A 43,978-nucleotide genomic window follows, 5' to 3' on the forward strand; every position below is an offset into this window, starting at 1 on the left:
GTACTAACCGGGATGTTCATTTCTACTGCAATCTCAGGCAAGCTTTTCACCTGTTCCTGCATATACTTCACTGCATTCTCTTTAAACTCTTGGTTGTACCTTTGTCGTTGTTCCTTCATTCCCGGACACCTCTTCTTGTTGGTTATTTTTATTATCCGAGGCTCCTTTCGAGATGTCCACTTTTAATTCTAGACCCAGATACAACGCTATGGGTCGCCGAACTGAACGCGCTCTGCGATTCATGCTAAGCCTGGAGCAGTAATGTATTTGAAACGGTATTCTGCCTAAAAAGGGGTGAATGCCGTTTTTAGTTGTGATATATTAGGTATTAGTTAATATATTAAGGTGATGGCTAATTATCGGAGGCGATATTATATGCTGGAGTGGATGTTGAGGAAAGTGATGGCGGAACAAGGAATATGGTCGGGCGTGGCACTCGCGAGACTACTGCAAAAGAAGGCGGGCTATCGGCTGTCCGCACCGTCGATCAGCGCCTTGCTGACGAGTCAGCCCAAGCAGATGAAGGCCGATACACTAGATGCCCTATGCACGGCGCTGAATTGCTCGCCGAACGATCTGTGGGTCTACACGCCGCCCAAACGGGCGAAGGGGGCTTAAGGCGATGGGGATAAAAACTATATTGCCGTTCGGCGATCCCATTCTGCGTAAGACGGCCAAGTCGGTTGAAGCGATAACGCCGAAGATTCTGAAGCTGCTTGATGATATGGCGGATACCCTGTATGCGGCCGAAGGGCGAGCTGGTCTGGCCGCACCTCAGGTGGGGATTCTTCGCAGGGTCATCGTGATGGATTGCGGAGACGGTCTGATCGAGCTCATCAATCCAGAGATTGTTCAGGTAGGCGGGGAGCAAATAGGGCTGGAAGCGTGTTTATCATATCCAGGATATACGGGTGAAGTGTCGCGGTACAACTACGTGAAGGTGAGAACGATGAATCGGCAAGGTGCCACAGTCGAATTAGAGGGGGAAGGCTTCCTCGCCCGCTGCATGCAGCATGAGATCGATCATCTGAATGGGGTGTTGTTCATCGATCATGTACGTGGCCAGTGGCTGTATGAAGAGCATACGAACCGACGAATCAGTGTGCTGGATGTAGTCAAGTTGAGTAACTCGGGGAATTGAAAGAGTGCGAACCGCGTGCGAATTGCCCAGTAAGGCTGAGACCGAGGCTGTCGATTCATTGTGAACACAGGAGTGGAAAGTGAAAAAGAGGACCCCGGCGAGTTTTGGCTTGAACCTCCATACCACGAAATCCCTTATACTATCCAAGGAGGTTCAAACAAGATGTTTGAGCTCACGGGGTCCCCGCAAAGTACTCGGCGTTATCTCCAGAGCTAGTCTTCACTTTGTGGGGTAAAGATTAGGGGGCCTTTTTCACTTGGAACGGCCGTTTTTGCTTCAATCAGTAATGAATCAACAGCCTCAAAACCGACCTTACTGCCACCCACCGCTCGACCCACGCAGACTATAACACCGTTACCACGTTCAATCCCCAGCCAAACATTACCTCATCACTGATGATTTCGGCACGAATCGAATTCAATCCTTTTTTCCAACGAACGGGTAAGCTGGCGAAGTTCGCACGGATCCGTCCATCGCTGGAGGGAGGGTCCCATTTCCAAACCCCCTTGTAAACTTCTATTTCATTCACCCGTAAACAGACCCGATCGCTAAAGCCGAAAGACAGCAGGGACTCGATTTCCTCATCCACTACAAATTCTGTCTTGGCTTGGACACAAAGCCCGCGTCCAGAAGGGAAGAGACGATTCAAATTGAGCGTACCATTCTCTTCAACTTGGACGTTGATCCAATCCTGTTCGTCCTGCGGTTGTTCGCTCTCAAGATAAGGTTGTGAAACCGTCCAATTCGTAATGGATGTAACGTCGTCCTTCAAATTGCTAACAATTACAGATTCGTCAGCATCCATCTCAATCGGAGGGATTTCTACCAGTTGCAAATTTCGAATATAGCTCGGAAGATAACCCCATACTCCAATACGACCGGACTGATAGCCATGCTGTAGGCTGGTTATGACGAGCTGAGGAGAAGCTGAATCTCCCACGAAGATGGACACTTGGTTGGGATGAACGTCCAAGGCAAGTCTTGTCCATTCGCCTGCTGGAAAGGGTGCTTCAGCCTGAAAGCGGGGACCATGATAGATTTGCCATGTGCTGGAGCCATTCATGATCGGGTCATATTGGATGTCGCCTGGGGAATCAGCACTTGCCGGAGAGATGTAGACCAATTCATAATTTTGCGCATCACGGGCTCCGAAGGCAAGGCCAACAAATCCGTAAGGCCCCGGACAAGCGATTTCCGCCTGAATCCGATAACTTGGCAAGTCTACGATTTCATGCAACAATACAGGARCCGCGAGCTCATTTTGATCAAAAAACAACGCATCCTTGTCTTTCCAAACACCTGCAACTGCACCCGACCTACCTAGATCGAAAGCGCTTAATTGTTCCGCTACATTCCACGTGGACGATTTCATGAACAAACACCTCTCACAGAAGATTTGACAACGATTACGGAATCCTAATGGCTTGACATCATTTGCATATACAAATAAACTATATACAAATAGATAATATACAAATTAAAATAAATGTACAATACTTTTTTTCAAGGGACGGGACTATGAGTAAACTTCGGCAAGGCGGGTTTATGATTTCGAAAATTCATCAATTGTCAGGCCGTATTTTCGCGAAAATGCTCAAAGACCATAACATTACTGAAATTAATCCTGCTCAAGGAAGAATATTATTCGTGTTATGGCAGAAGGACAATATCTCGATCCAGGAGCTTGCTAAACGGACATCGCTTGGTAATTCAACGCTTACCCGGATGTTAGATAACCTTGAGCAATCCCATCACCTGACCCGCGTGTACCCGAGTGACGATCGTCGCAAAGTGCTTATTCAGCTTATGGAGGAGAACAAGAAGATGAAGGCCGCGTACGAGCAAGTGTCGATGAATATGAATGCGGTCTATTACAATGGTTTTGAGGATCGTGAAATTGATGAGTTCGAAACTTATCTGAACCGAATCTTCGGTAATCTAGTGAAACACGACGAAGGAAATGACGAATAGTACCCAACACCGAACTGCAGGGGGATGGATTATCATGAGTCAGGAAAGTGTGATCCAGCGAGGGATTGAAGCTGCTAACAATTTAGTTATGCACGAGATAGTTCCCATTAGCAGGGAAGAGGCGGTGCAGAAGTCATTAGCATTGATCGAGCGTTGCGAAATTGCTATGGTGGGGTCACACGGCAATGACGGGTATCCGAATATTAAAGCCATGTTTAAGTATGACACGCAGGGGCTCAAGACGGCCATCTTCAGCACCAACACATCCTCTAGAAGAGTGGCGCAATTTAAAGCAAATGCCAAAGCCTGTATTTATTATTACGACCCTGATCTCTTTATGGGGGTTAATCTTGTGGGTGAAATGGAAATCGTAGAAGATTTGGCAGTGAAGGAACACCTGTGGCGAGATGGTTGGGAAGCTTATTATCCTCTTGGTGTGATGGATCCGGAATATTGCTTGCTAAGATTCACGGCCAAGTCGGGGAACTACTATCACGGGTTACAAAACATCAGTTTTGAGATTTAGTGGGTGTTCTCAGCCTGAATTTCGGTATAGAATGAGTTTTATATCCAAAAGTTACCGGCATTCAGGAAGGAATTTATGAAACCAACCATCTCGAACAAATCACTTCAACCCGCTCAGAGCATTCAGAGTATAGCGCTTATCACAGCGATATGTTTGTTGGCGGATTCTATGCTATACGTAGTGCTGCCATTGTATTGGAAGGAAGCAGGGTTATCGTCCTTATACGAAGTAGGGATATTGTTATCGGTGAACCGCTTTATTAGGCTGCCGCTGAACCCGATCGTTTCCTGGGGGTACAAGAAGCTGCCGATAACGACAGGTATGATTATCGCGATCCTGTTGACCGGTGTCGTCACCTTCATGTATTCGCAGGCACAAGGCTTCTGGTTCTGGTTCGCTCTGCGGTGTGTGTGGGGGCTCGTCTGGACTTTCCTGCGGCTTGGGGCTTTCTATGCCATTCTGAATCTATCCACAGAGCATAATCGCGGGTTCCTGATGGGACGGTATAACGGGCTGTCTCGACTGGGCAGCTTGTTCGGCATGCTCGCTGGCGGTGGACTCGTCTGGGTGATCGGCATGCAGGCGATCTTCCAAGTGTTCGCTGTGCTCACACTAGGAGCGCTGTTCCTGGCGTTCAAGGTGAGAGCGAGCGCCGATCTGCTGCCGCAGTCGGTACCCGCCTCGTCCGCGGCCACCCATTCGCCGAGGCAGCCACAATCAGCTGCAGTCGGATTGTTCCGCCGCTTGGCGGAAGGGCTGCTCACGAAGCCGGTGGTGCTCGCGCTACTCACCGGCTTAGTGACGGCGTACTTGTTCCAAGGCGTGTTCAGCTCGACGCTGAGCCACATCTTGGACCTACGGCTAACTGAAGCCGGCATCGGAGCCAGCTTCCTGATGAATGCTGCGATGCTCGGCGGCCTGTTCCAGGCGATACGCTGGCTCTGGGAGCCGTGGCTCGCGCCGTGGATCGGGCGGAAGTCCGACCAGCTGGGCACGCGGGTCCCGCTGCTCATCATAACCTTGTGCGTGACGGCTGGGCTCTTCGCGCTCATCCCGGTCCCGGCACCGCTCTTGCTATGGCTCGTGGTGCTGCTGCTAATTCAAGCAGCAGCGACCGTGCTCACGACGTTATGCGATACGATCGCCGCAGACGTCTCCTCTACTCGGCCGGACAAGACGATGGTCATCACCGTATACTCCATGATGATCGACCTCGGCTCTGCATTCGGTCCGATGATCGCCTACAGCTTCTCCGTTACGGCGCTGTATGTGAGCTCAGCGGTGTTGCTTGCCGCGTTGGCTAGCCTCTGGTTAGTTCACCGCGAGCGTCAGATCGTCCATTGATCGTGCACGATGCCGACCACGTACCAGTCACTGCCTGAGTGTTCGAAGATGAGCTTCAGGCCCGCCCAGTCGTGGCCTTCGAGCTTCTTATCGAATCCGCTGAAGTAGTACTCGACGATAATCGCCTTTGGGTAGGTTTCCCGTGTGTTGTTGATAGTGTTCCCTTTGCCCAACGCCTCGTTGTAGCTGAGCTTCTCCGGCTTCGCAAAATCGTGATCGTACACAAACTTGGCGTAATACTCCGCGAAAGTCAGCTGAATCGGCTCACCGGAGCCGTCGAACACACCCCATGTGCGTTTGGTAGAGTCGGTGAACGCTTTCTCCAATTGATCGGCTTTCATAACGATGTCTGTCTTCTTATTCACATTCGTGTATGGGGAGAAGCGAACCCCAAGCTCCGGGTGTACATAACCTGCGAGCTTTTTCATATCCTTGGCTTTCAGTACTTGAATGACTTCAGCAGCACGATCTGCGATCCATGTCTTGGCTTGCTCTGGCGGGACGTTCCCGTTCAGAGGGGCGGCCGGAGTGGAAGTAACAGCAGGCTTCTGTGAAGGTGCTGGGGTCGTGGGCATACTGGAGCTTGGAAGAGCTGACGGTGTGGAAGATGGTATGGTAGAGGGCGATGGGTTCACAGAATCCGAATGACGGCTGCAGCCGGTCAATGCTAACAAGAGGACGGCCAACATGCCAGGGATTAGACTTGCGAATAGTCGGTTCATCGAGGCGTTCCATCCTTCCCGTGGAATATAATTCCTGCTTTTTTGACGAGTATGGATCAGAAAAGGTTGCGGGATATATGAAGGGAGGAGTTGAGGACGATGGCGCGGACGGCGGTACGGGTGCATGCGAATTGGAGTGGATTCAAGGGTAACCGGAGCTTAGTCCAACCCGGCTATTCCCGGTCGTCGGTGTCGAACACATGGCAAACCAGACGGTTCCGGGATGGAGATCCACCCAGAGTCGCTGTGTGAGCGAGAAGCCGAGGCACTGATGTGAATGCAGACGGGTCACGGAGAATATATATGTAACTCGGCTCAATGCGTGTATAACGGAAACAACTGACCTTGGATGGCGAATGATGCATCTCCAGTTTCCTCTGACACGACAAGAACGATCGCATCGCTGACCTCAGATAAACCGACGGCAGCCCGATGACGGGTTCCACGTTTCGGTGGCAATTCGGATGTGTGGGAGAGCGGCAAAATATTTTTGGCAGAAATAATCTGATCGGTTCGAATAAGCACGGCGCCATCATGAAGCGTATTGCCCGGATAGAAAATCGATTCCAGTAGGGCGGAGTTAATCTCCGCTTTAATTGGCGTGCCGTCTTGCAGTTGCAAGTCGAGCTTATCACCTCGTTCTACTACAATCAGCGCGCCGTGGTGGCGGTCAGCCAGATTGCGAACACAGGTCGCCAAGTCGGCATATTTGCTCGTATAGGGAGAGAGATAACAGTTCAAGTAAAACGTGGCCGCTCGCGTCTGTACATCGGTGAGCATGAGGCTGATCCGCTGGAATTCACCTAGGTAGCAATGATGCTCTTGATCGAATTCATCCACGATCCGCTCCAGTTGCAGACTCACTTGCTTCAAATCCTGTTTCATAGTAATGAGCATCGGGGAAAAATCGCAATCGCCACCTAGCTTAGGCATTGGGTCAGCACCTCCGTCAATAGCATTCCCCGACATCAATCAAAATATTGAAATAAATTGTTGAATAGACAATTGACAAAAAACCGAAGTACGTATATTATAATAATATATTTCTTAATTGTAAGTAAATTATTAATAGTAAGTAAATAAACAACCTTGAGGAGGCAATTTATAATGGCAAAATCGCAATGGACAGTAGATCCAACTCACAGCAGTATTGATTTCTCAGTAAAACATATGATGATCGCAAAGGTTAAAGGGACTTTCCACACGTTCGAAGCGCAGATTGATGCAGACCCAGCCGATCTTACATCCGCTAACATCTCGATTAGTGTGGACTTGAGCAGCATCGATACGCGTAACAGTGATCGTGATGCGCATCTGCGCTCTGGTGATTTCTTCGATGCCGACACGCATCCGAAGATGACGTTCCAATCGACATCCGTCGCCAAGACTAGTGATGGGGAGTACGATGTTACAGGGGATCTTACGATTCGTGGCGTAACCCGTCCTGTGACGATAGCTGCAACGTTCGAAGGTACTGGGAAAGATCCTTGGGGCAATGTGAAGGTCGGTTATAGCGCCGTAGGCAGCATCAAACGTAGTGACTTCGGCTTGACATATAATGCTGTACTGGAAACAGGTGGCGTCATGATCAGCGACGAAATCAAGATTTCCATCGAGCTAGAAGCCATTCAACAAGCTTAATTGGGTTAACCTACGAGATAGAGGACGGCAGGAAGAGAGCAATCTCTGCTGCCGTTCTTTTCATATTCGTAAAGGGAGGGCAACATCATGATGAGTGGTCAATCAGAGGTTGCAAGACGTATCATTGTACGGACATGGGATGTAGCAGCGAGGGACGGGCAAGCGCCTCATCTTCGAGTCGGCCAAGTGCTGAAGCCTGGCCAGTGGAAACAATACGACCCGTTCCTGTTCATGGCAGAGGACTGGTTTCAACAGGGGACGTTCGACTTCCATCCGCATCGCGGCATTGAGACTGTTACGTTCATCATAGAAGGCAAGCTGAAGCATGAAGACAATTATGGGGGGTACGGAGTACTGGAACCGGGTGATGTGCAATGGATGACCGCGGGGCGCGGCATTATTCACTCGGAAGACCCGCTGCCGGGCGAGACGGTTCACAGCTTGCAGCTATGGGTTAACATCCCGCGTTCCGCCAAGATGGCGGAGCCGCGCTATCAGGATATGAAGGCAGCGAATACGCCGGTGCGTAGTGAGCCAGGAGCTACGGTCCGGGTGTTCTCAGGAGCATCCGGTGATGTGAAATCCGCCACACTGAACCATATTCCGGTCACCTATGTGGAGATCGTGATGGAAGCTGGTGCAAGCTTATCGCAAGATTTGCCAGCCGGTTACAACGGGTTTATTTATGTACTGGAAGGGAAAGGCCGATTCGGAGAGGACAGTACGTCGGGATCGGAACGTCAGGTGCTGTGGCTCGGTCCTGCGGGTGAAGACGCCGACTTGAGTGAGATTACGATTGAGGCGGATGAGCCGCTAAGAGCGCTCCTTATCGCTGGCCAGCCGATTCATGAGCCGGTTGTCGCCTATGGTCCGTTCGTGATGAACACGGACGAGGAGATCGAGCAAGCCTTCGAGGATTACCGTTCGGGCAAATTCGGCCCGATTCCGCGATAAGCCCGCCTGGCGGGGCGGGGCCCGTGGGGGCAAATAGCGCGGAAAAAGAGGCTGTCGATTCATTGAGGATTGAGGTGAAAACGGCCGTTCCAAGTGAAAAAGGACCCCTTTTGCTCAAACATCTTGTTTGAACCTCCTTGGATTGTATAAGGGATTTCGCGGAAGGGAGGTTCAAGCCAAAACTCGCCGGGGTCCTCTTTTTCACTCTCCACTCCTTTGCTCACAATGAATCGACAGCTTCAAAAACCGCGCAACAGCCCGCCCGGCGAGGCCATCGGGAGCGAATAACGCGGAAAACCGTGCTACAGTCGCCTCGGCGAGTCCATGGGTGCGAATAGCGCGGAAAACCCGCGTACAGTCCACCGGGCGAGGCCACCGGGCTCCAATAGCGCGGAAAATCCGCGCTACAGCCCACACAAACAACCTGACCGTTGTGCTACACGGTCAGGTTGTTCGTTATGCCGTACCCTCGAGCAGCCAATCGCTACTGGGCATCGCTCAGATCAAATGAATCCGCAACGTCGGAATCCATCAATGTAATCTTCGCCCCGATGGAAGCGAACGTCTCTACGACGTTCTCGTAGCCCCGTTCAATGTGCTGAAAGCCCATTACGGACGTACGCCCTTCCGCCGCAAGTCCAGCCAGGATGAGGCAGATGCCCGCCCGAACGTCCGAGGCATGTACCATAGCGCCTTTCAGCGGCAAACCGCCCTTAATGAAGGCTACACCAGAACGAACCTGAATGTCTGCTCCCATACGCTTCAGTTGGTTGACGTGATTGAACCTCTCCGGGTAAATTCGCTCACTAACGATGCTTTTACCAGGGGCCTGCGTAAGAAGGGCCGTCAACGGTTGCTGCAGATCGGTTGCGAACCCGGGATACATCGCCGTACGAACGCGGGTCGCGCGTAGAATGCCGGTCGAATGAGCCGTCATCGATTGATCACCGACTTCGATATGAAGGCCGATCTCGGTCAGCTTGGCAACACAAGAGCCCAGGTGCTCAGGGATGACGTCTTGTACGGTTACACTTCCGCCTGTCATACCAGCAGACATGAGGAACGCTCCGGCGATCAATCGGTCCGGAATGACGGTATGGGTACAGCCGCTCAATTGCTTGACGCCTTCGATCCGAATCGTATCCGTACCGGCCCCGCTAATCCTGGCACCCATCGCGTTCAAGAAGTTGGCGGTGTCCGTTACTTCAGGATCTCTTGCCGCATTTTGCAGGACCGTCGTTCCTTTCGCCCGGACTGCTGCAAGCATCGTGTTGATCGTAGCGCCCATCGTAATCATATCGAAGAATATAGTCGCCCCTCTGAGCTCGGACGCTTCTACTTCGTAATAGTCATTATGGAATGTGAGCTTGGCGCCCAATGCCTTCAAGGCTTTGAAATGCTGATCGATCGGGCGGCTCACGAAATCATCCCCGCCAGGATACCCGACCGTGACTTTGCCGAACTTCGCGAGTAGAGCGCCAATGAAATAATAGGCGGCTCGGAACAGGGATGATTTCTTCGGGTCAAAATTCGCGTGTAAAATGGCAGTTGGATCTATATGTAAAGCACCGAACACATCACGTTCGATTCGGAGTCCAATTTCTTCACCAAGCTGGCCAATGACTCTGACATCGGCAATATCGGGAATGCCGAGCAGTTGGACGGGTTCATCCGCCAAACAAGCGGCTGCGAGAAGGGCTAGAGAGCTGTTTTTGGAGCCATATATTTTGACGTTACCGTTAAGTTGTGCTGTTTGTTCTACTTGAAGCCATTTCATCTATGTACCCTCCGCGAAGTTCTTCTTCTTAGTACTATATTTATCCAAATGTATCGACCTTCAACCATTATACCTAAACGCTATAGAAGATGGAAATCATTTATGCTACCCTGATATCAATAATCCCAATATGTTTCGAAATGTAGCGGAGGATTGTGGGTATGAACACGGAATTTATTGTTCGAAGTTTTATTGGCACTAGGGATGTCGATTGGGTGGATCCGGGTTATCATCAACATCCAACGCTTGAAATCAGTATCCTAATGGAGGGTAGAGGTGTTTTCGAGTGGGGGGGAAAGCGTGAAATGCTTGAAGCAGGTCATGTCGTAATCGTGCCTGCAGCGCTGCCGCATCTGTTCGAAGGCAAGGGGAGGAATCGATATGGTGTCATTCATCTGGACCATATTCCAGCCAAACTGACCGAGATGCTGAGAAGAATCGTGAAGACCGACCAGCCGACGTTATTCGTCTTGTCTCCTCTGGATAAGGACCGCTATGAGCGCTTGTTCCGAGAATGGCAGCGTACCAAATATTCTCCCTTGAAAGAGAGGGACTGGAACAATACGGCCTGGATGGAGGTGCTGGTGCTGTTCCTGATGGAGCATTCCCAGACCGACCGGGAGGCACTTACGATTACGAAAGCGGGCGACTGGATTCGCGAGAACCTGCAGCTAGGGGTGCAAATGTCGGATTTGGCCGAGCTGGCCGGGCTGACAGAGGGTGGCTTCCGCAGGTTGTTCGAGCAAATCTATCATATGAGCCCGAAGCAGTATCAGCAGCAATGCCGGATGGCGGAGGCGAAGTGGCAACTTAGCTCGTCGAATAAGGATATGCTGGAGATCGCGGGGATGATCGGATTTACGCGGCAGCATTCTTTCTCCCTGTGGTTCAAACAGTTGGAAGGCGTGTCCCCCTCGGAATGGCGGAAGCAGCAGCAGATGCAGTTCGGGTGAGAGCGCTTAGGAATAAGCAGATCATATAAATTGTGTTGTGAAAGGAACTTGTAATGGAAGCGGAAGTAAAAGCGATATTTAACGACCTCTTATTGACAGCTGGAGCAGAGAAATTCGGCAGCACGCTAGATCAATTAAGCTATATCGGAGCTTGGCAAAACTTCGTCTATGAGTACAAGGAGAAGGGGAAGTCCTACATATTAAGATTTACACCAAGCACCCATCGCAGTGAGAACTTAGTTAAAGGCGAACTGGATTGGATTCAATATTTGGCGCATAACGGTGTTGCTGTATCGGAACCTGTAGCATCTAGGTATGGCAACTTGACTGAAGTTGTACAGCAAGACGATATGCAGTTCACGGTAACGTCTTTTGTGAAAGCGGAAGGCAGCAAGATGGGGTATCCGGAATGTCTAACTGATATTGATTTGTATCAACGACTGGGCAAAGTGACAGGGAAGATGCACGCCTTATCCAAAAAATACGAGCTGCAGGATGAATCGATTCGCAGGCACGACTGGAACCAGAATTACTATTTGTCCCACATGGAGAAGTTCGTTCCGGCGAGTCAATCCTTCGTGTTCGAAGCTCGTAATCTAGTAATGAACAAGATTAGAGACACTCTGCCCAAGGATCAGAATTCATACGGTTTAATCCATGGTGATCTAGGAGTTGGCAACTATACCGTGAGCGGAAATGAACGGTTGATCACTCTTTTTGACTTTGATGAGGCGCAATACAGCTGGTTTATTGAAGATATAGCTATACCGTTATACTATCTGGTTTATGTATATGGTGGCGTGGAAGGAAAGGAAGATCGAGAGTCCCAGGCGTTACGGTTTATGGATTCTTTCTTAAAAGGGTACGATCAAGAAAATTCGCTGGAAGAGGATTGGCTGAAGCAGCTCCCTCTGTTCCTGCAATTGAGAGAACTCATAGCGTATACAGGGATGTATCGAAGTGCAGATATGGCACAATTAAACCAATGGGGCAAAGATTATATCGCGCAGTGTCAAGTCAGGATGGAGCATGGAATCCCGATTGTCGACATTTGGAGCTAAATTTTTTGCGTATATTGTGTATCGTTTTCAATAAATACAACGGCCTGGAAACGTATTATTGTTTGGGAGTAGCACCACGAGTAATACCCATTCGATAAAAAAAGTTCAGGAGGCGTTGTCGGCAATGACAGTCAGAATCGGATTTATCGGTGTCGGAGGTATGGCAGAGCATCATATGAAGACGCTGCAAAAGGTGGATGACGTCCAGATCACGGCCGTGTACGACATTAATCAAGCGAGGGCCCTTGAGGTGGCAGGTCAATACGGGGCTGTCTCGTATGCAAGCGGTGAGCTGCTGCTGGATTCGGGACAAGTCGATGCACTATTCGTATGCACGCCTCCATTTGCCCGTTCGGGTATCGAAGCTGCAGCAGCGCGCAAAGGCATTCATCTGCTTTCCGAGAAGCCGGTCGGCTTGAAGATGGAGGAAGTACGCGAGACGGAACGGATCATCCTGGAATCCGGTGTCATTCATTCGTCTGGCTATTGCTTGCGCTATATGGACATTGCGGCCAAGGCCAAGGCGTATCTCGCTGACAAGCAGATTGACATGGTGATGGCGTATCGATTCGGCGGCATGCCCGGTGTGAAATGGTGGAGGATGTTGGAGCAATCTGGCGGGCAGTTGGTTGAGCAATCTACGCATCAATTGGACTTGATCCGCTACTTAGCCGGGGAGTTCAAGGAAGTACATGCGATCCACGAGCAGCGATATATCCGCGAAGTCGATCCGGAAGCGACGGCTTACGATGTCGGTACGGTGTCATTCGTCCTCCAGTCGGGAGCCATTGGCAACATTACGAGCACGTCCCTGGCCAAATATGTGGGACGCGGTGCAGTTGAGATATACGGTCATGATTTCTTCCTGTCGATCGATGGATCAACACTGCGGATCAAGGATGACCAGCAGGATATAACGGAGAAATCTTCTACGGAATATTACTATGAGCAGGACAAGGCGTTTATCGAAGCGGTACGGACTGGGCGACAGGAGCTTGTGCTGGCGGACTATTCGGAAGCTGCTGCTACACTGGCGGTCACACTGGCCGCTAACGAATCAGCTGCTTCACGTACTAGCGTAGCGGTATAACTGTAGTAATTCCAGGAGAAGGAGCGATTGTGCTATGTTGAAAAGTATCAATCAATGGTGTTTTCCGGCGGATACGCCACTTGAGAAGGTGTTGTCGGTCAGCAGTGACGCAGGGTATGCAGCTGTGGAATTGAACCTGTACGACCGGGGAGGCATCGGGTTCACGCTGGACACTACGGCTGCGGAGGCTGAAGCGATCGGGAGGATGGCCCGTAGCAACGGCATACAACTGCGCAGCTTGTCCACCGGCTTGATGGGGCGCTCACCGATGTCATCGGCTGATGCTTCCTTGCGCGAACAAGGCCGCAGCGTCGTGATCAAGCAGCTGGAGCTGGCCGAATTGCTCGGCATCGATACGGTGCTCGTTGTGCCGGGAGTCGTCAATCCAGGTACGTCGTACGACCAGTGCTATGAACGGAGTCAACGCGAGCTGCTTACTCTGGCCAAGGAAGCGGAAAAGAGGGGCGTTCGGATTGGCGTAGAGAATGTGTGGAACAAATTCCTGCTCTCACCGCTTGAGATGGCCCGATATGTCGATGAGATCGGCTCGCCGAACGTCGGTGCCTACTTCGATGTGGGTAACGTACTGTTGTTCGGGTTTCCCGAGCAGTGGATCCGAATTCTGGCCTCACGCATCTTGAAAGTCCATGTCAAAGATTTCAGAACCGCAGTCGGTAATGGAAACGGCTTCGTTCCGCTGCTCGCTGGTGATGTGAACTGGACCGAAGTGCGGACAGCCTTGCAGGAGATCGGTTATACGGACACACTTACGGCGGAAGTGAGTCCGTATGCGAGTGATCCGTATCAGTGCGCGTACGATACGTCGCATCAGCTCGATGTTATTATTGGGGGCAAGTGATCGGGGATATTTGATGAGTACAATCTTGGAGCTAGCGCGGAATTTGCGCTAGTTTTTCTTTTGTGCTGCTAGAGTAAGGTTCGTAATTCATGTGGCTCATTGACCAACTAAGGTGATTTCATCATCCTATCGAGCTGTAAAGTGCTGTAATCCGATAATTTTACAAAAATAAGGTGATGAAACATCACTATGCATCGTTTGGTGCTGAACTGCACGCGCCCTCGGCAAAAGGACCACTCCCAGTCCGGTTTTTCCATACTGCGCTATTGTTTGTCTCCAACGATATTTCACCAAATTAAAGCTTTACTACATTAATGCGTTATAGTATTATCGTAATGAAGTTATTTTCCTTTGTGAAGGGAGTAGAAGAGAAATGTCTGACACGATTAAAGTGCAAGCAAGAGCTGCATTGCAGCAAATCCAACCTTATTCGCCCGGCAAGCCGATTTGGGAGGTGCAGCGGGAACTTGGGTTAAGCGAGGTTATCAAGCTGGCCTCCAACGAGAACCCGCTTGGACCGTCACCCAAGGCTATGCAAGCCGTAGCAGTCTCATTGACCGACATGCATCGTTATCCCGATGCCCAAGCTTATGATCTGAGGCAAGCTATTGCAGACAAGCAGGATATGCAATCCGAGCAAATCATCGTAACGAACGGCGGGGATGAGCTGATCACATTACTGTCCGAAGCTTATCTCGAGCAGGGGGATGAGGTTATCGTGCCGAATCCGTCATTCACTGAGTATGAATTCGGGGCCTTGTTGATGGGAGCAGTCACACGGAAAGTCCCGCTGTTGGATGGCTTTCAGTATGATTGGCGGGCTATTGCAGCTGCTGTGACGGATCGGACCAAGGTCATCTACTTATGCTCGCCTAACAATCCAACAGGCACGTACATGAACCGATCAGATGTGCAGCAACTTCTTGATGCCTTGCCTGCCCAAGTCCTTGTTGTGTTGGATGCCGCATACAGTCACTACGTTTCCGCTTCCGACTACACAGACGGGCTGGAATTCGTACGTGCAGGTTATCCCGTGATCGTCCTGCAGACGTTCTCGAAGATATACGGCTTAGCCGGCATTCGCGTCGGCTACGGCATCGGTCCAGCAGATATTATCCGCAGCATCTTACAGGTCAAAGAGCCGTTCAACGTGAACGCGCTGGCGCAAACAGCGGCAATCGCAGCACTTGGCGACGATGAGCATGTCCGACGATCCCGGGAACTGGTGAGTCGTGAACGGCTGCGATTGTACGAGGCGCTTGAGCGGATCGGGCTAGCCTACACCGAGAGCTCGAGTAACTTTATCTTGGTTGAACTCGGTTCTGATGCAGGTGCTCTCTACGAGCGACTGATGGCGGGAGGCGTGATAGTTCGGTACGGTCGAGGCTGGGGATTGGAGCGGCACGTGCGCATCACAGTAGGCAGTCCAGAGGAGAACAATAAACTTATCGCTGTGTTGCAGAAAGTAGTGGTTTAGCGGAAGCACCGTCATACGCAAGCTTAGAAGGTTTAAGCCGTTGCGTTATGGTCGGTGCTTTTTAATTTTGTAACCAATACAAATGAGGGAGGTTATGCACGGCGATTGACCACGATCGGTTATTCAAAGAACTCATTCAAATTTTTTTTCGCGAGTTCATGCAATTGTTTTTTGCCCAGGCTCATGAAATCATCGACTTCGATCAACTTACGTTCTTGTCGGAAGAGTTATTCACGGATCTGGTCGCTGGAGAGCGGCGAAGGGTGGACTTACTTGCTGAAACGAAGCTACGGGGGGAGGATGTGCTGATCATCGTTCATGTTGAGCCGCAATCGTACTATCAGAAAGATTTTGCGGACCGCATGTTTATTTACTCCAGTCGCCTTTATGAGAAATACCGTCGCCGCATTCTGCCCATTGCGGTATTCAGCCGTGAGGCGGCCCGGGACGAGCCGAATACGTTTGGTTGGGGGTTTCCTTTCATCGAGGTGCTGAAGTATCAGTTTTTCGCGATAGAGCTGCGGAAGTGTAGTTGGAGGCATTTCATCAAGCGGGATAACCCCGTCGCTGCTGCACTTCTAAGCAAAATGGGCTATACTGAGGATGAGAAGGTCCAAGTGAAATTAGAGTTTTTACGGATGCTGGTGCGGATGGAATTGGATCCTTGAATGATACCTAGAAAATGAGGTTAAAGGAGGAAATCCGAATGCTGGACCGTCAAGAAGAAAGTCTCTTGTCCAAACTGCAAACGCAATGGGAAATCGACGCTGAGCTGAAAGGTAAACTTGAAGGTAAACTTGAAGGTAAAATCAAAGGGAAAACGGAGGAGGCGCGCAAATTTATTAGCAAGTTCCTACAAGCTCAGTTCGGGGATGATGCTGAAGCGATGATCGTACAGATTGCCAACCTAAGAGAATTGGAGCAATTGGAGAATCTGGCCGATCGGTTATTCAGGATATCACGGTTGGAGGAAGCGCAACAATTGGTTAGAGAGGCTAAAGAAAAGTTACTCGACTAATTACTCTGATGTAAATTTAAGAGTTAATCGACATATCGACTAACTCCCGCTTGTGTTACTAAAACTTGACTACCACTCAGCTACCGTTCCGTCCTCTTGCCGCCACAACGGATTCTTCCAATCGTGACCAATCCGCGCCATCTCACGCACTTTCTCTTCGTTCACTTCAATGCCAAGACCCGGACCGGTCAAGTTGGCTACGAATCCGTCCTTGTAAGCAAATACGGAAGGATCCTTCAAGTAGTCCAGCAAGTCGCTGCCCTGATTGTAGTGGATACCGAGGCTCTGCTCCTGAATGAATGCGTTCGGCGAGCACGTGTCCACCTGCAGGCAGGCAGCAAGTGCGATTGGCCCAAGCGGACAGTGAGGCGCCAGCGCGATGTCGTAAGCTTCCGCCATGGCGGCGATTTTGCGCGTTTCCAGTATGCCGCCGGCATGGGAGAGGTCGGGCTGGATAATGTCGACGATGCCTTGGGCGAGCAGGTCCTTGAAGCCCCAACGCGTGTACATCCGTTCTCCGGTAGCGATCGGGCAGGACGTATAGCGAGCAATCTCCCGCAGCGCTTCGTTGTTCTCGGCGAGTACGGGCTCTTCGATGAACATCGGGCGATATTGCTCGAGCTCCTTCACGAGAATCTTGGCCATCGACTTGTGGATACGGCCATGAAAATCAATGCCAATCCCGACATCACGCCCGACCGCTTCGCGGACGGCAGCGATGCGGGCTATGGCGGCATCGACTTTGCTAAGCGAGTCGATGTAGTGCATCTCCTCGGTCGCGTTCATCTTGACCGCCGTGAACCCAGCGGCGACCTGCTGCTGCGCCGCTTCACCGACATCGCTCGGCCGGTCACCGCCGATCCAACAATACACGCGCGTCCGGTCGCGGCACGCGCCGCCAAGCAGATCGTAGACGGGCGCGTTGTAGAACTTGCCCTTAATGTCCCACAACGCCTGCTCGATGCCCGAGATGGCGCTGGATAGAATCGGCCCGCCTCGATAGAAGCCGCCGCGATATAGCACCTGGAACAGATCCTCGATTCGCATCGGATCCTGGCCGATGATGTAGGAGCTCATCTCCTCGACAGCGGCGCGAACGGTGTCCGCCTTGCCCTCAACGACGGGTTCCCCCCAGCCTGTAATGCCTTCATCCGTTTCCACTTTCAGGAACAGCCAACGCGGCGGTACTTTGAACAGCTCAAGCTTCGTTATCTTCATAATCCAACTCAACTCTCCCTTGGGATGGAATGGCACGTAACCTGCTGCAAACCTTACACACCATCATGATAGCACAACTTCCATAATCAGGAACGTAGTAATTACTTACCTTCTTGAGACTGCGATTAACTCGATTGCTGAAGAGATGGAGAGTGGAAAGGGGATCGCCGCGACTGGACTTAAAACAAGATGTTTGAGCATAGGCGAGCCCCCTTCCACTTGGAATCCTGGAGTAATCGAGTTAATCGACGTCTCTACCCCTTAACCGCACCAGCAGACAACCCGCTAACTACATACCGTTGCGCAAGCAGGGCGATGATGAGGACCGGAAGCGTAATGATGCAAGCAGCGGCCATGAGGGCTCCCCAATTGATCTCGGAGTAGGACATGAAGTTGAATACAGCAATCGGCAGTGTCTTCGTCTTGTCCCCGGCCAGGATGATCGAGAACATGAAGTTGTTCCAAGAGAAGATGAACGACAACAGTGACGATGTAATGACCCCAGGTCCGGAGATCGGCATTATGATCCGCAGGAACACTCGATGATGCGTACAGCCGTCAATCAATCCAGCTTCCTCGATCTCGGTCGGCAATGCTTCGAAGAAGGAGATCATAATCCATATAATGAACGGCAAGCCGACAAGCATATGGCTCAGAATCAAAGCCGTGTATGTATCCACCAGATTAATCTTGGAGAACAGGATGAACCAGGGAATCAGAAAGGTGATACCGGGAATAATCCGTGCCACCAAGATGACAAGCCCCAGCTTATGCAGATGATGTCTCGCGATTGCATAGGCTGCAGGGAGTCCGAGAACCAAGGAGAAGAAGGTCGAGCCGAAGGCCACGATGAAGCTGTTCCAGATGTAACGCATGAAGTCGTATTCCTTGAATACGCTGGAGTAATTGTGCATGTTCGGCGTAAACGAGAAAAACTGACCGGTGGACATGATCTGCGACTGGGTTTTGAAGGAAGCGAGGAGCATCCATATGAAAGGAAACGCGAATAGCAACATCACAACGCACGTGACAAGTGCTAATATCCACTTCGAACGACGACTTTTTCTCATCGCTAGCTCACCTCCAATCGCTTACGCATCCAGATCAACAGCAACGTGAGTCCCATCACGAGCATGAAGAACAACACGAGCAGCGAAGAAGCCATCCCGAGTTTGAAATATTGGAAACCGAGCACATAGCCGTACAAATTCAACGTTTCCGACGCGAAGTTCGGGCCGCCTTGTGTGGTGGCATAGATGATGTCGAACGTCTTCAACACGTCGATTAGCCGCAGCATTGCCGCTACCAGAATGGTAGGACGGAGAAGGGGCAGCGTAATTGAGATGAACTTGCGCCATGGGCTGGCTCCATCGACATCAGCAGCTTCGTAAGGGTCGGAAGGCAGCGTAGCCATGCCCGCCATAATAATGAGCGCGATCATTGGTGTCCATTCCCACACATCAACGAGGATGAGGGATGGGATGACTTGGCTCTCTGAAGCTAACCATAACATCGGCTTGAAACCGAGTGACTTCAGGAATTGATTAGCCACCCCGATTGTAGGTTCATAGATCAGCATCCACACAAGTCCCATTGCTACAGGTGTAGCTACCATTGGCAGCAGAAAGATAGTCTTTACGAAGTTTTTGCCGCGAAACTCTCTGGACAGTAATACGGCTATGGCGATGCCGAGAATGACCTCAACAATTAGCGCCACGAAGGTAAAGTAAAACGTCGACCGAGTAGCATGCCAGAAGCGGCTGTCGTTGAACAGAGCGATGTAGTTGTCCAGACCGACGAATAGCGGTGGCGTAGTCGCCGACATGCTCCATTCGTAAAAGCTGATACGCAATGTGTATATGATCGGGAACAGCATCATTAGAAGCACGAACAAGACGGCAGGCAGCGTATAGATCCATTTCAAATTCCGATCAAACCAACTGTATTGCAACAAGATTCACCTGCCTATTCATGATTACTGTTATCGCTTTGCAAAAGATCGTCAACAGGGACGTCTTACGACCCTGTTGACGTATCAGAGTGAGTGGTGTTACTTGGCATCCTTGTTCATGATGTCCTGCAGTGCGGCATTCGCTTTGTCGGCAACCGCCTGAATGTTCGTTTCGCCGGACATGACTTTTTGCACGATTTCACCTACGGCGTCACGAGCTTCACCTACGCTGATGACAACTGGCCGGTCATGGTCGACGCCGCCCTTGGAGCTCTCGATAATGACGGGAACGAGGTCCGCCGGGAAGCCTTGCTTGCCCTCTGGCATATCCCACACTGATGCACGCGCCCCTGGGTTTCCTTTTGACTGCGTCTTCAGGACGACGTCTTTGCTAGTCGCCCACTTGATGAATTCCCAGACGGCATCTTTATTAGCGGCTTTGGCGTTCATCGCCAGTCCCCAGGATGTAATATTGTATGGCTTGGAACCGGCCTTGCCGGCAGGGAATACGGCGAAGCCGACTTGATCGGCGATCTTCGACTTGGTTGGATCGGTGGCATTACCGTAGATGGAGTTCGCGTCTGTATAAAATGCAACCTTCCCTTGTGCGAATATACCGATCGCTTGCGGCCAGGACATGTTGAGCACCCCTGGAGGGCCATAGTCACGAAGCAACGTTCCGTACGTTGTGAATGCTTTGACGGCTTCAGGCGTATTGACTGTTGCTTTGTTACCTGAAGTGAAATCGCCGCCCTCCGAGAACAAGAAAGAAGATACTTGTGTGATAAGCGGAGAACGCTGCCCGCGTGCTACAAACCCGTACATTTCATTTTTAGGATCGTGCAGCTTCTTGACTGCAGCCACCAGTTCGTCAATCGTTTTCGGCACGGCGATTCCGGCTTTTTGCAGCAGGTCTTTGCGATAGTACAATATTTCCTGTTCCGTAATAATCGGAATGCCCGCCAGCTTGCCATCCACGGTCGTAGAACCGATTGAGGTTTTGGAGAAGTCGTTGAAATCGTAATTGGCGTCTTTATTCTTGTAGTCGTCGAGCGGTGCCACCCAGCCGTTCTTATAGTATAGCTTGCCCTCTTGCAGGGGGCGGTACATGAACACATCCGGCGTCGCAGACCCCGATGTGAACTGCACGGTTAGCTTCTGCGTCAATTGGTCTTCGAAGAAGCTCTCGATCTTAACCGTCATGCCTGTCGCCGCCTCGAATTCAGGCAGTAATGGCTTGATCGCTTCCCCCCAAGGATGGTTGGCAGTGACGAGTGAAATGCTTTTGCCTTGAAAAGGTTTCCCGCCTCCTGCTTGATTTGTATTGTCTGGCGTCGTTTTATTTTTGGTTGCACAACCTGCAACGGTTGTAGCTACCAGCACAACGGACATGCTGACACATAGCCATTTTTTCCATACCGAATTCATGATTGACCTCCTGTATTGTTGTGTTGGACTTATATTTCCCTGAAATCCCTAAAAATAATGATTCAAAGTAATTCAAGCAATCGTGGTTTCAATACCTGCGACATCTCGCTCTACTAGCGCAATGAAACAACCATACGTTATGATAGGGATTAGAATCTTTCCCTTGTTCAGGTCATAGTCGGATGGTGATAAATGATGGTCATGCTTCAAAGTCGGCGTTTCAGGTTCGGTGCGATGCTAGTCGTAATTGCCCTAATCGCATCACTGGCCATGTCGGTCATAGGACTGTCTACCAGCAAGGCCGTTCCCATGGTGAAAGACGGCGTTTTGGACTTGCGGGATTGGAACTTGGACAACGACGGAGCGGTTCGACTTAACGGGGCATGGTCTTTCCATTGGCAGAAGCTGCTAACGAATGAAGATCTACATAATGACAATGTCATGAAACCTGACCTATACGCGGAAGTACCTGACGTTTGGACGCGCTATGGGATGTCGGGACGCGGTTATGCGACCTACCAATTGAAAGTACTTACACGAGGGGATATCGGTCGGCTCGGTTTGCAAATTCCCGCGATTGTGCCAGCCTACAGGATTATCGTAGATGGCCGCATCATTGCTGAGGCGGGTTCAGTCGCACCGGAGCTGTCTGAGACGCACTCTGCCTATTCACCGCAAACCGTTAGTTTCGACCCTCAAGCCGATGAGTTCGACATCCTTGTCCAAGTCGCTAACAATCTTTACCCGAACGGCGGTATCTGGTATAGCATGACGTTGGGTGACGAGCTCCATATGCATCACAAGAAGCAACGTCAATTGATGGTCGACATGGCGGTGTTCGGCGGCAGTGCGCTTCTTGGCTTGTACCAAATAGCCGTTTATGTGCTGCGGCGAACGGTACGCTCGACATTGTATTTTGGCATTTGCTGTTTATTGGGCGCAGCCCGGCAATGGGTTGTGGGCGGGATTTATTTGGTCGAACTATTCCCTGATGTGGACATTCGACTCCTTATCATGTTGGAGTACTTAACCTATTACGGTGGTGTTACGGTTGCTGCCTTGTTCGTACGGGAGTTATATCCGAAGGAATTCAACGGTAAGATCATTAAGCTGCTCGTCTGGGTCGGATTCGGCTTCATAGGGACGGTCCTGTTGCTCCCTACGGAAATGTTCACCCGCTTGATCGACTATTATAAGCTCGTGTCACTCATTAGTCTCATTTACTTCATTTATGGGTTCATCCTGGCGTTATGGCGAGGTCGTAGCGGTGCGCTATTGCAACTGTTCGGTTGGCTTGTATTCGTTACGGCTGCTGTCCACGATATTATGTACAGCAATAATCAGATCATTTGGATTGACGTACAACTTGTCCCTTATGGCTTTATTCTGCTTGTATTCATTGAAGCTATGGATCTCGCCAGACGATTCACCGACGCTTACCGCACCATCGGAACGATGTCGAATCAACTGATCGCTATGAATCGCTTAAAGGATGATTTCCTGGCTAACACCTCACATGAGTTGAAGACACCACTGCACGGCATCTTGAATTTGTCCCAGGCATTGTCCGAAGGGAAGGCAGGTCCTCTGAATGAAGTTCAGCGGGAGCAGGTGGAAGTTGTCGTCGCAGTGGCTAGAAGAATGTCCAACTTGATCAACGATATTCTGGACTTGTCTCGACTGAAGCACAGCGGGATTCAACTGCAGTTGCATGCCGTCGATATCCGCGCGGTCGTGTCAGCCCAGCAGGAAGTATTCCGCCATTATATCGGGGCGAAGCCGGTGGCGCTACAGCTCAACTGGCCGTCGGAGCTTCCGATGGGCATAGCCGATGAGAGTCGACTGCTTCAGATTATGTACAACCTCATCGGCAATGCCATTAAATACACACCGGCAGGCGAGGTCACCGTATCAGCCTGGGCGGCAGGAAGTATGCTGCACATAGCCGTCTCTGATACCGGTATTGGCATTCCGGCCAATAAACTGGACACGATCTTTCAATCGTTCGAACAAGCGAGTACGGTTATTGCCAACGAATATGGAGGGACAGGCCTCGGGCTTGGCATCGCCAGACGGTTGGTCGAACTGCATGGGGGACGGCTCACGGTGGCCTCAGAGGTTGGCAAGGGGTCCGTCTTTACGTTCTCCATTCCGATCTTCGAAGGAAGCGGCACCCAAGCGTTAGAAACCCGGTCGGTCGGCAGCGGTTATGCAACTGTGCACCCGCCGGCAGGCTGGTCGGAAGTCGGTGCGACGACAACGGCAACGCTCGCTCCTGCAGATGCAAGCAACGACAAGCAGGGGCTACTGATTCTTGCCGTCGATGATGACCCAGTGAATCTAAGGGTACTAAAGACCGTATTGGCATACGAACCTTATACAGTGCTGACCGCGGCAAGTGGCCAGGAAGCGCTGGACTTGCTAGATGCTGACAGCTCTCGGATCGGACTGGTTATACTGGATGTGATGATGCCTGGATTATCGGGTTACGAGACTTGCCGGATTATACGTAACCAATACGCACTCTCCGAACTGCCCATTCTGCTGACGACGGTGAGGAGCGAACCGGAAGATCTGATCTACGGTTTCGAGGCAGGGGCGAACGATTTCCTAACCAAGCCGTTCCAGCCTCATGAATTGCGGGCGAGAGCACGTACCTTGCTGGAGATGAAACGCTCCGCGGAGGATGCCATCCGCTCGGAGATGGCATTCCTTCAGGCCCAGATCAAGCCGCATTTTCTATATAATGCGCTCAATACGATCATCACCCTGTCGCTGGAGGAACCGCAAGCCGCACACGATTTGCTGCTGAATCTGAGTCGATATTTGCGCGGCAGCTTCGATTTCAGGAACAAAGTCAAGCTCGTTCCTCTTCGCAAGGAGTTGGAACTAACGGAGGCTTATCTGCAGATCGAACGAGCTCGATTCGGAACCCGATTATGTACCCGTTATGAGGTGGATGAAGGTGCGGCTTGTCTGCTACCACCGTTAACGTTACAGCCATTGGTAGAAAATGCCGTAAGACATGGTGTGACGAAGAAAGAAGCAGGCGGCACGGTAACGGTATCGGTTCACGTCGATGCCTCGATTGCTRTGATTTCCGTTGAAGATGACGGAGTGGGAGAACCTGCGAGTGTCCAGGCGAACCTCCTGAATGAGGTCGATGGAGAGGTGGGTGTTGGTCTGAGGAATATTCATCAGCGCTTGCTCCGGCAGTATGGGAAGGGAATTGAGATCGAGGGTGGAGCAGGGGGCGGTATCAAGGTTACGCTGCGTGTTCCGCTAGCCATTAGGACAGAAGGGGAGGAACGATATGATCCGAGTGATCGCCGTTGACGATGAACAGCCCGCTCTTAGAAGAGTGGGCAAGTTGCTAGAGTCGTTCGATGAGGTGCATGTTAGTGGATTGTTCGATAGTGCTCTGAGTTTCCTGGAGCATGCACTGACCTCGCCGGAGACAATCGATCTCGTGCTGCTCGATATGGAGATGCCGGGCCTTCACGGACTGGAGCTAGCACGTCGACTGCATACGTTCCGGCCAGAAATCCGTATCGCCTTCTTAACGGCTTATGAGGAATTTGCCCTGGAAGCATTCGAAGTGGAAGCCATTGATTATTTACTCAAACCGGTCACGAATGAAGATTTGTCCAGGGCGATCAGCCGTTTTAGAAAGCGGAGCAGACTTCCTGCCGTAGCAGACGGAACCCTCGATCGAGGAGTGGCCATTCGAAGCTTCGGCCCGTTCTCTGTCACGCCCAATAAGGGGGAGCCGGTTCGATTCCGCAATTCGAAGGGATTGGAACTGCTGGCCTACATGCATTATCATGGGGGAAAGCCTGTTAGCAAATCCCAAATACTCGATGAAATCTGGCATGGGCAGGATGTGGAACGGACGCAGGTCAATCTGCATTCCACTGTGTATCAGCTGAGGAAGGATCTGGAGGCTTACGGGCTGAATGAGAGCATCGAACAATCGAAGACAGCAGGAGGCAGCTATTGTGTGCGTTGGCCTGTTGGCTTCGATGATGTCGCCGAATACGAGAAGCAGTATCGGCAATATAAACAGACTACATCCCTGACGCATGTTCTGCGAGCAGTTCAATTATACGGAGACGGCTTTCTGGCTGGCAGCGGCTACGGATGGGCGGCACCACGTCAGGCTGAGATTGAGCTGAGTTATACGGAGCTGCTGGAGGCGATGGCGAACACCTATGTGAGGCAGCATCGCTACGAGATAGCCCTGAATCCGCTGAAGAAATGGGTTCAACTGCTGCCACTCGATACTCGGCTTCATGCCAAAATGATCGCTCTGCTGCTGCTAATGAACCGAGAAACGGACGCGTTGGCGTACCATGAGCTGGCGCTCGAGCTGCTCGAGCAGACCGATGAATCGTCTGAGTTGGACTTTTCACGTCTCTCCGCGAATCCAACTTCCTTGTTCTGCGATTAGGAAATCGGCATGTTCCATGGAAAAAGCCTCAGTACCGAGAATCAGAAGCGGGATCAGGATAAGGCGTTCCAAGTTGTTCCAGACCCATGGAGTCAATCGTTTGCTTGGCTTCGCCGTTCCCCAGCTTATGAATATAACCGTAAATACTTCTCAAGGAATTGTCATACCCCACATTCTCATCGTCCTGATGATAAGGGATACCGGGTAAATAGGCGCTAACTACTGTTGCGTGTTCAAACTCCCACTTTTCCGACAGAAGCTGTTGCAGATATTCGACTTCTTCAGCGGTGGCCTGAATTTCAAATTCATACGCCGTGTCACCCTGATTTTCGAGCACGGTCCCGGCTTGGACCGAGACATAGTAGTTTTTTTTCTCCAAAAGTGAAGCTCCTTTACTATTCATATTAAAAATACCTGAAAATAATCAAAGCGGCTACAATGACCAATATCGGAAACACCACGTAGCTGATAAGGATTGGATTCGCCAACATCGGATGCCGCCTAGCTGCACCCTCAACATCACTGTCGAATTCTTTCCGTTGTACTCGCTTGTTCGCGTAAAGGCTGTAGATAAGCCCAGCAGCCAATATCAAGATAATTAAACTTATGCCGATCCAGAACATCATGTCGGGCCCCCTTTAAGTAATCTATTTTAGGGTTTTCACAAGCGGAACTTTTTATTCCACAAAAACGGCACCCATATAAAGGAGTAATTATGAAATTTCTTATCGTTTATTTGATCGTCATGAACTTTGCAGCATTCTCGGTTATGGGCGTCGACAAACAGTATGCCAAACGAAAGGACCGCCGAATTCCGGAGAAGCGGATGTTTCTACTAGCCTTAATCGGAGGCGCAGCAGGCGTATGGCTGGGGATGCGCTATTGGCGTCATAAAACGTTGCACGGTACGTTTACGATTGGAATTCCACTGCTATTCGTACTTAATGTGCTGTGCGTCTATTTGCTTGTTACCGGCGCAGTTATGCCGGGTTAACTTGCGGGAAAGAGGAACGATTACATATAAGGAACAAGAAGAACCGTTCGACATCCCGAACGGTTCTTCTTGTAGGCTTGACAGATCAGAAAGTTGAGTGACCGTACTAAAACATTTAGGGGGAGGGCGAAAATCCTGCCAAACTCTTTCAATTTTGCGGTACCGAGAACACAACAACCAACAGCACGGTAAAGAGGATCGGCAACCAGAACACTACAAACTCCCCGGCAGTTGTTGATATCCATACAATAGTAACCCGAGTTCTAATTAAAAATGAAAGGAAAAGTAAATGTAACGAAAGCTGCCCAAAGTCCGTAGACCGGCAAATACTTAGTAACGGCATCTTGGATCGTTGAAGGTCCGGTTTTGTTTTGTAGAAAACGCATATAGGAGAGCATAATCCAAATTAGATTGACCCAGATCAGTATGTTTGCGCCTAAAACGGCCAGTCTGTTGGGCGTAATCCCATAAGAAGAAAGCCTGAACACTATGGCGGATAAAGCCACACTGTCAATAATAAGCGCAAGAACGATTAGGGCAAAATTTATATAATCAGAAATGTTCTTTTTCTCGTCTGTGCCGCTTTCGGTAATGGAGAATATGGTGACGGCCAATACACTAAGGAGTATTCCGTTGAAGGATAAGAGGAAATCGCGGTCCAAGAATGGATTTTTTCCGACCCAAATAACCGTTATTAGATAGACCAACAATGTTGCCAGTACAAGAGGACTAAAAATTTTGGCTATATAGGGTGCTATATTTTTAGCAAGTTTAAGGTTCCTTGATACCAGGTAAGTAGCCACAATAGCGAAAGCGGCAGCACCAAATACTACGACATTTTCAAAATAGAATTCAGATATATCCATGCCGACAAACTTAAATAACTGCATCGTTAAGGCGGTTAGCAGCATTCCGCTAATGGCCATACTGGCGTAGAGGATGCAGAATTCACCATTAAATTTAAGATAGGCTAATCTTGTGCTGCCGGTGCCATATTCATTTCCTGTAAATGCAAGCCCTAATAATACCCATAAGAAAATGGGGAGATGTAAATAAACAAGGATAATACTGTCTTTAAACTCTAGCGGCAGCATATTAAGATAAAATCCGGAGATTAGGAATAACGATCCAAGGGTGTAAAGAACATTTTTTTTGGGGGTATTGTTGTATAGAAAGTAGATCGCGATAAAGGGAAGTATCCCAAAAGCAAGGTTAATTGGGGCTATGGCTTCCTGTCCGGTAAAATGCAAAATGATCCTAGTGCTAATCCCGGCCAGAATTGCTAAAATGCCCATGAATAAGAAATCTTTCTGAAGCAAGGGAGCTTTTTCTGTATTTGTTGTCTGCTTGAAATGCAATCTTTCATACCAAACGGCAAGAACCTGCGAATCAGGGTTTTGTTCCCAGGCGTAGGAGAATGACTTTTTAAAAGCTTCGGGGTCTCTTCTAAACATTCTCTCCAGCTCATGGGGGTTAGCAATATGTTCAATAATCAGTTTGTTAATGTCCATGGTTGTACCTCCCCTAGTCTTCATCACTTCTGTATTCTAAAATATCACCAGGCTGACATGCTAAAGCCTTACAAATCGCCTCTAAAGTTGATAATCGAATCGCTTTTGCCTTTCCATTTTTCAATATGGAAAGGTTAGCCATTGTTATGCCAACCCTCTCCGAAAGTTCTGTTACGCTCATTTTCCTCTTAGCCAACATCACATCAATATTGATTATGATCGCCATGTTTTTCACCTCAGACCGTTAGATCATTTTCTGATTTTATATCTATGGCATTTTTTAGCAGCTTTTGAAGAACAGCAGCAAAAACTGCAATCACACTGGAAGCAAAAATAATGACCAATCCGATTACGATGATCCCTGGGGCGTCGTCTTCCTCCGCCAAGAGGTATAAGAATGGCATGACGGCCACATACAAGATACTGATTGTGCATGCGCAGTATTTTATATTCTTTAAGGCACTTACAGATAATTCTGAAAACGCATTGTTCTTGTCGATATAACTTAAGAGTCTTAAAGCCTGATACAAGGCAACGAAAAACGGGATCGCCGCTACATACATAGCTGTTAAAACTGGATATAGCCAATGAGCCGGATAATAGTCAGCTGCTTCTTTCGCGATCCTAGGCAACCCAAATATACACAAAGCAAGAATCGAAATTCCAATAAGAAAAACAGCTGCCTTTAAAAAGAGTGTTGTCCCTCGTTCCATAAAATGCACCTCACTTAGTGATTGTCAATTTGAATTTAACACAAAATTTATCGTTTTACAATATATTATGATCGTTTTATGATGTATCATGATTGTTTTGAACTTATGATTTTATTTTCAACGAACAATTGAATCCATTATACAATCAAGGTACACACAAGATGTTTGAGCACCCGGGGTCCCCGCAAAGTACTCGGCGTTATCTCCAGAGCTAGTCTTCACTTTGTGGGGTAAAGCGTAGGGGTCCTTTTTCACTTGGAACGGCCTTTTTGCTTCTATCTACAGTTAATCGACAGCCTCTTAGGTGTGTTGTGGGAGAGGGAGTTTGGAAAAAAACAAATACCCCATCAACCTGACCGCAGAACAAACGTTACGGTCAGGTTTTTTGTGTCCGCAAGGGCTGATGAACGCTGTCGAACAAACGGGCAAATAAGTGACATTTCTAAGAGAATGATACGGTCCTGACACAATGTCTACTAGTAACTATCTTATACCTAAGCAATTGAAAATGCTTACATATATTTTCCTATTTCATCAGGCTGTACGCAAAAAAGTGAAAATATTATCATAAATCCGTGTATGTTATTTCAACTATAACGGTTGTATGATGAAGGCGAGATCTCAATCTAATCCTCGAAGGGTGATGCCGGGCGATACTTCGGGTTAGGCTGAAGCACGATGCTGGCAGCCATAATCCCTATAGACGGTATATTCAGAGAATGATAACGGATGGGAGAATGAGCGAACTATGAGCGATAGCGAAACTGCAAGATTAACGCCGAAGCAGCGAGGAACACGTTCCATCATCGATACCGATATTCATGCCAGCGCACCAAGAGAAGAGATGCTGCCGTACATGCCGCGCATCTACCGTGAACAAGTGGCGACGTTCGGCTGGCGTTTGCCGGCACAGGGCGGGATGTTTCTGAACGGCGGCATTAACGGCAGTATGCAGGACATCACGCTGCCCCGCAACGACACACATGAAGACAATTACTTGAATTACTTGCGGGAGCATCATCTGGACAAGTACAACATCGAGTACGGCATCTTGACTGGAGGCGGTTACGAGGTTCATGCCGCGACCGATACGGATTTCGCGGCAGCCGTATGCTCCGCGCACAATGACTATTATATCGACCGGTATTTGAATCGAGACAGCCGGTTGAAAGGCTCGATTCTTATCCCGAAGCAGGACCCGCTCTTGTCCGCCAAGGAGATTGACCGAGTCGGTGAGCATCCCGGCATGGTGCAGGTCGTTGTATCCAACGGTGCGCAAAAGCCGTACGGCCATCGGTCTTATCACCCGATCTACGAGGCATGCGTCAAGCATAATCTGCCATTCACGATTCACGTCAGCATGGAAGGGATCGGCATTAACAACCCGCCGACAGGAGCAGGACATGTCACGAGCTATATCGAATACCGGGCCGCTCGATCACAGATCATGATGGCGCATCTCGCCAGCTTAATATTCGAAGGCGTCTTCGACAAGTATCCGACGCTCAAGGTAGTCATGATGGAGGCTGGCATGCTGTGGATTGCACCGCTCATCTGGCGTCTCGACGACGACTGGAAAGCATTGCGTCATCAGACGCCATGGGTGAAGGAGTAGCATATAATCCTTATACGTGTCTTCGGGTTGAATAAACCCCGGTTGTGGCCCGGCATATACATAATTTTTCACTTCAAGTTGATGGGTCGACATGCCTATTCCTCCCGACAAGCGAAATCTATGAACAGAATAGCACATTTCGTTCATTTGTGAACGAGCATGTTTTCTGGTACCCAGAATTCTTAATCTACATTTAAATTGGGTTAGATAAAGTATTAATATCCATCTATGCTAATGAAACGGGACAGGGTAAACTGAAGAGAATAAGCAGGGGTAATGCCAAAGGAGAGTAGATCGGACGTGAAACAAGCGAAGAAATTGCAGATCATGTGGTTGATCCTTGTGCTGCTTGTCGTAGGTTTCATTCTTCAGGTTAACCCGGTGCAGGCGAGTTCGTCCGAAACCAAAGCTCAGGCATCGAAGATTACATGGGACTCCTATTACTTCGGAGACGTCCCGGAGGGACAACAGCCTACACAATGGGATCCTTTCTCCACGATGGATTCAGTTCCTAAAGGCGCTCACTCAGGTCGCGAACTGTGGTTAAGGGCAACCATGGCGAGAATAGATCATCCATCAGGCCAGCTACTGGTCTATTCTTATATGGTCAAAAATTTTGAGATTTCCTTGTTTCTGAACGGCAAGCCTATCTTCCAATCAGAAAAGCTCCTGCCTTCGGGATTTATTTCTTGGAGAATGATTCCTTATGAGAGCGAGACCGACGATAGCAGACAGACTCTAGTTGCTCTTATTTCGCCTCATCTTAATCTGGAAGGCTTCGAAGTATGGTCGGGAGATTCATCAGCCTTGGCGCTGAAGCTGCTGCGAACGGAAGCGCCGATGTGGGCCGGAGCGATTGTGTTGACGTTTCTATGCGTGGTTTCTTTGATATTGTATTTTTTCAGCCACAGCCAAACGCTCTTTATTTATTTTGCCGTATTTTTTGCGAGTCTAGCTATAGATTTAACCGTATTATGGGGAGGATGGCAGTTTGCCTTCCGTCCGGAATCCCTGATGCTCTGGGGATCGCTCATCCATTTCAATTGGTATATCGGATATGCGAGTGGGATTCTGATCACACATGCGATTGTCGGCAGGAAAGGCAGCACATGGATTCGCAATCTCGGTTTTGCGGTCGTGGTCTATGCCCTTGCGGCGATCGCGGGGTGGCTGTTGTTCGGCGAACAAGTGCAGTTGCTGTTCTATCAGCTCTTCTATGACTATTTATCGACGTGCCTTTTACTAGTTTTGACGGTCGTTCTCTTTCGCGCGCTTAAGCGGAGAAGGAATGCGGAAATCACGGTGTTCGCGATCGGCAATGCCTTGTTTGTTGTAGGGTTGGTGCTCGGTCGGGCGGTAAGCGGGCAATTCGGATTGTTTCCTACGGCGCGAACTTTGTTGACATCGCATCACGCGCTTGCCCAGATCGGCTGGACGTTCATTGGCTTCGGCGGGGCTGTGATCTGTCTCGGGATTATTATGGGAATGCGCCTCACACGCATGACGCAGCTTCGTTCGACGAATAAGGAACTGGGGAAGTTGAATGGCGAGCTGCGGATTGCCAACGAAAAGCTGTCACGCATTGACGATATCCGCAGCAATATGTATTCCGAAGTGAGCCATGAGCTCAATACGCCGATTACAGCGATTAAAGGCTATGTTCAGTTAATGCTGAAAGGCACGATACCGGCGGGCGAACCACGCTACTTGCAAGTCATCCATGATAAATCGCTGATGATGGAGCGGATGATTGATGATATGCTGGAAATTGCCAGGCTTGAAAATAAAAATATCCAATTCGATTACGAACTTGTACCGTTTGCTGCTCTATATGCAAGATTGTGCGCGAAGGTGCAGGTAGACATTTTGGAACAGGGCATTGCTTTCACGTGGTCACCGATGCCGGAGCCCTATTGGTCTGATCGATTCACGGCTATTTATGCCGATCCGATGCGCGTGGAGCAAGTTTTTAATAATTTGCTGTCGAATGCGCGGAAGTTCACGTCCGTGGGAGGATCGATTCGAGTAGAAGCGGCAATGGATGGGTTGGGAGCTAAGTCGCAGTCGATTACGATCCGGATTATCGACAGCGGCTGCGGTATCGAAGAGGCGGAACGGGAGCATATATTCGAGCGCTACTATCGGGGGCAAGCCGCCAAGACGGGAGCGGTTACGGGAACAGGGTTGGGACTGCCGATTTGCCGCGAGATCATGAACGCTCATCGCGGAGAGATTGGGCTTGAACGTTCGTCGGCTCTAGGAAGCACGTTTTATATCCGCTTTCCGCTGCGTTACGTGAGCATGCTGGAGATGGAGCCGGAGGAGACCGCATAATCGTGGCATCCTCTTTTTTTTTCATTCTCTTAATCGACTCTTAAAGTGTCGTTGCTACGATGTACAACGTGCCGCGTCAATTTTATAGGGAATGCAACAATAATAAGCCGGATGCAATCAGAATCGAAGTGAACGGAAGGGAAGGTGATTCAGATGTTAGACGGGCACATCATGATCGTTGAAGATGAAAGGGATATTCGTGAATTACTTCGGTTGTGCGTGGAGAGTAGTGGATACCGTGTGACGACAGCTGGGAGCGTAAGAGAAGCACGCGCTTTGCTTGGAAGTGAACTGCCTAATCTAGCGTTGCTGGATATTAACCTTCCTGACGGAGACGGGATGAGCCTGTGCTCCGAAATCCGCAGCCGCTCGGATATTCCTGTCATTCTAATAACTTGCCGTAAGGAAGGCGGTGATATCGTAGCCGGATTGGATGGAGGGGCGAACGATTATATCGTGAAGCCTTTCGATGTCGATGTTGTGATCGCACGTATTCGGACACAACTGCGCAGCTATGCTTATTGGAAGCAGTCGAATCAGAAGAATAGATTGCGCAACCAGGACATGGACATCGATCTGGATGGTTGCGAAGTTACGGTCGGTGGGAAGACGGTTGGATTATCGACTAAGGAACGCCAGCTTCTTTTGTTCTTGGCTGGCCACCCGAATCAAGTATTCAGCGCGAGCCAGCTGTACGACAGGATCTGGGGGCTGGAAGGGACGAGCGAGGAGAATACCGTAAACGTTCATATTCGTTATATACGCAAAAAAATCGAAGTAAATCCTTCGGAACCTAAGTATATTCAAACGGTTCGCGGCTTCGGTTACAAGTTTTGTTGGGTGGAAGATTAACTAACGCTGGAGGCAAAGTAGTGAAAAAGTTTATCTATTGTCTATTATTTGTATTCATCGTGAATACGTTGACGAACGTACATCAGACTGCTAAGGCGGATGGTGCGCCGCAGACTTCGCTTACCGTACAGTCGATTGCTGCAGGAACTTATCATATGTTGGCTTTGATGAGCGATGGGACGGTCATGTCCTGGGGGCGGAATACCGCTGGGCAACTGGGAGTTGGCGCTACGGGCAACCGGGATTACGCTTCGGCGGTAAAGGACGGGAACGGCCAGCTATTATCCGATGTTACGGCGGTTTCCGCGGGATCGCAGCATTCACTTGCGCTTAAACGCGATGGCACGGTGTACTCCTGGGGCAATAACAGCTCGGGTCAGCTTGGCCGCAGCGGTACCACAAACGTGGCAGTCAAGCTAGATGGGTTTAATAACAAAAAAATCATTCAAATATCTACGAGCGACTCTCATTCACTCGTGCTCGACGAGGATGGTGGTGCCTGGGCCTGGGGTAGCAATATCTATGGACAGATCGGCATAGGAACGCAAACTTCGAAGGTTACGATACCCACGCAAACGTTAGCGTCTGCTTCTATCCAGCTGTACGGGATCAAGGCGGTCGCGTCCGGACAATTTCATTCGCTTGCACTGACTGAGAACGGTGAGGTGCTGGCTTGGGGAATGAATACCAACGGTCAACTGGGGAACGGAACGCAAGCTGACAAATCGTATCCTGTTTCCGTAATCGACGGCGACGGCTCCGGCAACTTGACCGGGGTGAAGATGATATCGGCTAAAGGTTATAACTCGCTTGCCCTCAAGACGAATGGCACGTTATGGGCTTGGGGCGATAATTACAGTGGGCAGTTGGGTAGGGGCGATTTCCAGATGGCGACCAGTGCCCGACCGGTCATCGCGGAGGACGGCAACTCTTTTGGCAATGTCAAGCAGATGGCGGCTGGCTTCCTGCACAACGTTGCGGTAAGAAACGACGGAACGTTATGGACGTGGGGCTCCAATCGGAATGATTCAAGCGCACCGTTCCAGTATCAATTAGGAAGAAAATGGGACGATGGTGCTGTGCCGGTACCTGGTCAAGTTACCGCGAGCGAGGACGGAACGCCAGTTACTGACATCGTGTCGGCAGTCGCTGGCAATGCCCACACGAGTATTGTTCGAGCCGACGGCTCCGTCTGGAGTGTAGGCAGTAACGCCTCCAAAGCATTAGGAGGCAATCGTACCGAGACGGCGATCCAGAAGCTGGCACAATTGACCTTCAGCACTCGCTCGAAAACGATATGGGCAGCGGATGCAGCCCGGTCCGTAACGGCTGGCGATACGGTGCTGGTGTTGCTTCAGCTTGCGGATAGCGCTGGCAATGCTCTGATTATCGGCACCGATAGGGTACAGATGACAACAGACCATGGCGTCGTCGGACCCGTAACTTATGCAGGTATGGGGAAATTCGCGGCTACATTCAAGTCGGTGCGGACAGGCATAAGCGAAATAACCGCTACGATCAACGGATTAGAGGTATTGTCCAAACTAACCGTTCAGGTTGCTCCCGGAGCTCCGAGCGCCATCGCCTCCACCCTTCAAGCCGTTCCAACCCATGTAGTAGCAGATGGGACAAGCGCATCTACCTTGACATTGGAGTTTAAAGACGAGTGGGGCAACGCTATGACGTCAAGCGTACCTAAAGTAACGCTAACCGCCACGCGGGGGACTCTGGGGCCGATAACCGAGCTTTCGTTAGGCAAATATGCTGCACGGTTAACCTCCACGGAAGCGGGCGTATCTACCGTGAGCGTAGCTGTATACGATGTTCCACTTGGCCTTGCGACTGGGGTGACCTTCCTATCGAGCGATCCTGACGCGACCAATTCCGTGCTGAAGATCGAACCTGACCGCCTACCGGCCAACGGGGAGAATCAAGCGACAATCGTTCTGCGGCTCTATGATAAATTCGGCAATGCGTTGACGCAAAGCGGTGGAGATGTGGAATTCGTAACGGACTTAGGAGTAATCGGTTCGGTCACGGAAGCGGTGTATGGGGTTTACTCGGCGCAAATGACGTCGCTAACCTCCGGCAAGGCGACCGTTAGGGCAATGCGACAAGGCTTGCTGCTAGGGCAACCGGTTGTAGTGAATCTCGTTCCGGTCGTTTCCCAAATTGGATTCGGCAAAAACAAGTATGAAGCTTTGGCCGGGACGAGTGTTGCGACGGTAGTAACCGCGGTTTATTGGAACGGGGTGACGAAAGACGTAACAACAGAGAGCGCGTATTTCGTGTCGAATACATCAATTGCCACCGTAAGCACCAACGGTGTTGTGACCGGACATACACCGGGCCAGGTTACGCTGACTGCACGATTCGGCGGCAGTGAAACGACCGTTCCCGTAGTTATTACGAGAAGAACAAGTGGAGGAGACGACGGTCCGGGGACTAATGAACCGGAAACTGATTCTGGCACTCATCCGGGGACGACTCCGGGTACTAATCCGAATCCGGGCACTATCGTGAAGCCCGACCCACCAGTAACGGATCCCAAAATAAACAAGCCCGATACAAAGCCGGATCCGGAACAACCGGGAACGGGGACTAAGCAGCCTGTAGCCTTTACAGATGTAGCCAAGCACTGGGCGGAAGCATCCATTAATCGGGCGTCAGTCGATGGCTGGGTGAACGGCTATGCCAACAATAGTTTCCGTCCTGACCAAGAAATAACTCGTGCGGAGTTCGTTACTATGCTCGTAAAAGCACTGGGATATAAGGAAATGGAAGATGATACAGCGATCTCTTTCAGCGATAATAAAGACATCGAGGATTGGATGCGTCAATCCGTAGTATTGGCGGTTAAGCATAAGCTGGTTTTCGGATACGAGGATGGAAGCTTCCAGCCGAATGCTCTTATGACTCGTACGGAGATGACGGCGATTATTGTTAGAGCGTTAAATTTATCGCTAGCTGCCGATTCATCGACGAAGTTCTCAGACGATAAGGAGATTCCGGATTGGGCCAAGCCGTTCGTTGCTTTGGCTGCCGAGCTCGGTATCGTGCAAGGTCGTGAAGCTAATCTATTCGTACCAAACGGTACGGCAACGCGTGTGGAAGCGGTTGTTCTCATTCAACGCATGTTGGAACGGAAATAAACGGACTTTCGGCGTAAAAACACAAAAACAGCCATCCAATTACCAATTACGGGTGGCTGTTTTTTGTTGAATAATAGTTCATCAACGATCCCGGGTTGTAATTCTATCCGATTCATGAGATAATGATTAGTTCATGAAACTAACGGTCGGAGGCTATCAACATTGGAGCGTTATCCTTTTTCCTATGATCATTCCCAACCTTTCACCCAGCAGCTTGGCGAATGGATTGCAGATGTATTTTATGACCTATTGCCGGAAGCTGGATTTGAAGTTCGGGATGAGCAGATCTACATGGCGTTTCAGTTGGAACGGGCATTTGCCGAGAAACAGACGATATTCGCGGAAGCGGGGGTAGGGACGGGGAAGACGCTCGTCTATTTGTTGTACGCGATCTGTTATGCCCGCTATACACGGAAGCCGGCGATTATCGCTTGTGCGGACGAATCGTTAATCGAGCAGCTAGTGAAGCCGGAAGGTGACATCGCCAAGCTGGCCCGTCACTTGAGTCTGGCCATTGACGCTCGACTTGGAAAGTCACCGGATCAGTATACATGCCTCGTCAAGTTGGATGATGCGAGATTCCGTGATGAGGATGGAGAGATGTATGAGGAGATTCATGACAGCTTGCCTGAGTTTGTTCGCGTGCCTGCAGCTATGCAAGCATTCCACGCCTACGGTGACCGGAAGAACTACCCGCATCTGAATGATGAGCAATGGAGCCGGATTGGCTGGGACAGCTTCCAGGACTGCTTCGTATGCGAGCGCAGACACCGGTGCGGCCAGACCTTATCACGAGACCATTATCGCAAATCCGCTGATCTGATCGTCTGTTCGCACGATTTCTATATGGAGCATGTGTGGACATACGAAGGGAGGAAGCGGGAGGGACAGCTGCCGTTGCTGCCGGATCATTGTGCTGTCGTATTCGACGAGGGTCATCTACTGGAGCCTGCCGCACAGAAGGCGTTGACGTACAAACTGAAGCACGACGTCTTCGAATCGATCATCACCCGCTTGCTACAGGGTGAGATCCGCGAATCACTGGCTGTTCTTATAGATGAAGCGATTGCGCAGAGTGAATTCATGTTCGACTTGCTGGCTAAGCGAAGTGTCGACATCGTCGGTTCCGACCGCAAGCAGATCGAGTGGGATGATCAGTTGCTGCGGGAAGTGCTTCGGTTCCAGTCGGTACTTACTGCGATCGAAGAAGAGCTCGTGTTCGAGAGTGAGCTCTATACGCTGAACGACTATCAGCTGCGTATCGTGGAAGAGCACATTGAGATGCTGCAAAAAGCTTTGAGCTTGTTCAAGCATAAGGAGTCACTGATCAGCTGGACGCTTGATACGGGGAATGGCCTCAGCTTGGTCATCATGCCGAGAACGGTGAAGGAAGTGCTGCGGGAGCGGGTATTTGCCCTGAATATCCCGATCGTGTTCTCCTCTGCGACTTTATCCGTGGACGGGTCGTTTCAATATATAGCGGATAGTCTTGGGATCGAGTCGTATTTGTCCTTCTCCGTCGACTCCCCTTATGATTACGAGCAGCAAATGAAGGCGTACGCGCCAGAGCTGTCGGCCGAAGCAACGTTCTCGGACAAGCTGCACACGGCGGTCCGACTGCTCAAGCAGTCGGATGGTCGAGCGCTGTTGCTGTTCCCTGATCGGGGCATGCTGCAGCAATTCAAGCGTGAAATCGCAAACGAGCCGGACTGCGCAGGCATGCGCTTCCTATTCGAGGGAGACCGGGAGATTAGCGATCTGATCGCTGCGTTCCAACAGGACGAGCCGAGCATATTAGGTGCAGTCAGCTTGTGGGAGGGGCTTGATGTGCCGGGGCCGTCGCTCTCGAACGTGATCATTTGGTCGCTGCCCTATCCGCCGCAAGATCCTGTCTTCATGGCCAAGCGCAAATCGTCGAGTTCCCCCTTCGAGGAGGTCGATCTGCCCTATATGCTGCTGCGACTGCGGCAAGGAATGGGCCGACTGATTCGATCGCGCGAAGACAGCGGCATCGTCGCCATCTTGAGCGAGGAGCTTCATGAGGCGCATCCGGTGCGTAAGCGTATCGAGGCTGTCATGCCGCGAGGCGTTCGGTTGGAAGGGTTTTGATTAAGGGCTCCACATCTTGACCACACTGATACGTATCGAATCGTGTGACAGGATGGTGGAGCTCTGGTGTTTTTCCGAAAGAAACCAGTAAACAAGAAACCTATAGTAACCAAGCATGAGCTTATTCAATTGCCGAACGGGGCCTCGGTGGAACTGATGAGATTCAAACCTAGTAAGCCGATCCCTCCCGTTCGTGGAAAGAAATAACACCTTTCTGACCAGATTCTATTTGCTGTTTTTACCAAATGATATACAATTAGGTAGAGTGAATAGGTTGGAGGGTCATATGAAGAAGATGCATTTGCTTATTACAGGCGGCATTGTTTTTGTTTCCGCTTCCGCCATTTCGGCTATGATTGGTGAACTGAAAACCGTGGTGTCTTTTGTTAGCTGGCCTTTGAATTATTTTGCCGATACAATGACGCCCACTGCGAATACGCCGGACTTCTTAAAAGTTTTCTATGCCGCAGCTTGCGTGATCTTGTATTTGCATATTGTTGGCGGAGTCATGCAGTTCATGAATTGGGTTTACATAGCGTATAAGGGTAACGAAGGGGCATCTCAACCAAAGGGTGGGGAGGATTTTATAGCGACTTCTTATTCCGAAGAAATAGCGGCAGCCATTGAGGTTATTGAGAGACCGGACGTGTTGGATGATCACATTCAGATCGAATTGGACGACTTGATGAAAGAGATCGGGCGAAGCATCTCAAAGAGCTTCCCGGAAGTTGATTATCGAAATATTCGACATTGCTTCATCACCCAGGATCTTAACGGGGAAATCGTCATTATCCGCTTGGGCCGACAATTGATTCTGAAACCAGAAGACGCGGAAATAGTAGATTGGGTACTTACCAGTTTCTACGAAACCCATGTATTGGTTCCCATTCCTGCAGACAAAGCTCGGGATTCAGAAATGAAAGCGGTCGGACTAGTGCGGAACTCCGGTTCCTTATTCAAGCTTGGGTTCGTCATACTTCTACCTACATTAGACATTCTAACCGAGGATTCTCGCGGACGCTTTTACAATAGTTCACTGAGTATCCCTCTTATCGCTCACATAGACAAGCTTATGACCCATATGGTAAAATATACTATGAAAATGAGAGGAGGGTCTGCACAATGATAGGGTTGAGACAGTATAACGGAACAACGTCGAGTGGTGAGGAATTCTCGGTTATTGTATTCAAGCCTTCATCCGCGATCCGACCCGCCACTCGAACGACTAGAGAGAGCTTTATTTCGAAGAAAACTACGAGCCAAGCATCTAACGGTACACGTGAGAATAGAAGAAAAACCCGCTAAGTTCCTAGAACTTAGCGGGTTTTTTGGCTAAAGACCAAATCCGCGACAATCGGCCTGTGGTCGGATGCGTGGGAGTGGATGATTTCTGTCCGGAGTGTTCGCACACCTGGGCTCGTTACAATGTAATCGATCTTTTGCTTGGGCATATGTGCCGGGAACGTAAAGCCTGGATCACCGGGGTGCGAGCTTGACCAAGTATCTGGCAACACGGATAAGAGGGGGATCAACTCTTCCGCATCCGGGCGAGCGTTGAAATCACCGAGCACCAGTACCGTCTCCGAAGCATGATTTGCGAAGGTGTCGAGCATTTCTTCCACTTGTCGCCTACGTACAACTGGATTCGTCTGGTAGTCGAGGTGGACTACATAGACAGTCAAGGGGTTCCCGTCCACATTCAACACGACGCTGGCGAATCCTGGCATCGGCTTGGGTGTCGGGGAGGCATCCTGAGAGGATAGCCGGGTCATGGGCAGATTAACTGCCTGCTGAATCGGATACTTGCTTAATAGTGCAACGCCGAATTGACACGAATGCTGGGGCGCAGGCTGTGGCTGCAATGTTGGAAGCTCATAGATGGGGGCATAGAACATGTGCATCCCCAGCAGGTCAGCAAGTGTCTCCGCCATATTGTCATCGTTGCTGCGGCTTCCCCAATGAACGTCAACTTCCTGCAAACCAACTATGTCTGCGCCTGAATGTCGAATCACATCCGCAATCCGTTCTACATCATACTGATCATCCATCCCGATTCCGGCGTGTATATTGTAGCTCATGACTCGAATGACTTTCATCTGACTTCCATAGCCTCCTCTCCTATGATTCACGATGGTTAACTACCAATTCCACGCCGATTATTCGTTATCCTGCACAAGGTGTGGAGTAGGATAGCGATCCTGCTAGAGGGAACGCGACAACATATATACAGCTTCTTGTACTGAAACAACAGACTCCTGTCCTTCTTCCATATCTTTCAACCGCACTTCGTTCATCGCAGCCTCATCTTCGCCGATTAGAAGGACGAAACGAATCCCTCTAGCAGCAGCCGARGGAAGCAGCTTCCTTAGCTTCCGGCCGCTCGTCTCCATTCGTGCGCGGATACCGGCTTGCCGCAGCGCAACAGCTGCGTTCAAGGCGTTCGACAAGGTGTCACCGATCGGCACAATCAGAACAGGGGCAGGTGTAGCTGGCAATTGTCGCTCCTTCAACACTTCCAAGATCGACTCCATGCCGAACGATAACCCTACGGCGGGATATGGAATATCGTCCCGTCCAATCAATAGTCCGATCATCGTGTCATAACGTCCGCCTCCGCCCAAGCTGGAAGTGAACGTCCCGGAAGTTTCGAATATTTCATACACTGTGCCTGTGTAGAAGGACAAGCCGCGAGATAAGAAGGGGTCGAACTGACAAGTCTCGGTAAGACCTGTCTTGCTAAGAAGTTGCTGCAGCGCCATAACTTCAGCAGCACCTTGGCTCAGTTGAAGGCCGAACTTCTTCACGATCGTTTCGAAAGTCAGATCGGTCATGCGCATCAAGTCCAGCACTTGTGCGGAAGCCGTCTCGCTTATGCCTTTCCTCGTCAGCTCCTCTTGCACACCTGCAGCGCCAATTTTGGCCAGCTTATCTAATGTAAGGATGACGGACAACAGTTCCGCTTGCGGAATTCCCATCTGTTCAAGGAGCTCCCCGAGGAAGCGCCGATTGTTCCAACGCAGGACGATCGGGATCTTCAGATTCCGGAAGCCGTCGACGGCTAATTGCATCAGCTCAACCTCTGCTTCTGGACCAGCTACTCCAACTACATCCACATCGCATTGCAGAAATTCACGCAGCCGACCGCGCTTGACAGGACCGTCGCGGAACACTTTGCCGATTTCATACCGTCTAAACGGCATCTCAAGACCCGGATTCAGGGCGATCACCTTGGAGAATGGAATGGTCAGATCATAGCGAAGTCCCAAGCTTCGCCTGCCTTGATCACTGAGTTGGTACATTTCTTTCAATATTTCATCGCCGCCTGCATACTTGGATGTGAGCAGCTCTAGCTCGTTCAATATGGGAGTCTCTAGCGATTCGAAATCATACAGCACGAACAGCTCCTCCAGCACACGCTGCACATTTCTGCGGAGCTCCTGCTCCTTCCCCCAATAATCGAATGTACCTTTTACGTTCTGCATTTGAATCCTTCCTCTCTTCTCAGTAAAATGAAAAAACGCGCCGGACCTCGTGGTCCTGCGCGTTTCTATATCGCAGGGAGGCCGAACGCGAAATGCGTTAGCCCGCCCTGAATGAATTCAGGAAGTGCTAACGCTCTTTGTGATGATGAAGTTGGCCGAACAAAGTTGTGATAGTAAGGGTGATTGGCATCATTGTTCGTCTCCTTCAATCGTAGTTGGAAACAGTATACATGCAAACCGGGGGAGATGCAACTTATGGATAATATTTCTGATACCTGTATACCGATGTGGTAAAAAGAGGAATAAGTCTGTATATGAAGAAAGGCTTATTATCAGTAAATAAATCTTTTCATTAGGAGGAAAGTGGAATGTTAGAATTTATCACTGAGTTGCCGCCTAATAAAATTATTGGCGGAGTACACTGTGTTCCGGTCTTAGATAATGGAAACTTAGTAATGGTCTGGGATAGGGAAGAAAAAGTATTATCAACTATCGGAGGACGATTAGAAAAAAACGAATCAATTATTGATGGTCTCAACAGAGAAGTTATGGAAGAAGCGGGATTAATTTTGTCAGAGGAAAAAACACTCTTTGCAAGTTGGTATTGGAAGGAGTTCGACGCATATAGGCTATATTATTTAGTTAAGGTGAAGGAATTTGTAGAAATTCCGAACGGTTTTGAAACAACGGGATATGTGATTACGAATTTTCAAACTGCTATCGACATGATAAAGAAAATTGAAGGAAGAGAGGAGCGAATAGAGGTAATCAGAAGAGCAGGAATATTGTCGGGGCAACTTAATGAAGAGGAACAGTAAAAAACATATCATTAATGCAACAAGTTATTCGCTCAACTAAAAGAGACAAAGGACGAGGCTGCCGGTATTAATCAGCAGCCTCATTGATGTTGGGCAAAATATTTGATTAGTACCAAGTCATATTACCTTGTATTATAATAATGGGTGAAAATACCATTATTAGCGGGGGGCTGAACATGAACTATTTCAAGGAAAATCTTTCTTCTACAAGAAAACAATTGATAAGTGAGATTTCACCAATACCAGATGAAATATTCAATCTAAAAGCTGAAGAAAATAAATGGAGTATAGCCCAGATCTGTCAACATTTATTGAAAACGGAAATTCTGTTTGCAAAAGCAATTCGTTTCGGACTCGAACAAACCAAACAAACAAAAACAGTGCGCAAACCGATTGAACGTATATTAGATAGATCGAAGTTATATATTGCACCAAAAATTTCTGAACCAGATCCGGGACCTTTCCATGTTCTTCGGCTAATTGAACAATTAAATGATTCAAGAATAGATTTATTGGGTGTTCTAAATACAATTGAGAACAAGTCCATTTTGGAGGAAATAGCTGTGAAGCATCCAGTGTTCGAAGACTTATCATTAGATCAATGGGTTGAGTTGCTTTACTTACATGAACAACGACATATTCAACAAATAAAAGATCAAAAGGCAATAATCCGTTAAACTAGACGGGTACGATACCTGAACAAACATTTGGAACGAGGCTGCCGCCTTGTTACACTCTAACGGGACGCTTTAGTTCAAGCAGCAGCAGGCCACCAACCTCGATCGGTGTCCTGCTACGTTAAAGGGCAGTTTAATAC

At 49.8% G+C, this 43,978-nt stretch carries 40 protein-coding genes and 1 pseudogene; 26 read left to right on the forward strand and 15 right to left on the reverse strand.

The annotated features are described in order from the left end of the window. The first annotated feature begins 375 nt into the window (after positions 1 to 375). A complete protein-coding gene (locus AC1DWB_RS20835; RefSeq protein WP_477543018.1) occupies positions 376 to 618 on the forward strand; it encodes a helix-turn-helix domain-containing protein in 243 nt (80 codons plus the stop codon). A gap of 4 nt (positions 619 to 622) precedes the next feature. Beyond that, positions 623 to 1,141: a peptide deformylase gene (gene def, locus AC1DWB_RS20840; protein WP_477543019.1), complete on the forward strand. Its 519-nt coding sequence runs from the start codon at positions 623 to 625 to the stop codon at positions 1,139 to 1,141. Between the two features lie 343 nt (positions 1,142 to 1,484). Here the strand turns inward: def and AC1DWB_RS20845 are convergent, their stop codons facing one another. Then, positions 1,485 to 2,513, reverse strand: coding sequence for a hypothetical protein (locus AC1DWB_RS20845; RefSeq protein WP_477543020.1), 1,029 nt, complete (start codon positions 2,511 to 2,513; stop codon positions 1,485 to 1,487). A 173-nt stretch (positions 2,514 to 2,686) separates the two neighbouring features. Here AC1DWB_RS20845 and AC1DWB_RS20850 point away from each other — a divergent pair, with 173 nt between their 5' ends. The 3 genes from AC1DWB_RS20850 to AC1DWB_RS20860 all read left to right on the forward strand — a co-directional run bounded on the left by AC1DWB_RS20850 (position 2,687) and on the right by AC1DWB_RS20860 (position 4,982). Continuing rightward, positions 2,687 to 3,112: a MarR family winged helix-turn-helix transcriptional regulator gene (locus AC1DWB_RS20850; RefSeq protein ID WP_477543021.1), complete on the forward strand. Its 426-nt coding sequence runs from the start codon at positions 2,687 to 2,689 to the stop codon at positions 3,110 to 3,112. Positions 3,113 to 3,146: 34 nt separating this feature from the next. Next, positions 3,147 to 3,638, forward strand: coding sequence for a pyridoxamine 5'-phosphate oxidase family protein (locus tag AC1DWB_RS20855; RefSeq protein WP_477543022.1), 492 nt, complete (start codon positions 3,147 to 3,149; stop codon positions 3,636 to 3,638). A 75-nt stretch (positions 3,639 to 3,713) separates the two neighbouring features. After that, a complete protein-coding gene (locus AC1DWB_RS20860; protein ID WP_477543023.1) occupies positions 3,714 to 4,982 on the forward strand; it encodes an MFS transporter in 1,269 nt (422 codons plus the stop codon). Here AC1DWB_RS20860 and AC1DWB_RS20865 read toward each other — a convergent pair. Further along, entirely contained in the window at positions 4,967 to 5,704 is a 738-nt protein-coding gene (locus tag AC1DWB_RS20865) for a hypothetical protein (protein ID WP_477543024.1), read from the reverse strand. The two genes, AC1DWB_RS20860 and AC1DWB_RS20865, sit on opposite strands and share 16 nt — an antisense overlap. Positions 5,705 to 6,019: 315 nt before the next feature. Next, the gene (gene cdaS / locus AC1DWB_RS20870) at positions 6,020 to 6,637 is read right to left on the reverse strand and encodes a sporulation-specific diadenylate cyclase CdaS (RefSeq protein ID WP_477543025.1); all 618 of its coding nucleotides are present in this window, start codon (positions 6,635 to 6,637) and stop codon (positions 6,020 to 6,022) included. A gap of 174 nt (positions 6,638 to 6,811) precedes the next feature. Between cdaS and AC1DWB_RS20875 the strand changes: the two genes are divergently transcribed. Together AC1DWB_RS20875 and AC1DWB_RS20880 are read left to right on the forward strand one after the other, a co-directional pair. Next, complete coding sequence (locus tag AC1DWB_RS20875; protein WP_477543026.1) at positions 6,812 to 7,345, forward strand: YceI family protein; 534 nt, start codon at positions 6,812 to 6,814, stop codon at positions 7,343 to 7,345. 90 nt (positions 7,346 to 7,435) lie between these two features. Then, entirely contained in the window at positions 7,436 to 8,299 is an 864-nt protein-coding gene (locus AC1DWB_RS20880; RefSeq protein WP_477543057.1) for a pirin family protein, read from the forward strand. A 484-nt stretch (positions 8,300 to 8,783) separates the two neighbouring features. On the opposite strand, the gene murA is transcribed toward AC1DWB_RS20880, so the two are convergent. Then, positions 8,784 to 10,076 carry a UDP-N-acetylglucosamine 1-carboxyvinyltransferase gene (murA, locus tag AC1DWB_RS20885; RefSeq protein WP_477543027.1) on the reverse strand — a complete coding sequence of 431 codons (1,293 nt, stop codon included), beginning with the start codon at positions 10,074 to 10,076 and terminating at the stop codon, positions 8,784 to 8,786. 161 nt (positions 10,077 to 10,237) lie between these two features. Here murA and AC1DWB_RS20890 point away from each other — a divergent pair, with 161 nt between their 5' ends. From AC1DWB_RS20890 to AC1DWB_RS20920, 7 genes and pseudogenes are all read left to right on the forward strand, one after another. After that, the gene (locus AC1DWB_RS20890) at positions 10,238 to 11,029 is read left to right on the forward strand and encodes a helix-turn-helix domain-containing protein (protein WP_477543028.1); all 792 of its coding nucleotides are present in this window, start codon (positions 10,238 to 10,240) and stop codon (positions 11,027 to 11,029) included. Between the two features lie 53 nt (positions 11,030 to 11,082). Continuing rightward, positions 11,083 to 12,090, forward strand: coding sequence for a phosphotransferase enzyme family protein (locus tag AC1DWB_RS20895; RefSeq protein ID WP_477543029.1), 1,008 nt, complete (start codon positions 11,083 to 11,085; stop codon positions 12,088 to 12,090). Positions 12,091 to 12,214: 124 nt separating this feature from the next. Next, positions 12,215 to 13,180, forward strand: a complete 966-nt coding sequence (locus tag AC1DWB_RS20900) for a Gfo/Idh/MocA family protein (protein ID WP_477543030.1) — start codon at positions 12,215 to 12,217, stop codon at positions 13,178 to 13,180. Between the two features lie 34 nt (positions 13,181 to 13,214). After that, complete coding sequence (locus tag AC1DWB_RS20905; RefSeq protein ID WP_477543031.1) at positions 13,215 to 14,039, forward strand: sugar phosphate isomerase/epimerase family protein; 825 nt, start codon at positions 13,215 to 13,217, stop codon at positions 14,037 to 14,039. 373 nt (positions 14,040 to 14,412) lie between these two features. Further along, entirely contained in the window at positions 14,413 to 15,516 is a 1,104-nt protein-coding gene (gene hisC, locus AC1DWB_RS20910) for a histidinol-phosphate transaminase (RefSeq protein ID WP_477543032.1), read from the forward strand. Between the two features lie 158 nt (positions 15,517 to 15,674). Next, positions 15,675 to 16,178: pseudogene (locus AC1DWB_RS20915) on the forward strand (RpnC/YadD family protein); the annotation flags it as partial. A 44-nt stretch (positions 16,179 to 16,222) separates the two neighbouring features. Beyond that, a complete protein-coding gene (locus AC1DWB_RS20920; protein WP_477543033.1) occupies positions 16,223 to 16,534 on the forward strand; it encodes a DUF4351 domain-containing protein in 312 nt (103 codons plus the stop codon). Positions 16,535 to 16,603: 69 nt separating this feature from the next. Here AC1DWB_RS20920 and dgoD read toward each other — a convergent pair whose 3' ends face one another. The 4 genes from dgoD to AC1DWB_RS20940 all read right to left on the reverse strand — a co-directional run bounded on the left by dgoD (position 16,604) and on the right by AC1DWB_RS20940 (position 21,131). Continuing rightward, on the reverse strand, positions 16,604 to 17,752 hold the full coding sequence (dgoD, locus tag AC1DWB_RS20925) for a galactonate dehydratase (RefSeq protein WP_477543034.1): 1,149 nt from the start codon (positions 17,750 to 17,752) through the stop codon (positions 16,604 to 16,606). A 254-nt stretch (positions 17,753 to 18,006) separates the two neighbouring features. Further along, a complete protein-coding gene (locus tag AC1DWB_RS20930) occupies positions 18,007 to 18,822 on the reverse strand; it encodes a carbohydrate ABC transporter permease (RefSeq protein ID WP_477543035.1) in 816 nt (271 codons plus the stop codon). 2 nt (positions 18,823 to 18,824) lie between these two features. Then, a complete protein-coding gene (locus tag AC1DWB_RS20935) occupies positions 18,825 to 19,703 on the reverse strand; it encodes a carbohydrate ABC transporter permease (RefSeq protein ID WP_477543036.1) in 879 nt (292 codons plus the stop codon). A 99-nt stretch (positions 19,704 to 19,802) separates the two neighbouring features. Next, positions 19,803 to 21,131 carry an ABC transporter substrate-binding protein gene (locus tag AC1DWB_RS20940; RefSeq protein WP_477543037.1) on the reverse strand — a complete coding sequence of 443 codons (1,329 nt, stop codon included), beginning with the start codon at positions 21,129 to 21,131 and terminating at the stop codon, positions 19,803 to 19,805. 192 nt (positions 21,132 to 21,323) lie between these two features. Here AC1DWB_RS20940 and AC1DWB_RS20945 point away from each other — a divergent pair, with 192 nt between their 5' ends. Further along, a complete protein-coding gene (locus AC1DWB_RS20945; RefSeq protein ID WP_477543038.1) occupies positions 21,324 to 24,467 on the forward strand; it encodes a hybrid sensor histidine kinase/response regulator in 3,144 nt (1,047 codons plus the stop codon). Further along, positions 24,445 to 25,581 (forward strand): response regulator, encoded by a 1,137-nt coding sequence (locus tag AC1DWB_RS20950; protein WP_477543039.1) that lies wholly within the window; start codon positions 24,445 to 24,447, stop codon positions 25,579 to 25,581. Before AC1DWB_RS20945 ends, AC1DWB_RS20950 begins: the two co-directional genes overlap by 23 nt. Before the next feature lie 28 nt (positions 25,582 to 25,609). Here the strand turns inward: AC1DWB_RS20950 and AC1DWB_RS20955 are convergent, their stop codons facing one another. Together AC1DWB_RS20955 and AC1DWB_RS20960 are read right to left on the reverse strand one after the other, a co-directional pair. Then, the gene (locus tag AC1DWB_RS20955; RefSeq protein ID WP_477543040.1) at positions 25,610 to 25,960 is read right to left on the reverse strand and encodes a hypothetical protein; all 351 of its coding nucleotides are present in this window, start codon (positions 25,958 to 25,960) and stop codon (positions 25,610 to 25,612) included. A gap of 25 nt (positions 25,961 to 25,985) precedes the next feature. Next, complete coding sequence (locus AC1DWB_RS20960) at positions 25,986 to 26,207, reverse strand: hypothetical protein (protein ID WP_477543041.1); 222 nt, start codon at positions 26,205 to 26,207, stop codon at positions 25,986 to 25,988. A gap of 89 nt (positions 26,208 to 26,296) precedes the next feature. Here AC1DWB_RS20960 and AC1DWB_RS20965 point away from each other — a divergent pair, with 89 nt between their 5' ends. Continuing rightward, on the forward strand, positions 26,297 to 26,575 hold the full coding sequence (locus AC1DWB_RS20965; protein ID WP_477543042.1) for a DUF1294 domain-containing protein: 279 nt from the start codon (positions 26,297 to 26,299) through the stop codon (positions 26,573 to 26,575). A 263-nt stretch (positions 26,576 to 26,838) separates the two neighbouring features. Here AC1DWB_RS20965 and AC1DWB_RS20970 read toward each other — a convergent pair whose 3' ends face one another. The 3 genes from AC1DWB_RS20970 to AC1DWB_RS20980 are packed head-to-tail and all read right to left on the reverse strand — an operon-like array spanning position 26,839 to position 28,799. Continuing rightward, a complete protein-coding gene (locus AC1DWB_RS20970; RefSeq protein WP_477543043.1) occupies positions 26,839 to 28,086 on the reverse strand; it encodes a DUF4153 domain-containing protein in 1,248 nt (415 codons plus the stop codon). Between the two features lie 13 nt (positions 28,087 to 28,099). Further along, entirely contained in the window at positions 28,100 to 28,312 is a 213-nt protein-coding gene (locus tag AC1DWB_RS20975) for a helix-turn-helix domain-containing protein (RefSeq protein WP_477543044.1), read from the reverse strand. Between the two features lie 10 nt (positions 28,313 to 28,322). Continuing rightward, a complete protein-coding gene (locus tag AC1DWB_RS20980) occupies positions 28,323 to 28,799 on the reverse strand; it encodes a DUF2975 domain-containing protein (RefSeq protein ID WP_477543045.1) in 477 nt (158 codons plus the stop codon). 748 nt (positions 28,800 to 29,547) lie between these two features. Here AC1DWB_RS20980 and AC1DWB_RS20985 point away from each other — a divergent pair. From AC1DWB_RS20985 to AC1DWB_RS21015, 7 genes are all read left to right on the forward strand, one after another. Then, the gene (locus AC1DWB_RS20985) at positions 29,548 to 30,414 is read left to right on the forward strand and encodes an amidohydrolase family protein (RefSeq protein ID WP_477543046.1); all 867 of its coding nucleotides are present in this window, start codon (positions 29,548 to 29,550) and stop codon (positions 30,412 to 30,414) included. A 300-nt stretch (positions 30,415 to 30,714) separates the two neighbouring features. Further along, positions 30,715 to 32,748: a sensor histidine kinase gene (locus AC1DWB_RS20990; RefSeq protein ID WP_477543047.1), complete on the forward strand. Its 2,034-nt coding sequence runs from the start codon at positions 30,715 to 30,717 to the stop codon at positions 32,746 to 32,748. Between the two features lie 153 nt (positions 32,749 to 32,901). Beyond that, entirely contained in the window at positions 32,902 to 33,600 is a 699-nt protein-coding gene (locus AC1DWB_RS20995; protein ID WP_477543048.1) for a response regulator transcription factor, read from the forward strand. Between the two features lie 20 nt (positions 33,601 to 33,620). Continuing rightward, positions 33,621 to 36,752, forward strand: a complete 3,132-nt coding sequence (locus AC1DWB_RS21000; protein WP_477543049.1) for an RCC1 domain-containing protein — start codon at positions 33,621 to 33,623, stop codon at positions 36,750 to 36,752. A gap of 162 nt (positions 36,753 to 36,914) precedes the next feature. Continuing rightward, positions 36,915 to 38,861, forward strand: coding sequence for an ATP-dependent DNA helicase (locus AC1DWB_RS21005; RefSeq protein ID WP_477543050.1), 1,947 nt, complete (start codon positions 36,915 to 36,917; stop codon positions 38,859 to 38,861). 286 nt (positions 38,862 to 39,147) lie between these two features. Continuing rightward, the gene (locus AC1DWB_RS21010; protein WP_477543051.1) at positions 39,148 to 39,987 is read left to right on the forward strand and encodes a hypothetical protein; all 840 of its coding nucleotides are present in this window, start codon (positions 39,148 to 39,150) and stop codon (positions 39,985 to 39,987) included. Then, positions 39,984 to 40,166, forward strand: coding sequence for a hypothetical protein (locus AC1DWB_RS21015; RefSeq protein ID WP_477543052.1), 183 nt, complete (start codon positions 39,984 to 39,986; stop codon positions 40,164 to 40,166). Before AC1DWB_RS21010 ends, AC1DWB_RS21015 begins: the two co-directional genes overlap by 4 nt. Before the next feature lie 11 nt (positions 40,167 to 40,177). On the opposite strand, the gene AC1DWB_RS21020 is transcribed toward AC1DWB_RS21015, so the two are convergent. Continuing rightward, positions 40,178 to 40,957 (reverse strand): endonuclease/exonuclease/phosphatase family protein, encoded by a 780-nt coding sequence (locus AC1DWB_RS21020; protein WP_477543053.1) that lies wholly within the window; start codon positions 40,955 to 40,957, stop codon positions 40,178 to 40,180. Positions 40,958 to 41,062: 105 nt separating this feature from the next. Continuing rightward, positions 41,063 to 42,343 carry a histidine--tRNA ligase gene (locus AC1DWB_RS21025; protein ID WP_477543054.1) on the reverse strand — a complete coding sequence of 427 codons (1,281 nt, stop codon included), beginning with the start codon at positions 42,341 to 42,343 and terminating at the stop codon, positions 41,063 to 41,065. Between the two features lie 368 nt (positions 42,344 to 42,711). On the opposite strand from AC1DWB_RS21025, the gene AC1DWB_RS21030 reads away from it, so the two are divergent. Together AC1DWB_RS21030 and AC1DWB_RS21035 are read left to right on the forward strand one after the other, a co-directional pair. Next, entirely contained in the window at positions 42,712 to 43,161 is a 450-nt protein-coding gene (locus tag AC1DWB_RS21030; protein WP_477543055.1) for an NUDIX hydrolase, read from the forward strand. A 176-nt stretch (positions 43,162 to 43,337) separates the two neighbouring features. Continuing rightward, on the forward strand, positions 43,338 to 43,838 hold the full coding sequence (locus AC1DWB_RS21035; RefSeq protein ID WP_477543056.1) for a DinB family protein: 501 nt from the start codon (positions 43,338 to 43,340) through the stop codon (positions 43,836 to 43,838). The last annotated feature ends 140 nt before the right edge of the window (positions 43,839 to 43,978 follow it).

Source organism: Paenibacillus sp. P4_E11 (genome assembly GCF_056401635.1).

What these genes read in the sequence shown, in the direction of transcription:
- AC1DWB_RS20835 (WP_477543018.1), top strand. Translation starts at nt 376, where the DNA reads ATGCTGGAGTGGATGTTGAGGAAAGTGATGGCGGAACAAGGAATATGG.
- def (WP_477543019.1), top strand. Translation starts at nt 623, where the DNA reads ATGGGGATAAAAACTATATTGCCGTTCGGCGATCCCATTCTGCGTAAG.
- AC1DWB_RS20850 (WP_477543021.1), top strand. Translation starts at nt 2,687, where the DNA reads ATGATTTCGAAAATTCATCAATTGTCAGGCCGTATTTTCGCGAAAATG.
- AC1DWB_RS20855 (WP_477543022.1), top strand. Translation starts at nt 3,147, where the DNA reads ATGAGTCAGGAAAGTGTGATCCAGCGAGGGATTGAAGCTGCTAACAAT.
- AC1DWB_RS20860 (WP_477543023.1), top strand. Translation starts at nt 3,714, where the DNA reads ATGAAACCAACCATCTCGAACAAATCACTTCAACCCGCTCAGAGCATT.
- AC1DWB_RS20865 (WP_477543024.1), bottom strand. Translation starts at nt 5,704, where the DNA reads ATGAACCGACTATTCGCAAGTCTAATCCCTGGCATGTTGGCCGTCCTC.
- cdaS (WP_477543025.1), bottom strand. Translation starts at nt 6,637, where the DNA reads ATGCCTAAGCTAGGTGGCGATTGCGATTTTTCCCCGATGCTCATTACT.
- AC1DWB_RS20875 (WP_477543026.1), top strand. Translation starts at nt 6,812, where the DNA reads ATGGCAAAATCGCAATGGACAGTAGATCCAACTCACAGCAGTATTGAT.
- AC1DWB_RS20880 (WP_477543057.1), top strand. Translation starts at nt 7,436, where the DNA reads ATGAGTGGTCAATCAGAGGTTGCAAGACGTATCATTGTACGGACATGG.
- murA (WP_477543027.1), bottom strand. Translation starts at nt 10,076, where the DNA reads ATGAAATGGCTTCAAGTAGAACAAACAGCACAACTTAACGGTAACGTC.
- AC1DWB_RS20890 (WP_477543028.1), top strand. Translation starts at nt 10,238, where the DNA reads ATGAACACGGAATTTATTGTTCGAAGTTTTATTGGCACTAGGGATGTC.
- AC1DWB_RS20895 (WP_477543029.1), top strand. Translation starts at nt 11,083, where the DNA reads ATGGAAGCGGAAGTAAAAGCGATATTTAACGACCTCTTATTGACAGCT.
- AC1DWB_RS20900 (WP_477543030.1), top strand. Translation starts at nt 12,215, where the DNA reads ATGACAGTCAGAATCGGATTTATCGGTGTCGGAGGTATGGCAGAGCAT.
- AC1DWB_RS20905 (WP_477543031.1), top strand. Translation starts at nt 13,215, where the DNA reads ATGTTGAAAAGTATCAATCAATGGTGTTTTCCGGCGGATACGCCACTT.
- hisC (WP_477543032.1), top strand. Translation starts at nt 14,413, where the DNA reads ATGTCTGACACGATTAAAGTGCAAGCAAGAGCTGCATTGCAGCAAATC.
- AC1DWB_RS20920 (WP_477543033.1), top strand. Translation starts at nt 16,223, where the DNA reads ATGCTGGACCGTCAAGAAGAAAGTCTCTTGTCCAAACTGCAAACGCAA.
- dgoD (WP_477543034.1), bottom strand. Translation starts at nt 17,752, where the DNA reads ATGAAGATAACGAAGCTTGAGCTGTTCAAAGTACCGCCGCGTTGGCTG.
- AC1DWB_RS20930 (WP_477543035.1), bottom strand. Translation starts at nt 18,822, where the DNA reads ATGAGAAAAAGTCGTCGTTCGAAGTGGATATTAGCACTTGTCACGTGC.
- AC1DWB_RS20940 (WP_477543037.1), bottom strand. Translation starts at nt 21,131, where the DNA reads ATGAATTCGGTATGGAAAAAATGGCTATGTGTCAGCATGTCCGTTGTG.
- AC1DWB_RS20950 (WP_477543039.1), top strand. Translation starts at nt 24,445, where the DNA reads ATGATCCGAGTGATCGCCGTTGACGATGAACAGCCCGCTCTTAGAAGA.
- AC1DWB_RS20960 (WP_477543041.1), bottom strand. Translation starts at nt 26,207, where the DNA reads ATGATGTTCTGGATCGGCATAAGTTTAATTATCTTGATATTGGCTGCT.
- AC1DWB_RS20965 (WP_477543042.1), top strand. Translation starts at nt 26,297, where the DNA reads ATGAAATTTCTTATCGTTTATTTGATCGTCATGAACTTTGCAGCATTC.
- AC1DWB_RS20970 (WP_477543043.1), bottom strand. Translation starts at nt 28,086, where the DNA reads ATGGACATTAACAAACTGATTATTGAACATATTGCTAACCCCCATGAG.
- AC1DWB_RS20975 (WP_477543044.1), bottom strand. Translation starts at nt 28,312, where the DNA reads ATGGCGATCATAATCAATATTGATGTGATGTTGGCTAAGAGGAAAATG.
- AC1DWB_RS20980 (WP_477543045.1), bottom strand. Translation starts at nt 28,799, where the DNA reads ATGGAACGAGGGACAACACTCTTTTTAAAGGCAGCTGTTTTTCTTATT.
- AC1DWB_RS20985 (WP_477543046.1), top strand. Translation starts at nt 29,548, where the DNA reads ATGAGCGATAGCGAAACTGCAAGATTAACGCCGAAGCAGCGAGGAACA.
- AC1DWB_RS20995 (WP_477543048.1), top strand. Translation starts at nt 32,902, where the DNA reads ATGTTAGACGGGCACATCATGATCGTTGAAGATGAAAGGGATATTCGT.
- AC1DWB_RS21010 (WP_477543051.1), top strand. Translation starts at nt 39,148, where the DNA reads ATGAAGAAGATGCATTTGCTTATTACAGGCGGCATTGTTTTTGTTTCC.
- AC1DWB_RS21015 (WP_477543052.1), top strand. Translation starts at nt 39,984, where the DNA reads ATGATAGGGTTGAGACAGTATAACGGAACAACGTCGAGTGGTGAGGAA.
- AC1DWB_RS21020 (WP_477543053.1), bottom strand. Translation starts at nt 40,957, where the DNA reads ATGAAAGTCATTCGAGTCATGAGCTACAATATACACGCCGGAATCGGG.
- AC1DWB_RS21030 (WP_477543055.1), top strand. Translation starts at nt 42,712, where the DNA reads ATGTTAGAATTTATCACTGAGTTGCCGCCTAATAAAATTATTGGCGGA.
- AC1DWB_RS21035 (WP_477543056.1), top strand. Translation starts at nt 43,338, where the DNA reads ATGAACTATTTCAAGGAAAATCTTTCTTCTACAAGAAAACAATTGATA.